At 73.0% G+C, this 46010-nt stretch carries 39 protein-coding genes (1 of these 39 cut by a window edge); 21 read left to right on the forward strand and 18 right to left on the reverse strand.

Annotated features, from left to right (window positions below; all coding sequences use genetic code 11):
- Both IH25_RS0126605 and IH25_RS0126610 read left to right on the forward strand, forming a co-directional pair.
- Positions 1-599: the 3' portion of a dipeptidase gene (locus tag IH25_RS0126605; protein WP_030615647.1), read on the forward strand. It extends 595 nt beyond the left edge of the window; 599 of the gene's 1194 nt are visible here — the last part of the coding sequence; its start codon lies off the left edge, out of view; it ends in the stop codon at positions 597-599.
- A gap of 129 nt (positions 600-728) precedes the next feature.
- The gene (locus tag IH25_RS0126610; RefSeq protein ID WP_030615650.1) at positions 729-1883 is read left to right on the forward strand and encodes a dipeptidase; all 1155 of its coding nucleotides are present in this window, start codon (positions 729-731) and stop codon (positions 1881-1883) included.
- A 45-nt stretch (positions 1884-1928) separates the two neighbouring features.
- Here IH25_RS0126610 and IH25_RS0126615 read toward each other — a convergent pair whose 3' ends face one another.
- Positions 1929-2321, reverse strand: coding sequence for a VOC family protein (locus tag IH25_RS0126615; RefSeq protein ID WP_030615653.1), 393 nt, complete (start codon positions 2319-2321; stop codon positions 1929-1931).
- Positions 2322-2350: 29 nt separating this feature from the next.
- Complete coding sequence (locus IH25_RS0126620) at positions 2351-2710, reverse strand: VOC family protein (RefSeq protein WP_030615655.1); 360 nt, start codon at positions 2708-2710, stop codon at positions 2351-2353.
- A gap of 87 nt (positions 2711-2797) precedes the next feature.
- Here IH25_RS0126620 and IH25_RS0126625 point away from each other — a divergent pair, with 87 nt between their 5' ends.
- Positions 2798-3304 (forward strand): CGNR zinc finger domain-containing protein, encoded by a 507-nt coding sequence (locus IH25_RS0126625; RefSeq protein ID WP_030615658.1) that lies wholly within the window; start codon positions 2798-2800, stop codon positions 3302-3304.
- Positions 3305-3556: 252 nt separating this feature from the next.
- On the opposite strand, the gene IH25_RS0126630 is transcribed toward IH25_RS0126625, so the two are convergent.
- Positions 3557-4714, reverse strand: coding sequence for an acyl-CoA dehydrogenase (locus IH25_RS0126630; protein ID WP_030615660.1), 1158 nt, complete (start codon positions 4712-4714; stop codon positions 3557-3559).
- Between the two features lie 187 nt (positions 4715-4901).
- Between IH25_RS0126630 and IH25_RS0126635 the strand changes: the two genes are divergently transcribed.
- The gene (locus IH25_RS0126635; RefSeq protein ID WP_030615663.1) at positions 4902-6245 is read left to right on the forward strand and encodes a UDP-glucose dehydrogenase family protein; all 1344 of its coding nucleotides are present in this window, start codon (positions 4902-4904) and stop codon (positions 6243-6245) included.
- Between the two features lie 25 nt (positions 6246-6270).
- Here the strand turns inward: IH25_RS0126635 and IH25_RS0126640 are convergent, their stop codons facing one another.
- A complete protein-coding gene (locus tag IH25_RS0126640) occupies positions 6271-7512 on the reverse strand; it encodes an erythromycin esterase family protein (protein ID WP_030615666.1) in 1242 nt (413 codons plus the stop codon).
- Positions 7513-7605: 93 nt separating this feature from the next.
- Here IH25_RS0126640 and IH25_RS0126645 point away from each other — a divergent pair, with 93 nt between their 5' ends.
- A complete protein-coding gene (locus tag IH25_RS0126645; RefSeq protein ID WP_030615669.1) occupies positions 7606-7971 on the forward strand; it encodes a four-helix bundle copper-binding protein in 366 nt (121 codons plus the stop codon).
- A 60-nt stretch (positions 7972-8031) separates the two neighbouring features.
- Here the strand turns inward: IH25_RS0126645 and IH25_RS0126650 are convergent, their stop codons facing one another.
- Entirely contained in the window at positions 8032-9354 is a 1323-nt protein-coding gene (locus tag IH25_RS0126650) for an LCP family protein (protein WP_030615672.1), read from the reverse strand.
- Between the two features lie 92 nt (positions 9355-9446).
- On the opposite strand from IH25_RS0126650, the gene IH25_RS0126655 reads away from it, so the two are divergent.
- A complete protein-coding gene (locus IH25_RS0126655) occupies positions 9447-10022 on the forward strand; it encodes an acyl-CoA thioesterase (protein WP_063755162.1) in 576 nt (191 codons plus the stop codon).
- A gap of 33 nt (positions 10023-10055) precedes the next feature.
- On the opposite strand, the gene IH25_RS0126660 is transcribed toward IH25_RS0126655, so the two are convergent.
- Positions 10056-11546: an LCP family protein gene (locus tag IH25_RS0126660; RefSeq protein ID WP_457852783.1), complete on the reverse strand. Its 1491-nt coding sequence runs from the start codon at positions 11544-11546 to the stop codon at positions 10056-10058.
- 128 nt (positions 11547-11674) lie between these two features.
- Here IH25_RS0126660 and IH25_RS0126665 point away from each other — a divergent pair, with 128 nt between their 5' ends.
- On the forward strand, positions 11675-12697 hold the full coding sequence (locus IH25_RS0126665; RefSeq protein ID WP_030615681.1) for a glycosyltransferase family 2 protein: 1023 nt from the start codon (positions 11675-11677) through the stop codon (positions 12695-12697).
- A 45-nt stretch (positions 12698-12742) separates the two neighbouring features.
- On the opposite strand, the gene IH25_RS0126670 is transcribed toward IH25_RS0126665, so the two are convergent.
- The 4 genes from IH25_RS0126670 to IH25_RS0126685 all read right to left on the reverse strand — a co-directional run bounded on the left by IH25_RS0126670 (position 12743) and on the right by IH25_RS0126685 (position 18621).
- Positions 12743-14398, reverse strand: a complete 1656-nt coding sequence (locus IH25_RS0126670; RefSeq protein ID WP_078844428.1) for an LCP family protein — start codon at positions 14396-14398, stop codon at positions 12743-12745.
- 80 nt (positions 14399-14478) lie between these two features.
- Entirely contained in the window at positions 14479-16239 is a 1761-nt protein-coding gene (locus IH25_RS0126675; RefSeq protein ID WP_030615687.1) for an LCP family protein, read from the reverse strand.
- A 241-nt stretch (positions 16240-16480) separates the two neighbouring features.
- A complete protein-coding gene (locus tag IH25_RS0126680) occupies positions 16481-17665 on the reverse strand; it encodes an LCP family protein (RefSeq protein ID WP_030615690.1) in 1185 nt (394 codons plus the stop codon).
- Positions 17666-17865: 200 nt separating this feature from the next.
- Entirely contained in the window at positions 17866-18621 is a 756-nt protein-coding gene (locus IH25_RS0126685) for a TIGR03089 family protein (RefSeq protein WP_030615692.1), read from the reverse strand.
- A 129-nt stretch (positions 18622-18750) separates the two neighbouring features.
- Here IH25_RS0126685 and IH25_RS0126690 point away from each other — a divergent pair, with 129 nt between their 5' ends.
- Entirely contained in the window at positions 18751-20151 is a 1401-nt protein-coding gene (locus IH25_RS0126690; RefSeq protein WP_245172890.1) for a peptidoglycan recognition protein family protein, read from the forward strand.
- Positions 20152-20308: 157 nt separating this feature from the next.
- On the forward strand, positions 20309-21391 hold the full coding sequence (gene manB, locus IH25_RS0126695) for a mannose-1-phosphate guanylyltransferase (RefSeq protein WP_030615699.1): 1083 nt from the start codon (positions 20309-20311) through the stop codon (positions 21389-21391).
- Positions 21392-21458: 67 nt separating this feature from the next.
- On the opposite strand, the gene IH25_RS0126700 is transcribed toward manB, so the two are convergent.
- From IH25_RS0126700 to IH25_RS0126715, 4 genes are all read right to left on the reverse strand, one after another.
- Complete coding sequence (locus tag IH25_RS0126700; protein ID WP_209445377.1) at positions 21459-22472, reverse strand: DNA-3-methyladenine glycosylase family protein; 1014 nt, start codon at positions 22470-22472, stop codon at positions 21459-21461.
- A 68-nt stretch (positions 22473-22540) separates the two neighbouring features.
- The gene (locus tag IH25_RS0126705) at positions 22541-23881 is read right to left on the reverse strand and encodes a coenzyme F420-0:L-glutamate ligase (RefSeq protein ID WP_030615705.1); all 1341 of its coding nucleotides are present in this window, start codon (positions 23879-23881) and stop codon (positions 22541-22543) included.
- Entirely contained in the window at positions 23878-24837 is a 960-nt protein-coding gene (cofD, locus tag IH25_RS0126710) for a 2-phospho-L-lactate transferase (protein ID WP_030615708.1), read from the reverse strand. The genes IH25_RS0126705 and cofD overlap by 4 nt, the downstream gene beginning before the upstream one ends.
- A 152-nt stretch (positions 24838-24989) precedes the next feature.
- Positions 24990-25484: a cysteine dioxygenase gene (locus IH25_RS0126715; RefSeq protein WP_030615711.1), complete on the reverse strand. Its 495-nt coding sequence runs from the start codon at positions 25482-25484 to the stop codon at positions 24990-24992.
- 675 nt (positions 25485-26159) lie between these two features.
- On the opposite strand from IH25_RS0126715, the gene IH25_RS0126720 reads away from it, so the two are divergent.
- From IH25_RS0126720 to IH25_RS0126730, 3 genes are all read left to right on the forward strand, one after another.
- On the forward strand, positions 26160-26423 hold the full coding sequence (locus IH25_RS0126720; RefSeq protein ID WP_003975777.1) for a WhiB family transcriptional regulator: 264 nt from the start codon (positions 26160-26162) through the stop codon (positions 26421-26423).
- 181 nt (positions 26424-26604) lie between these two features.
- The gene (locus tag IH25_RS0126725) at positions 26605-30369 is read left to right on the forward strand and encodes a glycosyltransferase family 2 protein (protein WP_107058470.1); all 3765 of its coding nucleotides are present in this window, start codon (positions 26605-26607) and stop codon (positions 30367-30369) included.
- The gene (locus IH25_RS0126730) at positions 30366-31904 is read left to right on the forward strand and encodes a DUF5719 family protein (protein ID WP_030615717.1); all 1539 of its coding nucleotides are present in this window, start codon (positions 30366-30368) and stop codon (positions 31902-31904) included. The genes IH25_RS0126725 and IH25_RS0126730 overlap by 4 nt, the downstream gene beginning before the upstream one ends.
- Before the next feature lie 44 nt (positions 31905-31948).
- Here the strand turns inward: IH25_RS0126730 and IH25_RS0126735 are convergent, their stop codons facing one another.
- Positions 31949-32335: a metallopeptidase family protein gene (locus tag IH25_RS0126735; RefSeq protein ID WP_030615731.1), complete on the reverse strand. Its 387-nt coding sequence runs from the start codon at positions 32333-32335 to the stop codon at positions 31949-31951.
- A gap of 350 nt (positions 32336-32685) precedes the next feature.
- On the opposite strand from IH25_RS0126735, the gene IH25_RS0126740 reads away from it, so the two are divergent.
- From IH25_RS0126740 to IH25_RS0126765, 6 genes are all read left to right on the forward strand, one after another.
- Positions 32686-33111, forward strand: a complete 426-nt coding sequence (locus IH25_RS0126740) for a DUF3499 domain-containing protein (protein WP_030615734.1) — start codon at positions 32686-32688, stop codon at positions 33109-33111.
- Between the two features lie 104 nt (positions 33112-33215).
- Positions 33216-34580 (forward strand): phosphomannomutase/phosphoglucomutase, encoded by a 1365-nt coding sequence (locus IH25_RS0126745; RefSeq protein WP_030615738.1) that lies wholly within the window; start codon positions 33216-33218, stop codon positions 34578-34580.
- Between the two features lie 74 nt (positions 34581-34654).
- Positions 34655-34825 carry a Trm112 family protein gene (locus IH25_RS39900; protein ID WP_078844429.1) on the forward strand — a complete coding sequence of 57 codons (171 nt, stop codon included), beginning with the start codon at positions 34655-34657 and terminating at the stop codon, positions 34823-34825.
- 119 nt (positions 34826-34944) lie between these two features.
- Positions 34945-36072: an SIS domain-containing protein gene (locus tag IH25_RS0126755; RefSeq protein WP_030615741.1), complete on the forward strand. Its 1128-nt coding sequence runs from the start codon at positions 34945-34947 to the stop codon at positions 36070-36072.
- Positions 36073-36271: 199 nt separating this feature from the next.
- The gene (gene manA / locus IH25_RS0126760; protein WP_030615744.1) at positions 36272-37423 is read left to right on the forward strand and encodes a mannose-6-phosphate isomerase, class I; all 1152 of its coding nucleotides are present in this window, start codon (positions 36272-36274) and stop codon (positions 37421-37423) included.
- A gap of 180 nt (positions 37424-37603) precedes the next feature.
- Positions 37604-38584 (forward strand): cation diffusion facilitator family transporter, encoded by a 981-nt coding sequence (locus tag IH25_RS0126765; protein WP_030615747.1) that lies wholly within the window; start codon positions 37604-37606, stop codon positions 38582-38584.
- Positions 38585-38721: 137 nt separating this feature from the next.
- Here the strand turns inward: IH25_RS0126765 and IH25_RS0126770 are convergent, their stop codons facing one another.
- Complete coding sequence (locus IH25_RS0126770) at positions 38722-40770, reverse strand: fructose-specific PTS transporter subunit EIIC (RefSeq protein WP_030615750.1); 2049 nt, start codon at positions 40768-40770, stop codon at positions 38722-38724.
- 465 nt (positions 40771-41235) lie between these two features.
- On the opposite strand from IH25_RS0126770, the gene ahcY reads away from it, so the two are divergent.
- Together ahcY and IH25_RS0126780 are read left to right on the forward strand one after the other, a co-directional pair.
- Positions 41236-42693, forward strand: coding sequence for an adenosylhomocysteinase (ahcY, locus tag IH25_RS0126775; RefSeq protein ID WP_030615754.1), 1458 nt, complete (start codon positions 41236-41238; stop codon positions 42691-42693).
- Positions 42694-42863: 170 nt separating this feature from the next.
- Positions 42864-43478, forward strand: coding sequence for a hypothetical protein (locus IH25_RS0126780; protein WP_030615757.1), 615 nt, complete (start codon positions 42864-42866; stop codon positions 43476-43478).
- Positions 43479-43527: 49 nt separating this feature from the next.
- Here IH25_RS0126780 and IH25_RS0126785 read toward each other — a convergent pair whose 3' ends face one another.
- On the reverse strand, positions 43528-44535 hold the full coding sequence (locus IH25_RS0126785; protein ID WP_030615760.1) for an RDD family protein: 1008 nt from the start codon (positions 44533-44535) through the stop codon (positions 43528-43530).
- Positions 44536-44676: 141 nt separating this feature from the next.
- Here IH25_RS0126785 and IH25_RS0126790 point away from each other — a divergent pair, with 141 nt between their 5' ends.
- Positions 44677-45684 (forward strand): stage II sporulation protein M, encoded by a 1008-nt coding sequence (locus IH25_RS0126790; RefSeq protein ID WP_030615764.1) that lies wholly within the window; start codon positions 44677-44679, stop codon positions 45682-45684.
- A 139-nt stretch (positions 45685-45823) separates the two neighbouring features.
- Here the strand turns inward: IH25_RS0126790 and IH25_RS41950 are convergent.
- On the reverse strand, positions 45824-46010 hold a 187-nt coding region (locus tag IH25_RS41950; protein ID WP_209445378.1), incomplete at its 5' end, for a hypothetical protein.

Consider the following 46010-nt stretch of genomic DNA (forward strand, 5'->3'; position numbering starts at 1 on the left):
ACGCGCTGGACGCCTCCACCGCGCCGGTGATCTTCTCGCACTCCTCCGCCCGGGCGGTCTGCGACCACCCGCGCAACATCCCCGACGACGTCCTGGAGCGGCTGCCCGCCAACGGCGGCATGGCGATGGTGACGTTCGTGCCCAAGTTCGTGCTCCAGGCCGCCGTCGACTGGACGGCCGCGGCCGACGAGAACCTGCGCGCCCACGGTCTGCACCACCTGGACACCAGCCCCGAGGCGATGCGGCTGCACCGCGCCTTCGAGGAGCGCCACCCGCGCCCGGTCGCCACGGTGTCCGTGGTGGCCGACCACCTGGACCACATGCGCGAGGTGGCCGGGATCGACCACCTGGGCATCGGCGGCGACTACGACGGCACCGCGTTCACCCCGGACGGCCTGGACGACGTCTCCGGCTACCCGAACCTCCTCGCCGAGCTGCTGGACCGCGGCTGGTCCCGCACCGACCTGGCCAAGCTCACCTGGCGGAACGCGGTCCGGGTGCTGGGCGCGGCGGAGGACGTGGCCCGCGGTCTCCAGGCCGGCCGTGGTCCCTCCCTCGCCACCATCGAGGAGCTGGACGGCACACCCGGCGGGAGCTGACCGGGTTACCCCCGAACGCCTCGCTCACCAGGAGGCCCCCGGCCGCTCCGTGCGACCGTGTCGGTACGCCGGCCACAGCCCGTCGCGGGCCACGGCCGGCGTCGCCGCCGCCGACGTACGGAGCCCGCCATGGCCGACCTCCAGGACGACATCCCCCGCACGACCGAGGTCGGCGAGGACGACGGCCTGCCGGACGACCCCTTCCACCTCCCGCCGGACGTGCCGGCGGGGGACGTGCCGGCCGGAGACCTGCCATCCGGTGACGTGCCGGCCGGGGACCCGCTGGAGCGGGCCCGTGCCCTGCTCGCCGGGCACCCGGTCGCCGACGGCTACAGCGGACTGCCCTGGGCCCTGCGCCATCTGCCCGGTCACGACCTCCAGCTGGGCGAGGCCGCCGTCGACACGGACCTGCCCCGGATGCGCGCCGGGCACGTGGGCGCGCTGTTCTGGTCCCTGCACCTGCCCGAGGGGCCGGCCGGCGAACGCCCGGTGGCGGCGACCCTGGAACAGCTGGACCTGGCGCGTTCGGTCGTCGAGGCCCATCCGGAGGGGCTGCGCCTGGTGCGCACCGCCGGGCAGGTCATCGACGCCCGCAACCGGGGCCGGGTCGCCGTGCTGCTCGGCCCCGCGCACGGCGCCGCACTGGACGGCTCCCTCGCCGTCCTGCGCGTCCTGCACGCCCTCGGCGTACGCGTCCTCACCCTCGCCGGCACCACCTGGGCCGGCGACTCGGGGCTCAGCCGGTTCGGCGAGGAGGTGGTGCGCGAGATGAACCGGCTCGGGGTGCTCGCCGACGTCACCGGCGCCGGCCCGGCCACCGTCCGGCGCACCCTCGCCCTGTCCAAGACCCCGGTGCTGTGCACCCGCTCGGCCGCCCGCGCCCTGCGCCCGCACCCCGCCAACCTGTCCGACGACCTGCTGGCCGCCCTGGGCGGGGCCAAGGGCCTGTGCATGGTGCCGCTGACCGCCGAGCAGACCGGCCCGGCCGTCCCGGACGTCGCCGACCACCTCGACCACATCCGCGACGTGGCCGGCCCCGAGTGCGTCGGCCTGTCCGGCACCTACGACTCCGGGGTCGTCCACCCCCGCGAGCTCGCCGACGCCTCCCGCTATCCGCACCTGATCGCCGAGCTGCTCCGGCGCGGCTGGTCCGAGACCGAACTGTCCCTGCTGACCTGGGGAAACGTCCAGCGGGTGCTGCGGGGCGCGGACTTCGCGTCCCGCGCCGCCCAGCACCGCCGGGAGGCACCGACGCCACGGATCACCGACCTGGACGCGCTGTAGCGCCCTACGACCGCCGTTTCACGACCGCCGCTTTACGACCGCCGCTTACGACCGCTCGATCCGGGACAGGCAGAACGGATGCCCGGCCGGGTCGGCGTACACCTGGAAGTCCTTCTTCTCACGGTCCTCCAGGTCCAGCGGACGGGCACCGAGCGCGAGCACCTTCTCATGGGCGGCGTCGACGTCCGCCCAGGTCGGGCCCGCGTCGAAGTCGATGTGGAGCTGCTGGCCGTTGCGGTCGGCGCGCGGCCACTCCGGCGGGGTGTAGCCCTCGGCCCGCTGGAAGGCCAGCCGGGGTCCGTCCGGCACCTGGAGGACGACCCAGTCGTCGTCCTCGGCCTGCGGGGTGCCCCCGGCCACCGCCGCGTAGAAGGCGGCCAGGCCGTGCGGGTCGGGGCAGTCGAGCACGACATTGCGGAAACGGGCCACGGGTGCCATGGGTCCTCCGGTTTCTTGTACGAGGCGGATCAGCCGGCGCAGAGACAGAACGGGTGCCCCGCCGGGTCGGCGTAGACACGGAAGGAGCGGGACCGGTCGGCGGTGTCCAGCGGCCTGGCGCCCAGTTCCAGCGCCTCCTTCTCGGCCGCGTCCAGGTCCGGCACGGTCAGGTCCAGGTGGAACTGCTGGGAGTGGTCCGCCGCCGGCCACCGGGGCGGCACGAACCCGGGCACCCGCTGGAAGGCGAGCGCCGGGCCGCCGGGCACCCTCAGGGTCATCCACTCGTCGTCCCCCTCCACCGTGCCGCCCAGCACATCGGCGTAGAAACCGGCCAGGGCGCGGGGGTCGGGACAGTCCAGGACCACGGCGTCGAGCTTGGCGAGAACCATGACTACCTCCTCCTCGGTGTTACCTGTAGAGCCGAGTAACCGGTAACGGTGACTGCATGCTCCCCCAGAAGCGGTAACGTCGCAAGCATGAGCGAGAGATCCGCCGCTCCGGGCGGCCTGGCGCTGATCGAGACGCTGGTGAACACGCTCGACATCCAGGCGGGCACCGACGCGCTGGACACGCCGGAGGTCCGCGTCCGGCTGGGAATCACCGGGGACGGCGTCGCCGGGGCCCGCGAACTGCGCGAGTCGCTGCGGGCCGCGCTGCTCGCCCACGCCGGCCACCCGCCCCACCGCGCCGTGACCCCGCTCGGCACCCTGCTCGCCCGGGCCCCGCTGTACGTCGCCGTCGACGAACGGGACGGCGCGGCCCGCCTCGCCCCCGCCGATACGAGCCCACTGCTCTCCCGTGTCGCCGTCGCCGTCGCCGAGGCGCTCGTCGCCGGCACCTGGACCAGGCTCAAGGCGTGCGAGTCCCGGACCTGCCACTGGGCGTACTACGACCGCAGCCCCGCCGGGCGCGGACGCTGGTGCTCGATGCAGGTCTGCGGGGCCCGCGCCAAGATGCGCCGCTACCGCGCGAAGGGCCCCTGACCCCCGGCACCGATGGTGCACAATGCGCACAGCCCCCGGTTCGGCCGACTGAGCCTCGGCCGAACCGGGGGCATACGGACCCAGGGAGCGCACCGAAAGTCCCGTCGGCGAAGAGCCGGTACCACCGGCTCAGCGCCGACCACGGTCCCGGGCGGACGACCCTTCCGAGCTGGACGAAGTCGCCTGACCCCACCCATGCGAAAGGTCCCCGGCAGCATGCCGGGGACCTCTCGCTGACCTGCGGAAAGCTTGCTACGGCAGGTTCCTGGCCATGACGATGCGCTGGACCTGGTTGGTGCCCTCGTAGATCTGGGTGATCTTGGCGTCGCGCATCATGCGCTCCACCGGGTAGTCGCGGGTGTAGCCGTAGCCGCCGAGGAGCTGGACGGCGTCGGTGGTGACCTCCATGGCGGTGTCCGAGGCGAAGCACTTGGCGGCGGCGCCCAGGTAGGTGAGGTCGGCGTCGCCGCGCTCGGAGGCGGCGGCGGCCTGGTAGGTGAGGGCGCGGGCCGCGGAGATCTTCATCGACATGTCGGCGAGCATGAACTGGATGCCCTGGAAGTCGGCGATCGGCTTGCCGAACTGCTTGCGCTCCTGGACGTAGCCCTTGGCGTAGTCGAAGGCGCCCTGGGCGACACCGAGGGCCTGGGCGGCGATGGTGATGCGGGTGTGGTCCAGGGTCTTCATGGCCGTCATGAAGCCGGTGCCCTCCTCGCCGATCATGCGGTCGGCGGGGATGCGGACGTTGTCGAAGTAGACCTCGCGGGTCGGGGAGCCCTTGATGCCGAGCTTCTTCTCCGGGGCGCCGAAGGAGACGCCCTCGTCGGACTTCTCCACGACGAAGGCGGAGATGCCCTTGGAGCGCTTGGCGGGGTCCGTCACGGCCATCACCGTGTAGTACTCGGAGACGCCCGCGTTGGTGATCCAGCGCTTGACGCCGTTGAGCACCCAGTGGTCGCCGTCGCGGACGGCCTTGGTCTTCATGCCGGCCGCGTCCGAGCCGGCGTCCGGCTCGGAGAGGCAGTACGAGAACATCGCGTCACCCTTGGCCAGCGGGCCCAGGTACTTCTTCTTCAGCTCCTCGGAGCCGGAGAGGATCACCGGCAGCGAGCCCAGCTTGTTCACCGCCGGGATGAGAGAGGAGGAGACACAGGCGCGGGCGACCTCCTCGATCACGATGACCGTGGCGAGCGCGTCGGCACCGGAGCCGCCGTACTCCTCGGGGACGTGCACGGCGTGCAGGTCGTTCGCCACCAGGGCGTCGAGGGCCTCCTGCGGGAAGCGCGCCTCCTCGTCCACCGCCGCGGCGTACGGCGCGATCTTCGCCTCGACCAGGGAACGGACGGCGTCCCGGAGCATGTCGTGCTCCTCGGACGGGCGGTACAGGTCGAAGTCAGCCGATCCGGCCACGGTCTCTCACGCTCCAAAGACGCAGTGATACTGACGCTAATTACCGTTAAGTAACTCAAATTTTAGAGGCCCGGCCCCCACCCGCCTACGTGACCTACGCGACAGCGGGAGAAATGCCCGGTGAGCCGCCCGGATATGCTCGGGCCCGCACGACCGAGCACGACCGACGGACCCAGCTGGAGCACCCATGAGCCTGAAGATCACCGTGATCGGCACCGGCTACCTCGGCGCCACACACGCCGCGGCCATGGCCGAGCTGGGCTTCGAGGTGCTGGGCCTGGACGTCGTACCCGAGAAGATCGCCCTGCTGGAGCGCGGCGAGACCCCGATGTACGAGCCGGGGCTCCGGGAGCTGCTGCGGGGGCACGTCGCCGGGATCGAGGGCTCGACCGGGCGGCTGCGGTTCACCACGGACTGGGCCGAGGCCGGCGCCTTCGGCGATGTGCACTTCGTGTGCGTCAACACCCCGCAGAAGCACGGCGAGTACGCCTGCGACATGTCGTACGTGGACTCCGCGATCGCCTCCCTCGCCCCGCATCTGCGCGGCCCGGCCCTGGTCGTGGGCAAGTCGACCGTGCCGGTGGGCTCCGCCGAGCGGCTGGCTGCCTACCTGGCCGAGCACGCCCCGGCGGGCGCGGACGCCGAGCTGGCCTGGAACCCGGAGTTCCTGCGCGAGGGCTTCGCCGTCCAGGACACCCTGCACCCGGACCGGATCGTGGTCGGCGTCCGCGGCGAGCGCGCCGAGAAGCTGCTGCGCGAGGTGTACGCGACGCCGGTGGCCGAGGGCACGCCGTTCGTCGTCACCGACTTCCCGACCGCGGAACTGGTGAAGACGGCCGCGAACTCCTTCCTCGCCACCAAGATCTCCTTCATCAACGCGATGGCGGAGGTGTGCGAGGCGGCCGGCGGTGACGTGGCGAAGCTCGCGGAGGCCATCGGCCACGACGACCGGATCGGCCGCAAGTTCCTGCGCGCCGGGATCGGCTTCGGCGGCGGCTGCCTGCCCAAGGACATCCGGGCGTTCATGGCCCGCGCGGGCGAGCTGGGCGCCGACCAGGCGCTGACCTTCCTGCGCGAGATCGACTCCATCAACATGCGCCGGCGCGGCCAGATGGTGGAGATGGCCCGGGAGGCCCTCGGCGGCGGCTCCTTCCTCGGCAAGCGGGTCGCGGTGCTCGGCGCCACCTTCAAGCCGGACTCGGACGACGTGCGCGACTCGCCCGCGCTGAACGTGGCCGGGCAGATCCACCTCCAGGGCGGCCAGGTGACGGTGTACGACCCGAAGGGCATGGCCAACGCCCGCAAGGTCTTCCCGACGCTGGGCTACGCCGACTCGGCGACGGCGGCCGTCCGCGGCGCCGACGTCGTCCTGCACCTGACGGAGTGGCAGGAGTTCCGCGAGCTGGACCCGGCGGCGCTCGGCGAGGCGGCGGCGGCCCGGGTGATCCTCGACGGCCGCAACACCCTCGACCCGGAGCTGTGGCGCCGGGCCGGCTGGACGTACCGGGCGATGGGCCGGCCGACGGCCTGAGCACCTACGACGACACCGGCTCGGCCTAGGGCAACGGCTCCGAGGGCGTGGAGGAGGCCACATAGGCGAGTCCGTCGAACGTACGGCCCAGCACCGTGGGCGTCATGTGGAAGCGGTACGTCACCCGCGGGACGGCCGCGCCGAACGACCGCACGAACTGCTGCTCGTCCAGCCACTGCCCGACGGCGGGCAGCGCCCGTCCGGCACGGAGGTCGACCAGGTGGTCCTCCGGGGTGACGGCGGCGAGCCGGGCCTCGACCGACCTCGGTCCCGCGGCACTGATCCGGTGCTCGCGGGGCGGACGCGTCGCCGAGTTCCCCGGGCGGGCGCGGAAGGTGCCCTCGCCGAAGAGGAGACCCAGGGCGTAGTAGCGCTCGCCGTACCGTTTCCTGAGGTGCTGTCCCATGGCGGGCACGTCCGCCGCGTAGTGGTCGGCCGAGACGTGGCCGTTGTGGGCCCACACCGCGACGCCCCCGGCGGACCGCTCCTCCAGGGAGATGACGGCCTGTGCCATGTAGCGGTCGCGGGTGGCCAGGGCGCCCGCCTCCCCGGTGCCGGCGCGCAGGGGACGGTGGGCGACGTCGGCCACGGCCACGACGGCGCGGACATGCCAAAGGGCGCGGTCGACCGTTTTCCCGCCCACGCGTCCGGCGATCTCCGTCCGGTGTTCTTCCAGGAACCGCAGCAGTTCACGGGCCTCGTCGAGAGCCCGCCTGCCGTCGGCCGCGCCGGCTCCCGGCCCGGCGTCGGCCGGCGCCCCATGCGGGCCGTCCAGGATGCCCGCCTGTTCGGGCGCGACGATGGGCAGCAGTTCGCGCAGGACGGCAAGGGAGTGCGCGCACCGCTGCGGGTCGATTCCGACGAAACGTACGACGCGTTCCGGGGGCGCCGTGCGATTGTGTGCGCGCATCCACTCCACGACGGCGAGCATCTCGTGGGTCCGCCAGGTCCAGAAACCGAGGCCGGCGAGTGCGTCCGCGGCATTTCCGGTGCCGTTCACGACGTAGTCGTCGACCGCCCGCGCGGCGGAGGCGCCGGCTTCCATGGCCAGGGTGGTGAAACCCATTTCACGGACGAGGAACCCAAGTAACCGGTGTTTCAGGCGGAAGAATTCCGCGGTTCCGTGCGTCGCCTCACCCATGCCCAGGACGCGTACGTCGTCCAGGACGTGGCGCAGCGGCTCGAGATCGTTGTCGGAAGCCTCCACGTCAAGGCTTCTCAGGGGCAGAGCGCTTTCCTTCAGCCACCGCTGCAGTTCGTCGGTCATCGCCTCTTCCCTCCACGTGCGGGGCGGCGAAAGGGGACGTAGGACGGAAGAACACGGGGTCCGCCCCGGGCCCCCGCCTCCCCAGGAGGAGCCATGACCCAGTCACCGGCGATGCCCGCCCTCACGCAGCAGATGCAGGACTGCATCGCGGCCTGCATGGACTGCCACAGCATCTGCGAGGAGACCATGAGCTCCTGCATGCAGAAGGGCGGCCAGCAGCAGATGCAGATCATGCGCGCGCTGATGGACTGCTCCGAGACCACCCGCATGTGCGCCGACATGATGATGCGCCGCTCGCCCATGCACACCGACATGTGCGCGCTGTGTGCCAAGGCGTGCGACATGTGCGCCGAGGCGTGTACCGCCATGCCGGACGACCAGCAGATGATGCGCTGTGCCGAGGCGTGTCGCCGCTGTGCCGAGACCTGCCGGGCGATGGCGGGCGCCGGCCGCGTGTAGCCCCGCGACGGCACGGCCGGGGGCACCCGGACCGGCGCCCCCGGCCCCGCTTCCCGCCGCCTAGTTCCCGGAGACGGTGACCTTCTCGTCATTGTTCAGCTCGTCCACCAGCGTCTTCACCTTGGCCTTGTCCCAGACCAGGTTGCCGCCCGCGGAACCGGAGATCGGCATGTTCATCGAGGTGCCGTCACCGCCGCTGACGCCCTTCATCGCCCAGAACATCGACGCCAGGTCCCACAGCGACATGTCCTTGTCGACGATCAGGGAGTCCAGGCCCGCGCCCATGGTCGGGTAGAACGTGAAGGGGTTCAGGAGCGTCGACGGCGTCGCCACCTGGTGGGCCAGGGCGGCGAGGAACTTCTGCTGGTTCTTGGTCCGCTGGAGGTCGGAGGCGGCGAACGCGTGCCGGGTGCGGACGAACGCGAGGGCCTCCTGGCCGTTCAGCGTCTGCTTGCCGGCCTCGAAGTCGGCGCCCGACCACTTGTCCTTGAAGCCCTTGTCGATGTCGATCTCGACACCGCCCACCGCGTCCACGATGCTGGCGAAGCCCTGGAAGCCGATCTCCACGTAGTGGTCGATGCGCAGCCCGGTGTTGGCCTCGATCGTGCGGACCAGCAGCGTCGGCCCGTCCTCGGCGTAGGTGGCGTTCAGCTTGGTGTGCCGGCCCTGCGCCGGGAACACCTTCCCGGACGTCGACCCCTGGTACGACGGCACCACCACGTCCGAGTCGCGCGGCAGCGAGATCAGCGTGTCGCCGTTGTCGCCGACGTGCAGGATCATCATCGAGTCGGTGCGCTTGCCCTCGGCGCCGCCGGTGTGCAGCTTCTTCTCGTCCTCCTTGGACATGCCCTCACGGCTGTCCGAGCCGACGATCAGGTAGTTCGTGCCGTCGCCGCCCTCCGGCCGGTCGATGACCTTGGACAGGTCCACCTCGCGGCGCAGCTTGGAGTCGGCCCAGAAGTAGGTCGCGACCGACGTGACGACCAGCACACCCGCCACCGTGATCGCCGTCCACTTGATCCGCCGCCGCCAGTTCGGCGCCGGACGCGGTCTCCCGGCGGACGCGCCCCCCGGAGCGCCCGGGCCGCGGCCGCCGGGGGCGCCGTAGACCTGGCCGGTGTTGTAACCGCTGTCGTATCCGTCGCCGGCGCCCGGTTCATGGCCCCGGCCGTCCACGTACGACGGCTGCTGCGGCACCCCGGCACCGTGCGGCGGCGCCGCCGGGCCGGAGCCGTCGTACCCCGAGCGCGGTCCGGGCGGTACCGCCGGGCCGCGCCGCACCTGACGCATCACGCGGGCGCTCTCCGGCTGCGCGCCGGCACTGCCGCGCCCATAGCGCGGGCCGCGGTTGTCGTCGGACCATCCCTCGGGCCAGTCATTCATGCGCACCAGTGTGCCGGGCGCCGTGGTGTGCCGGACAAGTGCTGTCGGAAAATCAGGGCGGCGCTGTTGCGAAGCCGACACAAATTCCGCGAATGCGCCGTCGGCATAAGGTGGAGGGCATGACAGACCAGGCCACGGAAGTGGAACCGGAGCTCCCGGGCAAGCCCACCTCCGCCTCCCGCACCACCCTCAGCCACATCATGACCCACAGCGACACCAACCTGCTGGGCACGGTGCACGGCGGAGTGATCATGAAACTGGTGGACGACGCGGCGGGCGCCGTGGCCGGCCGGCACTCCGGCGGCCCCGCCGTCACCGCGTCCATGGACGAGATGGCGTTCCTGGAGCCGGTGCGCGTGGGCGACCTGGTCCATGTGAAGGCACAGGTGAACTGGACCGGCCGGACCTCGATGGAGGTCGGCGTCCGGGTCCTCGCCGAGCGCTGGAACGAGTCCGCCCCGCCCACCCAGGTCGGCTCCGCCTACCTGGTCTTCGCCGCGGTGGACGCCGACGGCAAGCCGCGCCGGGTGCCGCCGGTCATACCCGAGACCGACCGCGACCGCCGCCGCTACCAGGAGGCGCAGATCCGCCGCACCCACCGCCTGGCCCGCCGCCGCGCCATCCGCGAGCTGCGCGAACAGCGGGCGGCGGAGGGATTCGAGGACTGAGCGCACCTACCCCGGGAACGACCGGCCCACCGCTCAGCACACCGCCTCGTCGCCCCGCAGCACGCTCTGCTCCGGGCGGCCCGGGTCGTCGAACCGGACCTTGCGGACGTCCTTGAAGTCGGTGCCGGCCGTCACCTTCAGCAGCGGCCCCTGCCCCGGCACGGCCCGCAGCTCGCTGCCCGGCAGGGCCGCGGCCAGGGAGCGGGCGGAGCGGTCCCAGCGGGGGTCGTAGAACACCAGCGTGTGCGGTACGTGGGCGGGGGCCGTCACCGGCCGGCGGGTGGTGGCGAAACCGGTCGCCGCGAGCGCCGCGTCGACCCGCTTGCCCAGCCCCACCGTGCCCGTGCCGTTCGCCACCTGCACCCGGATCGTCTGCGGCGCCACCTCCACCGGCACCGGCGCGGGCACCCGGGAGCGGTGCGCGCGGTCCTGGGCCAGCGGCTTGTCGTCGCGCACCGCCGTGAACAGCTTCTCCGCCTTCGCCGGGTCCCACTTCAGGGTGGAGCCGATGCCCTTGACCTGGTAGTTCAGCTGTCCGATGGGCACGGTGGTGAACTCCGAGGAGGACGGCGAGAAGTTCCGCATCGCCCGGCCGAGGTCGAGCAGCTCGTCGGTGCCGAACCCCGCGTCCGCGCGGACCGAGCCGAGCACCGCCCGGGTCACGTCGCGGAACCGCATCGGGTTCAGCAGCACCCCCGAGGAGGTCGTCCTGTCGATCAGCGCGGCCAGGAACCGCTGCTGCCGTTTCATCCGGCCCAGGTCGCTGGCCCCGTCGACGTGCCGGGCGCGCACGTACTGAAGCGCCTGCCCGCCGCGCAGGGTGTGCCGTCCGGCGGCGAGGTCCAGCCCGGTGTACCGGTCCTTCAGCGGGGTCGGCGTGCACACCTCGACCCCGCCGAGCACGTCCACGGTCCGCATGAAGCTGGTGAAGTCGACCTCCAGATAGTGGTCGATCTTCACATGGGTCATGTTCTCCACCGTGCGGATGGTCAGCTGCGGGCCGCCCTCGGCGTAGGCCGCGTTGAGCCGGACCGGGTGCGGGCCGTGGCGCCGGCCCGAGTTCTGGTCGGTGTGCGCCGGCATCTCGGCGTAGGAGTCGCGCGGCAGGCTCACCACCGTGGCCCGCTCCCGGTCGTCGGCGATGTGCACGATCATCATCGTGTCGGTGCAGTGGCAGGGCTGGCCGCCCAGCCGGAAGGCGCGCCGGTCCCGCTCGCTGACCTTGTCCCGGGCGTCGGTGCCGACCAGCAGCACGTTCATGCCGTGCCCGCCCCGGGGCCGGTTCTTCATGTCCTTGAAGGCGTCGATCCGGGCGATGCCCGCGTCCAGGCTGCTGACCACCGCGTGGCCGATCCCGGCGGAGGCGAGCACCACGACCGACAGGGTGGTGACCGCCCGCATGGCCCAGCGGGGCCGCCGCGGCGGCGGGAGTGGCCGCACGGCCCGCTCGGGCGGGCGCGGCACACGGCGGGGCGGCTGCGGGCGGCGCTGCGGACGCGCCGGGGACCGGGGCGGGCTGGACAAGGGGGACACCTCCGGACGAGGCCGTACGCGGGATCCGGGAGCACAGTAGGCCGATACGATCTCCAGCCCGCGCCGCGGCCCCGGTGGCGCGCATCCGTGTCCCCCGTTCGCGGTAACGTGAGGCTCCTATGAACGCCAAGCCCGACGTGCGGCTCCCCGCAGTGTCCGTGATCATGCCCGTCCTCAACGAGGAGCGGCATCTGCGCGGGGCCGTCGAAGCGATCCTCGCGCAGGAGTACGCCGGCGAGATGGAGGTCGTGATCGCCCTCGGTCCTTCCACGGACCGCACGGACGAGATCGCCGCCGAGCTGGTCCGCGCGGACCCCCGCGTGCACACCGTGCCCAACCCGACCGGCCGCACCCCGGCCGCGCTGAACGCGGCGATCAAGGCGTCCCGGCATCCGGTCGTGGTCCGCGTGGACGGCCACGGCATGCTCTCGCCGAACTACATCGCCACCGCCGTGCGGCTGCTGGAGGAGACCGGCGCGCAGAACGTCGGCGGCATCATGCACGCCGAGGGCGAGAACGCCTGGGAGCACGCGGTGGCCGCCGCGATGACGTCGAAGATCGGCGTCGGCAACGCGGCCTTCCACACCGGCGGCCAGGCCGGCCCCGCCGAGACCGTCTACCTCGGCGTGTTCCGGCGCGAGGCGCTGGAGCGGCAGGGCGGCTACAACGAGGAGTTCATCCGCGCCCAGGACTGGGAGCTGAACTTCCGCATCCGTGAGGCGGGCGGGCTGATCTGGTTCTCGCCCGAGCTGCGGGTGTCCTACCGGCCGCGGCCGTCGGTGCGCGCGCTGGCCAGGCAGTACAAGGACTACGGCCGCTGGCGGCACGTCGTCGCCCGCTACCACGCGGGCTCCATCAACCTGCGCTACCTCGCCCCGCCGGCGGCGGTGTGCGCGATCGCGGCGGGCCTCGTCGTCGGCGTCGCGCTGACCCCCTGGGGCCTGGTGGTCCCCGGCGGCTACCTGGCCGCGATCGTCGCGGGCTCGGTCCCGGCCGGCAAGGGGCTGCCGCTTACGGCCCGGCTGCGCATCCCCGTGGCCCTGGCCACCATGCACATGTCCTGGGGCTGGGGCTTTTTGACCAGCCCGAAGTCGCTGGCGCGCAAGGTCATCGCCTCCCGCCGGCCCGCCGTCCACGCCTGAGCCCGTGCCGGGGCCCCGTCCGCCGGGGCCCCGGAAGCCGGTCCGCTACCAGCGGTAGGGGGCGTACACGTCCATGCACTTGGAGGTGTCCGAGCCGTTCACGGCGTCGGAGTTCTCCGGCAGGTCACCGGCCTTGGGCTCGGACTTCTTCGGGTAGGCGGAGCCGGAGCGCCAGTCCGCGCCGACGACGACCGTGACCCCCGAGACGTCGGTCGACTTCTGCACCTGGGCCATCGGGATGCCCAGCGCCTCGGCCACCGCCTGGGCGTCACCCTCCAGGTCCGCGCTCGGATAGCGCACCAGCGTCCTGTCCTCGGCCAGGCTCCCCGAGGCGTCGGCCTGCGCCCGGGCGTAGCCCTTGCCGGCGAGCACCTGGGTGATGGCCGACGCCCGCTGCGGCACCGCGGCCTCGGCGTCGGTCCGGGTGGCGTTCCGCACCAGCACCCCGAGCCCGGCCGGGTCCAGCGAGGGCTTCTTGCCGGGCTTGTTCCCGGCCGCCTCCTTCTTGCCGCCCTTCCCGTCCGGCTTCCCGCCGTTCTTGTCGAACGGCACGTCGTCCCGGAGCATCCGCCACATCTTGTCGGCGTTCTTCTCGTCGGGGATGACGTGGTTCTCGTCCTGCGGGTCCTTCAGGTTGGGCATGGTCACGGAGGTGATGCGGTCGGTCGGCACCGACTTCATCTGCATGCCGAGGTCGTAGAGCTTCTTGACCGAGGTGATCTCCTCGGAGACGTGCAGCGACTTGACGGCCGCGTCCGCCAGGTCCATCAGCCGGCCGGTGTCGGTGAACACGTTCTGCTGCTTGAGCGTGCGGATCATCGAGTTCAGGTACATGTGCTGGGCGCGGGCCCGCATCAGGTCGTCGCCCCAGGCGTGCCGGGTGCGCAGCCACTGCAGGGCCTGCTCGCCCTTCACCTTGTGCGTGCCCCGGGTCAGCTTCAGCCCGGACCCGCCGGGCACGGTGGCCGTCGGGTGGTCCGACACGTTCTGGTTCACGCAGACGTCGACGCCGCCGATCGCGTCGGCCATCCGCACCACGCCCGCGAAGTCGATCGTCATCCAGTGGTCGATATAGACCCCGGTGAGGTTCTCCCAGGTCAGCAGCGTGCAGCCGGCCCCGCCACGGGCCAGGGTGACGTTGATGATGTCGTTCGTCGGCGGGTATTCCCTGCCGGTGTCGGGGTCCGTGCACGCGGGGATGTCCACCCGGGTGTCCCGCGGGATGCTGATCATCGCGGCGCTCTTGCGGTCCGCCGAGAGGTGGATCAGCATCTGCACGTCCGCCAGCGGCGGGTCGCCGGCGTGGTCCCGGCTGCCGCCGAGCTTCACGTTCTCCGCGGAGTTCCGGCTGTCGGAGCCGATCAGCAGGATGTTCAGTGGGGTCTGGCCGGCCGCGTTCGGCGCGGTCCGGTGCGCCTTGGAGTCGTCGCCGTTGGCGCGCCGCCCCTTCTGAAGATTGCCGTTGAGATGCTGGTAGTACAGATATCCGGCGCCCGCGGTGCCGAGTATCACCACCGCCAGCACCGTCGCCGACCAGCGCAGCACCCGCCTTCTGCGCCGCCGCCGGTCGGTCCCCGTGCCGCCCGGCCGCCGCCTGCCCCCGCCCCGGCCGTGACCCGCCGGTGCCCCCGCGGCCGCAGGCGTGCGCGCCGCCGCCTCCTCGACCGCCGGAGCCTTTCCGCGCACCTCGCTCTGCGCCACTCCCTGCCCTCCCCGCCCTCGCGCCAAGCAGCGGGCCCGTCCCGCGTCCGGTTAGACGCACGACGGGCCCCATGGGTTACCTACGACGCGCACTTCACCTTGTCGGCCGTGGACTTGTCGACCTTCGGCGCCTTCGTCGGCGGTGTCAGGGAGATCCCCGCTCCCTTGAAGTCCTCGCCCAGGGTCAGCGTCATCGCCGGCAGCCCCTGGGCGTTGGTCACGCTCTCGCCCGGTTTCAGCGCGGCCCCGGACAGGCCCATGATCGCGGCCAGCCGGCGGGCCTGGGCCGCCTGGTCGGGCGCGTACTCCAGCGTGGTCTTCGCCAGCTTCCCGGGGGCGTTGCCGCCGTTCTCCGACTTGGTCACGCCCTGGCCGTTCTGCAGCCAGCCGAGGACCGCCTGCGCGCTGCCGGCCTGCGCCCCGCCGTTGAGGACGCGCACCCGCACCTCGGAGGCGGGCGCCTGGGTGCCCTTCAGCCGGGCGGCCTGGGCGTCCTTCGCGGCCTTCTCCTTCTTCTTCACGTCGGTGAAGGAGACGTCGTTCTGGATGGCCTGGAACACCTGCGGGGCCAGCGCCTGGTCCACGATCACCGTCTTGTGCACGGTGCCGTCGGCCGGGTTGTCCTTGACCGGCAACGTCGTGAAGGTCAGGTTCTTCGGGTTGAGCTTGCCCAGCTCCAGCCCGAGGTCCTTCAGCCTGTTGATGTCGTCCAGCTTGTCGTCCACGGTCAGCGCCTTGGTGCCGGCCTCCGCCAGCTTCACCATCTTCGTCGGGCTGGTCAGCGTGGCGTTGCCCTTCAGCTTGCGCATCAGCGCGCCCAGGAACTGCTGCTGGAGCTGGATCCGGCTCAGGTCGCCGCCGAGGCCCACGGAGTGCCGGGTGCGCACGAACGCCAGCGCCTGCTCACCGGAGATCTTGTGGTTGCCCTTGGGCAGCTTCAGGTGCGAGTCCGGGTCGTCGATGTCCTTGGCCAGACAGACCTCCACACCGTCGACCGCCTCGGTCAGCGTCTTGACCGCGTTGAAGTCGGCCACCATGAAGTCGTCCGGCTTGATCCCGGTCAGCTCGGTCACCGTGCGCATGGTGCAGCTCGGCGTCCGGTCGTCCTGCCCGAGGCTGGTGTTGAAACGGACGCCCGTCGCGCCCGGGATGACCTTCTGGGTGCCGTCCTCCTGCTGGGTCGGGCAGTCCGGGATGTCGACGATCAGGTCCCGAGGGATGCTCAGCGCGGTGGCGTTGGAACGGTCCTTCGACACGTGCAGCAGGATCGTGGTGTCCGCGTGCCCGGCGCTGCCCGCGTCGCCGTAGCCCTCGTTGCCCTTGCCGGTGCGCTTGTCGGTGCCGATCAGCAGGATGTTGATCGCCTCGTCCTTGCGGAAGCCACCCGTACTGGCGCCGTCGTCGGACACGGAGGTGATGTTGTCGTTCAGGTGCTTGATGTACAGGTAGCCGGCGGCCGTCACGGCGACCAGCACGAACGCCATGGACCCACCGGTCCACAGCAGTGCCTTCTTCGCCCGTGACGTCTTCTTCGCCGGCCGCCGGGACGCGCGCCGCCCCTGCGGCGCCTCCGGCTCCGCGCCCCGGCGCCGGGCCGCGCGCGGCGCCGGCACCTCGGTGCCGCGCGCCCGGGACGGCTGGCGGTTCTCCCCGCCCTGCCGCCGGGCACGGCCGCCCGCCGCACCGCCGTCGCCCGGGGCGGACGGTCTGCGCGGTCCGGGCACCGGCGGCTGCGCTGCGGAAGGGCTCAGTCGCAGTTCGTATTCGCCGGTGTTCGGATTGAGCACCCACTGGTCTGCGGGGTCGATGTTGTCCGCCCGCCCACGGCCTTGCGCGTCCACGGTTGTCCGAATCCTCCGTCGGGGCCACGCGGCGCCTTCCCCCTCCAAGGCGCTCGGGTCTCGGTGAAAACAGTGCACGGCCCCGACAAAGCCCGTCGGACCTCGCGGCCAGGTGCACCGGATCGCTCACACTATCCGCCCAGTTCAGCGTCGGGCGACGCCGATGACAAATTCGACGTGCCTACAACCGGGCAATCCCCCTCATTTTCAGAACGGAGGTTCGCCGTTTTTGGTAGGCGGCCTACGCACAGGTGTGCTCGGCGGCGGTGTACCCGTGGAACGTCGGGGCGGGCGAGGGGCCGTCCGGGCCGCCCGCGCCTGTGACTTCCCCGGGAACTTCCTGTGAATTCTCCGGTGACACCGCCACCGGCTGATCGGCCCGCAGCCGCCCGAACAGTTTCTCGGCCTCCGGTTCCACGAGCTGGTCGCGATTGGCGTCGTAGACGTACGACCGTCTCGGCACGGTCAGGAACCGCACCTGTTCGGTGGGGATGTCGCGCAGCCCGCGCGCCAGCTGGTACAGGCCGCGCAGGCTCGCCAGCGCCGGATCGGTGGTCAGCGCCGAGGTCGCCGCGTCCAGCAGCGGATACAGCTTCACCGGATTGAGCAGGACGTCGTCGTCGCGCACCTTGTCGACCAGCGCGCCGAGGAACCGCTGCTGGCGCTCCATCCGCTCGGTGTCGCTGCCGTTGCCGAGCGACTTGCGGGCGCGCACGTACCCGAGTGCCTGCTCCCCGTTCAGCGTGACCCGGCCGGCGGGCAGCCGGAGCTTCGCCGCCTTGTCGTCCACCGGCTTCTCCAGGCACACCTCGACGCCGCCGACGGCGTCCACGATCTCCTTGAACCCGGCGAAGTCCAGCACCATGTGGTGGTCGACGCGGATCCCGGTGAGCTTCTCCACGGTCCGGATCGTGCACGCCGAACCGCCCACCTCGAAGGCGTGGTTGAACATCGCGAACACCGGGTCGCTGCGCGTGCCGTCCTCCCGCCGGCAGGAGGGGATGTCCACCATCAGGTCGCGGGGCAGCGAGACGGCGGTGGCGCTGGTCCGGTCGGCGGCCAGGTGCAGCAGGATCGTGGTGTCCGACCGCTGGCCCTCGACACCCTTGCCGTACTCCCGGTTGGCCTGGCCGGCCCGGGTGTCGGACCCGATCAGCAGGAGGTTCTGCGCGTCCCGCACCAGCGCGGTGGGCCGCTCCCGTTCGTAGCGCGCCAGTTCGGCGGCGGCGGCCTCGTCGGAGGTGATGTTGGCGCTGAGCCGGGCGTAACCGGCCCAGCCGGCGCCGGCGGCGGCGAGCAGGAGGACGGCCGCGCCCAGCGCCGCGTTCCGCAGCAGCCGCCGCCGGCGCCGTATGAGCCCGTCCCCGGTGGCCGAGGCCCCCGGCCCGCGACCGGTACCGAGGGGCCTGCCTGCGGTGTCGGTCACGATGGGCCATCCCCTCATGGCGTACGAGCGTCACGTGCTGCCCTTACGACGATGGCGGGGAACCGGACCGGGCACCGCCCTTTGCTGCTCCGATCGGGTGAGACGGCGGGCCCTCGGTGACGTGGGGCACGGCGGCGCGGGCACGGTGGCGTGGGGCGCGCGGCCCGCCGTACGACGGCTGCCGCGGGGGCCCGGCGGGCTCAGCGGCGTACCGCGGTCACCCGCTCGCTCTCGACGCGCTTGGCGAGGGACTCCTCGTCCAGCCGGTCCAGGTGCCGGCACAGCACCACGGACCCGCCGACGGCCAGCGGGGAGAACAGTCCCGCGCTCAGCCCCTCCCAGGTGTCGTACGGCAGCCCGGACAGCAGCCGGGAACCGGGCCCGGTCAGCTCCAGCGAGGGCGCCTGGGCCGAGGCGCGCTCGACCACCTCCGCCCCGCCGAACTCCCGTCCGGCGACGACGAGCGCCGGCTCCCGCGGGTCCACCGGCGCGAACGGGACGAACCGGTCGCTCTGTCCCGGCACCTCCACGGCGTAGTCGAGGAACCCGTCCGGCGGCTGCGGGAACCGCCCGCCCAGGGGGCGCAGCGCCAGCGCCACCCGCTCTCCCCGGCAGGCCCGCGCGGCCTCCAGCGCGTCGGGGCCGCTCACCACGACGTCGGCCGCCGCCGGATCCCCGGCGACGTCCGCGACCGCGCCCACCGAGGAGCAGGCCAGCAGCCACACCGCCGTCTGCCAGTGCGCGGGCAGCAGCAGCGCGACGCGGTCGCCGGGTCCGGCGCCCAGGTCGCCCTGGAGGAGGTTGGCGGTCTTGGCCACCCAATTGGCGAAGGTGGCCACGGACAGTTCGACACGTTCGCCCGTGGCGTCGTCGTAGAAGGTCACCAGCGGGCGGCCGGGGTCCGCGGCGAGCGCGGAAGTCAGCAGGTCGGCGGGGGTGCGATCGGTGGCGTTCACCCGGGACAGGGTACGCGCGGGCGGGCGCCCGCACGGAGGGAACGGGCCACCGGTTCGGCGGATCCCCGTCCGACGGTCCGTCAGCTGACCTATGGACAGATTTGTATGTTTATGTCCACAGTCATGTGCATGCGTGGATTCCTTGCTTCCTCTTCCGGCGTCCCTCCGCTCACCCTCCGCTCCATCGGTGCCGCCTGCGCGGCGGTCCTCGCCCTCGCGCAGGCCCCGCCCGCGTCCGCGTCCATGTCCGCGTCCATGTCCGCGTCCATGTCCGGGTCCGGGTCCGGGGGCGCGGTCCCGGGAAGTACCCGCTCGCTGCCGCTCGCCCCGCTGTCCCGTGACGGCGTTCCCGGCGCGGTCCCCGAACAGGGGCTGCGCCGCACCGGCCTCGGCCGCTTCGCGCTGCTCGGCGTGGTGTGGGAGGACCCCGGGGCCGAGCTGCGCGGCCGGGTGCGGGTGCGTACCCGGTCCGCCGTGACGGGGAAGTGGACCGGCTGGCAGGACGTCGAGGCGCACGCCGACCACGGCGCCGACCCGGGTACGGCGGAACGCTCCGCCCGCCGGGTGCGCGGGGCGACCGCGCCGCTGTGGGTGGGCACCTCGGACGGCGTGGACGTACGGGTCCGGGCGGAGAAGGCGGGCGGCCGGAGCGCGTTGCCGCCGGGGCTGCGCCTGGAGCTGGTCGACCCCGGGGGCGACACGGGGGAGACGGCGAGGGAGGCGGCGGGGGAGGCGGTGGCCGCGGGGGCGCCCGCCGGCGAGCCGCCGCGCACCGCGCTGGACACGGAGGCCGCGATCGCCGCCTCGGGCGCCAACGCCGACATCGCCGCCTTCGGCACCACCGAGATCCCGGAACTCGACCGACCCGCCACCGAGCGGGAGATGACGAGGCTTCAGGGCCCGTCGCGGGGCAAGCCGTACATCGGACCGCGCCCGAAGATCGTCACGCGCCGGGGCTGGGGCGCCGACGAGTCGCTGCGCGAACACGGGTTCGTCTACACGAAGAAGATCAAGGCGGCCTTCGTGCACCACACGGCCTCCGGCAACAAGTACACCTGCGCCCAGGCCCCTTCGGTCATCCGCGGCATCTACCGCTACCACGTCAAGAGCATGGGCTGGCGGGACATCGGCTACAACTTCCTCGTCGACAAGTGCGGAAGGCTCTACGAGGGCCGGGCCGGGGGCGTGGCCAAGGCGGTGTTCGGCGCGCACACCCTCGGCTTCAACACCGACAGCATGGGCGTCGCCGTGATCGGCAGCTACGGCACCACCCAGCCGCCGGGCGCCGCGGTGACGGCCGTCGCCCGGCTCACCGCGTGGAAACTCGGCCTCTACGGAGCCGATCCGAGGGCGAAGACGTACCTCACGTCGGGAGGCGGCAGCGGCAACCTCTACCCCAAGGGAAAGAAGGTACGGCTGAACGTGCTGTCCGGCCACCGGGACGGCTACGCCACGGAGTGCCCCGGAAAACGGCTCTACGCCAAGCTGGGCACGGCCCGCACCGGCGCGGCGCGCTACCAGGGGCGCTGAGGCCCGGCGGACGGGGGAAAGCGCGCGCCGATCCGGCCGGACACCGCGCGGCCGGCGAAGGCGTCGCCGCCCCGTCTGCTTACACTGACCGGCCGAAACAGTGAGCCGAGCGGTGACGAGCAGTTCGGCCGGTCCCGGCTGGAAGCGGAGACGACAGGTGACGGAAGCGATCCTTCTGGTCGGTGGCAAGGGCACCCGGCTGCGACCGCTCACGGTGTACACGCCCAAGCCGATGGTCCGCGCCGCCGGGGTGCCGTTCCTGACCCATCAGCTGGCACGGGCCCGGGCGGCGGGCGTGGAGCACATCGTCCTCGCGACCAGCTATCTGGCCGAGGTCTTCGAGCCGTACTTCGGCGACGGCTCCGCGCTGGGCCTGCACATCGAGTACGTCACGGAGGAGGAGCCCCTCGGCACGGGCGGCGCGATCCGCAACGTCGCCGGGCGGCTGCGCTCCGGCCCCGACGACCCGGTGCTGGTCTTCAACGGCGACATCCTGACGGGGCTGGACATCAGGGCCCTGGTGGACACCCACGAGACGACGGGCGCGGACGTCTCGCTGCACCTGACGAGGGTGGCGGACCCGCGCGCCTACGGGCTCGTGCCCACGGACGGCACCGGGCGCGTCCTGGCGTTCCTGGAGAAGCCGCAGACCCCCGAGGAGATCGTCACCGACCAGATCAACGCGGGGGCGTACGTCTTCCGCCGCTCGGTCATCGACACGATCCCGGCGGACCGGCCGGTCTCCGTGGAGCGCGAGACCTTCCCGGACCTGCTGGCGGCCGGCGCCCATCTCCAGGGCATGGTCGACTCCACGTACTGGCTGGACCTCGGCACCCCGGCCGCCTTCGTGCGCGGCTCGGCCGACCTGGTCCTCGGCCGGGCGCCCTCACCGGCGGTGCCCGGCCGCTGCGGCGACCGCCTCGTGCTGCCCACGGCCACGGTGGCGCCGGACGCCAAGGTGACCGGCGGCACGGTGGTGGGCGAGGGCGCGTACGTGGCGGAGGGGGCGCGGGTCTCCGGCTCCACCATCCTTCCCGGCGCCGTCATCGAGCCGGACGCCGTCGTCACCGACTCCCTCATCGGCGCCCGCGCCCGCGTCGGCGAACGCTCCGTCCTCACCGGCACGGTCATCGGCGACGGCGCGGTCGTGGGCGCCGACAACGAACTCCGCGAGGGCGTACGGGTGTGGTGCGACGCCCGCATCCCCGCGGGGGCGGTCCGCTTCTCTTCCGACCAGTAGGGGGTTCCGGTTCGCTCGAGCCTTGCTCGGGCTGTCGGCTCCGTAGCACCGGCGCGCCGACCGCACCTCACAGCGCCCCGATGTCCACCCAGGGCATCTTCGGCTTGCGCCTGGCCGGTGTACGGCCGCTCAGCAGGATCAGGCGGGCCGCCCGGTGCCGCTGCCCGGTGTAGGGCTGGAGCAGGCGCAGCATCTCCGCGTCGTCGGCGTCGCGGTCGCCCGCCAGCGCCCATCCCACGATCCCGGGCAGATGCAGATCGCCGACGGTCACCTCGTCCGCCGCCCCGTGACTGCGCTGCACCACTTCCGCCGACGTCCACGGCCCGATGCCCGGTACGACCTCCAGCCGTGCCCGCGCCAGGTCCGCCGGCATCCCCGCCGCCTGTTCCAGCCGGGCGGCGACCCGTACGGCCCGCAGGATCGTGGACGCCCGCTTGTCGTCCACCCCCGCCCGGTGCCACTCCCAGGAGGGGATCAGCGCCCAGGTCCGGGCGGCGGGCATCACGAACATCGGCCGTTCGCCCGTCCCCGCCGGCCCCGGCGCCGGCTCCCCGAACCGCCGTACCAGCAGCCGCCACGCCCGGTAGGCCTCGTCGGTCGTGACCTTCTGCTCCAGCACGGACGGGATCAACGACTCCAGTACCAGCCCCGTCCGGGTCAGCCGGAGCCCGGGCCGCCGGTGCCGGGCCAGCGCCACCACCCGGTGCCGGGGCACGAACGCCCCGGGATCGTCGGCGGCGCCGAGCAGCTCCGGCAACCGCTCCAGCAGCCACTCGGCCCCCGGCCCCCACGCCTCGCCGAGCACCTCACCGCCGTACGCGCGCACGCGCAACGTGCCCGGCCCGGCGGGCGTACGACAGGCTCGCCACACGGAGCCGTCCGCGGTGGCCCGGAACGTCGGGTCGGCGGGACCGCGCCGCAGTGGTCCGAGGGTCAGCCCGAGGTCCAGCGGGCCGTCCGGCACCCACCGGCGGACCCGCGCGGGCGCCGTCTGCCGGGGGATCCCGGCCGCCCCGGGCAGGCCGGCCTGCCCGCCGCGCACGGTCGTGCGCGTGGGCCGCTGGGGAAAGCGTCCTGCCACGGGGGAGTCCTCAAGGGGCCGGTCGGGATGTTCCGGAGGTACCGGTTCCGCTTTACGAGGGTAGGCGCTCAGCGCACCTCGACGAACGCGCCCGCGTCCCGCTCCGGCCGTGGCCGGGGTTCCTCGGCGGGCCGGCCGACCGCGACCGCGCCCATCGGGTCCCAGCCGGACGGCAGCCCGAGCACCTCGCGCACCACGTCCCGGCAGAACATCGTGGACGACACCCACGCCGAGCCCAGCCGCTCCCCGGCCAGCGCGACCAGCAGGTTCTGCACGCCCGCGCCCATCGCGACCACGAACATCTCCCGCTCCGCGCCGTCCCGCCGGGGATCGCCGTAGCTGTGCGAGCCGTCCATGACCAGGCAGGGCACGATCAGATACGGCGCCTGGCGCAGGACGTCACCGCGCCGGATCCGCTTCGCGATGGACTCCTCGCTCTTGCCGTCCCGGCGCAGGTCGGCGATCCAGGCGTCCCGCATCGCGTCGAGCAGCCGGACCCGCGACTCCTCCGACTCCAGCAGCACGAACCGCCAGGGCGTGGTGTGGTGCGGGGCGGGCGCGGTGACCGCCGCGGCCACCGCGCGCCGCACGGCGCCCGGGTCCACGGGGGCGTCGGTGAAGGCCCGCACGGTACGGCGCTGGGTGACGGCCTCCCGGATCGCCTCCGAGGTGCCGAGCCGGAACATGTCGTCCTGCGCCCGGCGCACCAGCGCCCGCGCGCCCTCCTCCGCGTCGTCGGCGGTGCCGGGGTCCACGACGTGGGGCAGCCCGCGCACGACGGCCACCGGGCGGCCCGCGGCCTTGCCCTTGACCAGGTCACCGGCGGCGGCCAGCTCGTCCGCCGTGGCGACGATGGTCGCGCTCAGCGGGTTGCCGTACGCGTCCGTGCCCCCGCGCAGGTCGTCCAGCACCCGCACCCCGGCGGCGCCGATCGCCACGTCCGTGAGCCCCGAGCGCCAAGGCCGCCCGAAAGTGTCGGTGACGATCACCCCGACGTTGACGCCGAGGATCTCGCGCAGGCCGGCCCGGATGGCGCGCGCGGAGGCGTCCGGGTCCTCGGGCAGCAACAGCACCGTACCGGCGGGGGTGTTGGAGGCGTCGACCCCGGCGGCGGCCATCACCAGGCCCTGCCGGTTCTCCACGATGCGCAGCGTGCCGCGCCGGGCCACCACCCGGACCGTCTCGGCGTCGATCGCGGCCTCCCGGTCGTCGGCCCGCATCAGCCGGCCCTCCGCCTTGGAGACGATCTTGGAGGTCACGATCACCACGTCACCGTCGGCCAGGCCGGGCTCGGCCGAGGCGATCAGCTTGGCGATGTCGTCGCCCTGCCGCACCTCGGGGATGCCGGACAGGGCCCAGACCCGGTATTCCGCCCGCTCACCCGCCGCGGCGGACGCCGTCGCGCTCACGCTGCGCGCACCTCCTCGGCCAGCGCCAGCGCCTCCCGCGCCATCTGCGCGGCGGCCTCCACGTCGGTCATCATCAGCGGCACGGCCCGGCAGCGGATGCCGTCCGCCTCGACCCGCTCGACCGCGCCCGCGTCCACCGAGTCGACCAGCCAGCCGTCCAGCAGCCCGGAGCCGTAGTGCTCGGCGACCGCGGCGGCCGTGGACTCCACGCCGACCGCGGCGAGCACCTTGTCGGCCATCCCGCGCACGGGCGCGTCCCCGACGATCGGGGAGAGGCCGACCACGGGCACGCCCGCGTCCGCGATGGCCTCGCGGATGCCGGGCACGGCGAGGATCGTGCCGATGGACACCACCGGGTTCGACGGCGGGAAGAGGATCACGTCCGCCTGGGCGATGGCCTCCAGGACGCCCGGGGCCGGCTTGGCCTGCTCGGCGCCGACCGGGACGATCGCCCGGGCCGGGACGGAGGCGCGCAGCTTCACCCAGTACTCCTGGAAGTGGACCGCCTTGCGCTCGCCGTCCAGCTCGACGGCCACGTGCGTCTCCACGCGGTCGTCGGTCATCGGGATCAGCTTCACACCCGGCTGCCAGCGGTCGCACAGCGCCTCGGTGACCGCGCTGAGCGGATAGCCGGCGCCGAGCATCTGGGTCCGCACGATGTGCGTGGCGAAGTCCCGGTCGCCCAGCCCGAACCACTCCGGCCCGACGCCGTAGGCCGCCAGTTCCTCCTTGACGTGGAAGGTCTCGTCGGTCCGCCCCCAGCCCTGTTCCTCGTTGATGCCGCCGCCCAGCGTGTACATCACCGTGTCCAGGTCCGGGCAGACCTTCAGCCCGAAGAGATGGATGTCGTCGCCGGTGTTGCCGATGACCGTGATGTCCGCGTCCGGCGCGGCCCGCTTCAGACCACGCAGGAACCGGGCACCGCCGATGCCGCCTGCCAGAACCACAATGCGCATGGGGACAGTGTGTCAGCCGGATACGACAACGCGTCAGGCAGTCACGCGCCAGGCGATCACCCGTCAGGCAGTCACGAGCCAGGCGGTCACGCGTCAGGCAGCCACGCGTCGGGCGGTCATGCGTCGGGCGGTCACGCGTCAGGCGGTACGCGTCAGGCGGTCACCGAGGGCGCCTCGCAGTGCGGGGAGGCGTGCATGGGCATCTCGGTCAGCCCGGGGTGGTACACGTGCAGGCTGACCGCCGGCTCCAGCGCGTCGTTCACGACCTCGTGGACGTACCCCGGCGCGAACACCCGCTGCGCGCCCGCCCCCAGCGCGCGCGTGCCGCGCACGGTGTGCTCCGTGAGCGTGCCCTCCACCACGGTGAGCACGCCGGACGAGCGCCCGTGGTCGTGCCGCCCGCTGCCCTGCCCGGGCAGCCAGGACAGCAGCCACACCTCGTAGCCGGGGCCGGTGCGCAGCCGGTGGTACCAGCGGGTGGTGGCGTCGAAGCGGACCAGGTGCGCCCACTGGTCCCGGTCGGCGGCGATCGAGCGGGCGAGCCCCACGAACTCGGCGACGGTGGCCGGGTGCTCGCGCGGCGGCTGGAGCAGGTGCGGGACTTCGAGGATGTCGCCGGCGATCTGGAGGTCGTTGTCGCTGTTCATGGGGGTGCGGTGGTCCTCGGCGGAAGAGTGCGGCCAAAGCTGGGTGACGCGAACGGTCCGCCCGGATCACGGGCGGGCGGGATGCCCCGGATGCGGGGGATCGGGAAAGGCGGAACGCGGCCGAGCCGGGATGGACTCGGGAACAGCCGGAGCGGACTTGGCTCAACAGCTGGGACAGCAGCAACAGCTACAGCGCGCGCGGGCGGCACCGAGGGACCCGGCGGTGCGGGTCGAGGTGGGTGCCAAGTACGCGAGCATGCCCCCTAGGACAGCGGCTCACACGCGCAGTGTCAACTCGCTGCCCGGTATGTGGGACATGTTTCACCTCATCCGGTTTATTTCGCAGGCGAAAGGTTTGCTCATCGGGGTCGCGGGACACATGGGGCACATCCGAGCGCGCGAGCCTCGCGGAACGGGATCGAACACGGGGGCGTCTTTCTCCGTACAGAGGATCTGTACGGGGTTCGGTCGCCCCTCGGGTTCGCCTGCGTGTCAAGGTTTATGCCGATTTGAACACTTTCCGCACGGCCTTGGTTCCGCAGAGTGAATAACGGGCCCAATAGCAGATCTCGGCTTGACTCGCCCGGAGCAGCACACTTGTAATTTCACTCGTGTCGTTCAGCCGGAATCGGTGACGGCCACGCACGGGGACGCGAAGACAGACGAGGGGCGCACATGACCGAGCTGGTGCAGCAACTGCTGGTCGACGACGCGGACGAGGAACTCGGCTGGCAGGAGCGCGCACTCTGCGCCCAGACCGACCCCGAGTCCTTCTTCCCCGAGAAGGGCGGCTCCACCAGAGAGGCCAAGAAGGTCTGCCTCGCCTGCGAGGTCCGCTCCGAGTGCCTCGAATACGCCCTCGCCAACGACGAGCGCTTCGGCATCTGGGGCGGCCTGTCCGAGCGCGAACGCCGCCGGCTGAAGAAGGCCGCCGTGTGACCATACGCGCGGCCGCGAAGCGTACGAACGGCCCGTCAGCCGTGGGTTGTCCACAGGCGGCGGGCCGTCGTCATGCCCAGCCGATAGTGTGGACGCTCGTCCGAGACGCCCCGCTGTCCCCTCGATCCGCGAGAAGACACAGGCGTCCACCGCAGTCCATCGAACCGGGGCCCGTACCTCGATGTCCGTGCACAGCCATGCGGCAGCCCAACACCGCGCCGCCACCGCCGGGTTCGACCCGTCCGATCCGGCCGGGACCGTCCCGTCCCACTCGGCCGGGCCCGACCCGTCCGACCTCCCCGAGTTCCCGCGCCATGTGGTGACCGCGGTCCTCGTCTCCCACGACGGCGCCCGCTGGCTGCCCGACGCGCTCGCCGGGCTGCTCGGCCAGGAGCGTCCCGTCCAGCACGCGGTGGCCGCCGACACCGGCAGCGCGGACGACTCCGCCCGGCTGCTCACCGAGGCCCTCGGCGAGGCCAACGTCCTGCATCTGGCCCGCCGCACCGGCTTCGGCCAGGCCGTGGCGGAGGCCGGCCGCGCCGCGCCCCTCCTCACCCCCGAGGACCTGCCGTACCTCAAGCGTCCCAGCGGCTGGGACCCCGTCACCCGCACCTGGCGCGACGACGCCTACGACCTGCCCGAACTGCCGCACGGCGAACCCGTCCAGTGGCTGTGGCTGCTGCACGACGACTGCGCCCCCGAACCCGACGCCCTCGCCCAGATGCTGAGGGTCGTCGACAACGAACTCGCACTCGGCCGCGACGACGTCGCGATCGTCGGCCCCAAGCTGCGCGGCTGGTACGACCGCCGCCAACTGCTGGAGGTCGGTGTCTCCATCGCCAACTCCGGCCGCCGCTGGACCGGTCTGGACCGCCGCGAACAGGACCAGGGCCAGCACGACCACGTCCGCACCGTGCTGTCCGTGTCCACCGCCGGCATGCTCGTCCGCCGCGACGTCTTCGAACAGCTCGGCGGCTTCGACCGGCTGCTGCCCCTCATGCGCGACGACGTCGACCTGTGCTGGCGCGCCCACACCGCCGGCCACCGCGTCCTGATCGCCCCCGACGCCGTCGTCCGGCACGCCGAGGCCGCCTCCCGCGAACGCCGCACCGTCGACTGCGCCGGCCGCACCACCGCCTCCCCGCACAAGGTCGACAAGGCCGGCGCCGTCTACACCCTGCTCGTCAACACCCGTACCGCCGCGCTGCCCTGGGTGCTGCTCCGGCTCGTCCTCGGCACCGTCCTGCGCACCCTCGCCTACCTCGTCGGCAAGGTCCCCGGCCAGGCCCTCGACGAGATCCGCGGCCTGCTGAGCATCCTGCTGCGGCCCGAGCGGATCATCGCCGCCCGGCGCCGCCGCGGCCCCTCCCGCATCGACAAGGGAGAACTGCGCGCCCTCTTCCCGCCGCCCGGCGCCACCATCCGGGCCACCGTGGAACAGATCGCCGGCAACCTCACCGGCGGCTCCGACACCGACACCTCCCCGGCCGGCCGGCACGGCGGCGCCGTGGAGTCCGGGCCCGGCGGCGACGACGCCGACTTCCTGGAGGTCGAGCAGTTCGCCCGGCTCAAGCGGATCGCCCGCAGACCCGCCCCGATCCTCTTCCTCGCCCTGCTGCTCATCTCCCTCGCCGCCTGCCGCGCCCTGCTCGGCGGCGGCGCCCTCGCCGGCGGCGCCCTGCTGCCCGCCCCGGCCGGCGCGACCGACCTGTGGTCGCGCTACCTGGACGCCTGGCACCCGACGGGCCCCGGCGGCACCCCGTCCGCACCGCCCTACCTGGCCCTCGTCGCCACCCTCGCCTCGCTCCTGTTCGGCTCCACCGGCCTCGCCGTCACCGTCCTGCTGATCTGCTCGGTACCGCTCGCCGGATGCACCGCCTACCTCGCCTCCCGGCCGCTGGTCGCCTCCCGGCTGCTGCGCGCCTGGGCCGCCATCGCCTACGCCTTCCTGCCCGCCACCACCGGCGCGCTGGCCGGCGGACGCGTCGGCACCGCCGTCCTCGCCGTGCTGCTGCCGCTCATCGCGCGCGCGGGCATCGCCGCGAGCGGCCTGGCGGGCCGCGCCGGCACCCGCGGCAGCTGGCGCGCCACCTGGGCGTACGCGCTGCTGCTGACCATCGCCACCGCCTTCACCCCGATCGTGTGGCCCCTCGCGCTGCTGCTCGGCCTCGGCGTCCTGGCGCTGCGCCGCCGCGACCTCCTCGGCTACGGACCGCGCTTCCTCGCCCAGCTCGGCACCCCGCTGCTGGTCCTCGCCCCCTGGTCGCTGACCCTGTTCCCGACCGGCTTCTTCCAGGAGGCGGGCCTGGAGTACGGCCCCTCGGCCGCCTCCGCCGTCGACCTGCTCGGCGCCGCCCCCGGCGGCTCCGGCACCGTGAACGGCCTGCTGCTCATCGGGATCGTGCTGGCGGCGCTCGCCGCCCTGCTGCGCTCCGAACGGCAGCTCGGCATCCGCACCGCCTGGGCCGTCGCCCTGACCGGACTCGTCTTCGCGGTCCTGTCCAACCGGTCCGCGTGGGCCGGACCGGCCACCCTCGTCTACGGCATCGCCCTGCTGGCCGCCGCCGCCCTCGGCGCCGACGGCGCCCGCGCGCGCGTGGCCGAGCAGAGCTTCGGCTGGCGCCAGCCCGTCGCCGCCCTGATCGCCTTCGCCTCGGCCGCCGGCCCGCTCCTCGTCGCCGCCGGCTGGATGATCCGCGGCGCCGACGGCCCGCTGGAGCGCCGCGACCCGGCCCAGGTCCCCGCGTTCGTCGCCGAGGACTCCACCGGCGGCGCCCAGGCCCGCACCCTGGTCCTGGACAGCGACTCCACCGCGCGCGTGCGCTACAGCCTGGTCCGCGGCTCCGGCGCCCGCATGGGAGACGCCGAGCTCACCGCCGCCGACGGCACGAACACCCCCCTGGACCAGACCGTCGCCCACCTGGTGGCCGGCTCCGGTGCCGACCAGGCCGCCGAACTCGGCGGCTTCGCCGTGCGCTACGTCCTCGTCCACAAGGGCGCCCCCCGCGAGATCACCCGCGTCCTGGACGCCACCCCCGGCCTGTCCCGGCTCAGCCAGCAGAGCGGCGGCGCCCTGTGGCGCGTCGACCAGGACGTCTCCCGCGCGGCCATCGTCCCCGCCGGCGGCTCCGGCACGCCCCACCCGGTCACCGCCGGACCGGTGGAGATCCACACCACGGTCCCCGCCGGCGCCGACGGCCGCGTCCTGCGCCTGGCCGACAGCGCCGACGACGGCTGGACGGCCACCCTCGACGGCAAACCGCTCACCCGCACCACGGTCGACGGCTGGGCCCAGGGCTTCCGGCTCCCCGCCCAGGGCGGCAGGCTCGACGTCACCTACGACACACCGCTCGCCCACACCGCCTGGCTCTGGGCGCAGGGCCTGCTCGCCGTCGTCCTGGTCGTCCTCGCCCTGCCCGGCCGCCGCCGCGACGTCGACGACGACCTGCCCGAGGAGCAGCCGCTGCCCGCCCAGGCCACCGCCGGCGAGGGCCGCCGCGCCCGCCGCCTGCGCGCCCAGGCCGAGGAAACCCCCGCCGAGGACCCGCCCGGCACACCCCCGCCCCCCGCCGCCGCCCCCGAGCCGTACGAGTCCCACGACCCGGCGGCGTACGCGACCACCGGGTACACCGGCTACGGCACGGACCAGTACCCGTCCCCGGCGGGCTACGACCAGCAGCCGTACCAGCAGCCCGCCCCCTACCAGGCGGCCCCCTACGACCCGTACGGCTACGGCGGCACCGACGACCAGCCGCCCTACGACCCGACGGCCTACCCGCACCAGGGCTACGAGACGGCGTACGACCCCGCCCAGCAGGGGTACGACGTCACCCCTCAGGGCTACGACTCCGCCCACCAGGGCTATGACTCCGCCCCGCAGGGTTACGACCCGGCCCAGCAGCCCCACGGCACCGGCAGCCAGCGTCCCGACGGGAGCCAGCAGTGAACCGCACCACCCTGTCCCTGTTCGCCGGCACGGCCGCGCTGGCCGCCGTCACCGCGTTCGCCGCGGTCGACTCGCCGTCCGCGTCCGGCGCCGCCCCCGAGGCCGCCGCCCGGCTGCCCGTGGAGCGCACCAGCCTGGTCTGCCCGGCGCCCAGCACCTCGGACCTCGCCGAGACGACGTACACCTCGTTCACCCCCGTCACCAAGGGCGCCGCGAGCGGTGGCCGGGCCCGGCTCCAGGCGGCCGGCGAGCAGTCGGGGGACGACGACTCCGGCGACGACGACAAGCAAAAGGACGGCAAGGAGAAGGACGGCAAGGGGGAGAAGGAGGGCGGGAAGCAGGCCGGGCAGCCGGTGCTCACGCCGAAGGCACCGGGCACACCGGCCACCGGCGACACCTCCGGCGGGGACACGCCCGCGCTCATCGGCACCGCGGACGGCTCCTTCGCGCCCGGCTGGACCGTCCAGGAGACCACCGAGGTCGCTGCCGGCACCGGCCGCGGCCTGCTCGGCGTCACCTGCGCCGGCGCGGACACCGACTTCTGGTTCCCGGGCGCGAGCACGGCCGCCGGCCGCACCGACTACGTCCACCTGACCAACCCCGACGACTCCGCCGCCGTGGTCGACATCGAGCTGTACGGCAAGGACGGCGCGATCAAGGCCCCGCTGGGCGAGAACCTCACCGTCGAAGCGGGGGCGAGCGAGGCGATCCTGCTCCCCACGCTCACCGAGGAGCGGCAGACCGACCTCACCGTGCACGTCAGCGTGCGCGGCGGCCGGGTCGGCGCGGCCGTGCGGGCCCTGGACGACAAGGCGGGCGGCGACTGGCTGGCCCCCGCCGCCGACCCGGCCGGCAGCCTCGTCCTGCCCGGCATCCCGAAGGACGCCACCGACGTCCGGCTGACCGCCTTCGCCCCCGGCGACGACGACGCCGACCTGAAGATCCGCCTGGCCTCGCCCGACGGCCTGATCACCCCGGCCGGGAACGAGACCCTGCACGTCAAGTCCGGCATGTCGACGACGGTCGACCTCGGCGACGTCACCCGGGGCGAGCCCGGCTCCCTGGTGCTCACCCCGGCGGATCAGGCGGTCCCGGTCGTCGCGGCGCTCCAGGTGGTGCGGGGCAAGGGCGACAAGCGGGAGACGGCGTTCATCCCGGCCACCGCCGCCGTCGGCACACGCGCGACCTCGGCCGGCAACACCGCCAAGGGCACGACGCTCGCGCTGTCGGCGCCCGAGGGCACGGCCACGGTCAAGGTCACCGCCTCGGCGGGCAGCGAGGGCGGCACCCCGGCGACCAAGACGTACACGATCAAGTCCGGCACCACGCAGAACGTCGACGCCCCCGTCCCGACGGGCCTGAAGGGCACCTACGCCCTCACCGTTGAACCCGTCTCCGGCGGCCCCCTCTACGCCTCCCGCACCCTCACCCTCACCACCGGCGACACCGCCTTCACCGTCCAGACCCTCCCCACCGACCACGGCCTGGTCTCGGTGCCGCGGACGCGGGAGGACCTGTCGATATTGCAGAAGTAGGGAGCGCGGGAGGCAGGGGCGGGCGCGGGGGCGCCCGCGCCGTCCTAGTCCTCTCCGTAGCGGGGATCCACCGTGTCCGGCGTCAGCCCCAGCAGCTCCGCCACCTGCTCCACGACCACCTCGTGCACCAGCGCGGCCCGCTCGTCCCGCCCCTTGGTCCGGATCTCCACCGGCCGCCGGTACACGACCACTCGCGCCCGCCGTCCGTCCCGTGCCGGCACGACCCCGCCGAGCGGCACGGCCTCGTCCTCCCACACCGGCCCGTCGCCCCGGCCGTCCAGCCGGGGCACCTCCAGCACCAGGAAGTCGATGTCGGCCAGCTGCGGCCACCGTCGCTCGAGACGGTCCACGGAGTCCTGCACCAGATCCGCGAACACCTCGGCACGGCTGGCGGCCAACGGCACCTGCGGCGGCGCGATCGGCCCCCGCATGCCCCGGCCGTGACGATCACGGCGACGGGGCCCGGGGCCGCTGGCACGGGGCGGTACACGGTTGTCCATCACCGGTGAAGCGTAGTCCCCGCACCCTCCGCCCGTCCGGCTCCACGCGGCAACCGGCCCCCGCACGCCCTGTCGCAGGATGACCATTCCGGCCAACGTCTGGCTCGTTTCCGTAACTTTCCAAGACCACCGAACTCAAGGCAATTGACGGTGTTTGTACCGACTCCTGACCGGACGTGCCCCCTCCGTGCCGCCGCCGCGAGCCCGTCCACGCAGGTCAGCGGGGTCCCCTCGAAAGAGTGTGTGGGGCGTTTCACAGCCCGACACGGTGGAGTGACCTGGTGGAGAGTCGTCGCGGCCCGCTCAAGAGTGCGGTACCGTCCAACATCGTGAGCCCTGTACGTCGTTGTTCGCGCACCGCCTGCGGCCGACCCGCCGTCGCGACGCTGACGTACGTCTACGCCGACTCGACCGCGGTCCTCGGCCCGCTCGCCACCTACGCCGAACCCCACTGCTACGACCTGTGCGCCGAGCACTCCGAGCGCCTCACCGCGCCGCGCGGCTGGGAGGTCGTACGACTCCTCGACGGCTCCGCGCCCGCGCGGCCCAGCGGGGACGACCTGGAAGCGCTGGCCAACGCCGTGCGCGAGGCGGCCCGCCCCCAGGAGCGCGCGGCCGAGGCGGGCGGCGGCGGATCCCGCGCCGCGGACCCCATGGAGGTCGCCCGCCGCGGCCACCTGAGGGTCCTGCGCTCCCCGGACAACTGACCACGCCGGGTGACGCCCCCGGGCCTCCGCCCGGTGTCCGCACACCGCTCCCCGCCGCCCGACGGGTAGTTTTGGGCACCCACAGCACTTTCAGGAGGATGGCCGTGACTGCTGATCTGTCACAGATCGTGAAGGCGTACGACGTACGCGGAGTGGTCCCGGACCAGTGGGACGAGGCACTGGCCAGGCTCTTCGGCGCCGCCTTCGCGGAGGTGACAGCGGCGGCGGCCATCGTCGTCGGCCACGACATGCGCCCCTCGTCCCCCGGCCTCTCCCGCGCCTTCGCGCACGGCGCGGCGGACCGCGGCGTGGACGTCGTGGAGATCGGCCTGTGCTCCACCGACCAGCTGTACTACGCCTCGGGCGCGCTGAACCTCCCCGGCGCGATGTTCACGGCCTCCCACAACCCGGCCCGGTACAACGGCATCAAGATGTGCCGCGCCGGCGCCGCCCCCGTCGGCCAGGACACCGGGCTCACCGACATCCGGGAGCTGGTCGAGCGCTGGCTCGCCGAGGGCGCCCCGGCCCCCGCGGCCCGCCCGGGCACCCTGTCCGCGAGCGAGACGCTTCAGGACTACGCGGCGCACCTGCGCTCCCTGGTCGACCTCTCCGCCATCCGCCCCCTGAAGGTCGTGGTCGACGCCGGCAACGGCATGGGCGGCCACACCGTCCCCTCCGTCTTCGCCGGCCTGCCCCTGACCCTCGTCCCGATGTACTTCGAGCTGGACGGCACCTTCCCCAACCACGAGGCCAACCCGCTCGACCCGGCCAACCTCGTGGACCTGCAAAAGCGGGTCCCGGCGGAGGGCGCCGACCTCGGCATCGCCTTCGACGGCGACGCCGACCGCTGCTTCGTCGTGGACGAGAACGGCGACCCCGTCTCCCCGTCCGCGGTCACCGCGCTGGTCGCCGCGCGCGAGCTGGCCCGCAACGGCGGCAAGGGCACCGTCATCCACAACCTCATCACCTCCCGCACGGTCCCCGAGGTCGTGCGGCAGCACGGCGGCACCCCGGTGCGCACCCGGGTGGGCCACTCCTTCATCAAGGCCGAGATGGCCCGCACCGGCGCCATCTTCGGCGGCGAGCACTCGGCGCACTACTACTTCAAGGACTTCTGGAACGCCGACACCGGCATGCTGGCCGCCCTGCACGTCCTCGCGGCGCTCGGCGGCCAGGACGGCCCGCTGTCCGCGCTGGTCGCGCAGTACGACCGCTACCGCGGCTCCGGCGAGATCAACTCCACGGTCGCCGACCAGGCCGGCCGCATCGCCGCGGTCCGCGCCGCGTACGAGGGCCGGGCCGACGTCACCCTCGACGACCTCGACGGCCTCACGGTCGCCGCCGCCGACTGGTGGTTCAACGTCCGCCCGTCCAACACCGAGCCGCTGCTCCGGCTGAACGCCGAGGCGAAGGACGAGGCGACACTGACCAAGATCCGCGACGAGGCCCTGGCGATCATCAGGGGCTGAGCGGTCCGCCCCATCGGCGGTACGCTGACCAGGCAAATCCACAGACACCCATCCGCCCCCCGAAGGGACACCCCATGGCGCTCGAAGCCGGCTTCCTGGAGATCCTCGCCTGCCCGGCCTGCCACGCCCCCCTGAAGGAGCAGGACACCGAGCTGATCTGCACCGGCCCGGACTGCGGCCTGGCCTACCCGGTCCGCGACGGCATCCCGGTGCTGCTGGTCGACGAGGCCCGCCGCCCCGCCTGATCCGGCTCCTCACCGCGGGCGGGAGGGCCGGCACCACCCGGTCCGGCCGCCGCCCCGCGCGCACCAGGCCCGTCCCCTCGTAGCATCCCAGGATCCCCGGCGACCGGAGGCTGCCGCCCATGCTGGACGAAACGCTGCTCGACACCCCGGAGGGCCTCGCCGAGGCCGACCACCGAGGTCTGCTGCGCGGGGCGGCGGAGGCCGGCGCCCGCGTCCGCACCGCCGCCCGGAACGCCGCCGAGGCCGGCATCGGCACCCTCAAGCCCGACGGCCGCCCCCGCGCGGTCCTCATCGCGGGCCCCGGCGCCGCCGCCACCCACACCGCCGACCTCCTCGGCACACTGGCCGGCCCGGGCAGCCCCGTCGTCCGGCTCGCCCCCAGCGGCGTCGCCCCGGCCGCGGGCGCCCTGCGCTGGGAACTGCCGGGCTGGGCCGGCTCCGTGGACCTGCTGCTGATCGCCACCCCGGACGGCACCGAACCCAGCCTGTCCCTCCTCGCCGAGCAGGCCTACCGCCGCGGCTGCTCCGTCGTCGGCGTGGCCCCGCCCGGCACCCCGCTCGCCGACGCGGTCCCCGGAGCGCACGGCCTGTTCCTCCCGATGGCGACGGCACCGTACGACCAGGAGGAACCGCTCGCGGCCTCCTCTCCCGGGGTGCTCTGGGCGCTGCTGACCCCCCTGCTCGCGCTCCTGGACCGGGTCGGCCTGCTCGACGCCCCGCCGGAGGCCCTGGAGAAGGTCGCCGACCGGCTGGACCACATCGCGGAGCGCTGCGGGCCCGCCATCGCGACCTACAGCAACCCCGCCAAGACCCTCGCCGCCGAACTGGCCGACGCGCTGCCCGTGGTGTGGACGGAGGGCACCTCGGCCGGCCCGGCGGGCCGCCGGTTCGCCGCCGCCCTCGCCGAACTCGCCGGCCGCCCGGCCCTCGTCGCCGAACTGCCCGAGGCGCTCGCCGCGCACAGCGCCCTGCTGGCCGGGCCGCTCGCCGCCAGCGCCGACCCGGACGACTTCTTCCGGGACCGCGTGGAGGAGCCGCCCGCGCTGCGCGCGCGCGTGGTGCTGCTGCGCGACCGCCCGATCAGCGGCCTCACCGCCGCCCCGGCCGCCCGTGACGTGGCCCTCAGCCACGACACGCCGGTCAGCGAACTCGAACCCGAGGAGGGCGGCGAACTGGAGACCCTCGCGGAACTGATCGCCGTCACGGATTTCGCCGCCGTTTACCTGGCGCTCGCTTCGGGAGCCTGATCTGATCCCTGGCCCACCGCCCGCACCCGCCGCGGGTCCCGGCCGCCCCGCCGCCGGTCCCGGCGGTCCTGTCGGCGGCACGGGAACACCAGGCGCCGGCACGGGCAGACCCGGCGTCGGCACGGGCAGACCCGTCGGCGCCGGGAACGGAAGCGGCAGCGCCGACCGAGCAGCGCACGTACGGAGACAGAGAAGACACATGGACCGCCTCGACAACACCATCCGCCCCTACGCCTGGGGCTCTCCCACCGCCATACCGCAGCTCCTGGGGGCCGAGCCGACCGGCGAACCCCAGGCGGAGATGTGGATGGGCGCCCACCCGGGCGCCCCGTCGCGCACCCCCCGCGGCACCCTCGTCGAGGTCATCGAGGCCGACCCGGAGCGGGAACTGGGCGCCCGCGCGGTCGCCAGGTTCGGCCCCCGGCTGCCGTTCCTGCTCAAGATCCTCGCGGCCGGCGCGCCCCTGTCCCTCCAGGTGCACCCGGACCTGGAGCAGGCCAGGGCGGGGTACGCCGAGGAGGAGCGGCGCGGCGTCCCGATCGACGCCCCGCACCGCAACTACAAGGACGCCAACCACAAGCCCGAACTGATCTGCGCGCTCACCGAGTTCGACGGCCTGTGCGGCTTCCGCGACCCCGTCCAGGCCGCCGGCCTGCTCGACGGGCTCGGCGTCGACTCCCTCAAGCCGTACGTCGACCTGCTGCGCGCCCACCCCGAGGACGCGGCCCTGCGCGAGGTCCTCACCGCCCTTCTCACCGCCGACCCGGAGGAGATGGCCCACACGGTCGCCGAGGCCACCGCCGCCTGCACCCGCCTCGGCGGCGCCTACGCCCCCTACGCCGGCATCGCCCACCACTACCCCGGCGACCCCGGCGTGATCGCGGCCATGCTCCTCAACCACGTCCGGCTGCAGCCGGGCGAGGCCCTGTACCTCGGCGCCGGCATCCCGCACGCCTACCTCAACGGCCTCGGCGTGGAGATCATGGCCAACTCCGACAACGTCCTGCGCTGCGGCCTCACCCCCAAGCACGTCGATGTCCCCGAACTGCTGCGGATCGTCCGCTTCGAACCGAGCGACCCGGGCGTGCTGCGCCCGGAGGCCTCCCCGGAGGGCGAGGAGGTCTACGAGACGCCGACCGACGAGTTCCGGCTCTCCCGCTACGTCCTGCCCGAGGGCGGCACCAGCCGCGACCTCACCGGCGACACCCCGCAGATCCTGCTCTGCACGGCCGGCACCGTCCGGGCGGGCGAGCACGAGCTGAACCCAGGCCGATCGGTCTTCGTCCCGGCGGGCGAACAGGCGGAGATCTCCGGCACGGGCACCATCTTCCGCGCCACCGTGGTCGTGTGACCAGGGCTGTCACCAAGGCTGTGGATAAGCGGTCGATTATCTGACCGGGCCTGTGGATACCTGACGTACCGGTGCCCGGCCGGGCTGCAAGAATGGCCCACCGGCAAAGGCCGGGCAAAGCCGGGCACCCGTCCGGACGGACGTACGAGGCCGACACAGGCGAAGGGACAACGCGGACACATGAGCGCGTCAGGCGGTACGAAGGCGATCGTGGCGGCACTCGGTGCCAATCTCGCGATCGCGGCATCGAAGTTCGTGGCGTTCGCGTTCAGCGGCTCCTCCTCGATGCTCGCCGAGGGCGTGCACTCGCTCGCCGACTCCGGCAACCAGTTCCTGCTGCTCGTCGGCGGCAAGAAGGCGCAGCGCGAGGCCACCCCGCAGCACCCCTTCGGCTACGGCCGGGAGCGGTTCATCTACGCCTTCCTGGTGTCGATCGTGCTGTTCTCCGTCGGCGGCATGTTCGCCATCTACGAGGGCTACGAAAAGATCCGCCACCCGCACGACCTGGAGCACTGGTACTGGCCGGTCGCCGTCCTCGTCTTCGCGATCATCGCCGAGGGCTTCTCCTTCCGCACGGCCATCAAGGAGTCCAACGAACTGCGCGGCAAGCTCTCCTGGAAGGAGTTCATCCGCCGCGCCAAGGCACCCGAGCTGCCGGTCGTCCTGCTGGAGGACTTCGGCGCGCTCATCGGTCTGGTCCTCGCCCTCGGCGGCGTCGGCCTCTCCCTGCTCACCGGCGACGGCGTCTGGGACGGCATCGGCACCCTCTGCATCGGCATCCTGCTCGTTCTGATCGCCTTCGTCCTGGCCGCCGAGACCAAGTCGCTGCTGCTCGGCGAGGCCGCGGGCATCGAGGACGTCAAGAAGATCGAGGCCGCGCTCGTCGACGGCGACACGGTCACCCGCGTCATCCACATGCGCACGCTGCACCTCGGCCCCGAGGAGCTGCTGATCGCCGCCAAGATCGCCGTCCAGCACGACGACACGGCCGCCGAGATCGCCACCGCCATCGACGCCGCCGAGGCCCGCATCCGCGCCGCCGTCCCGATCGCCCGCGTCATCTACCTCGAACCGGACATCTACAGCGAGGTCGCGGCCGCCAAGGGCCCGGACCCCAGCGCCACCCCGGGCGGCCCGAACCCCCACGCCGCCGACCACTGAGCCGGATACGCCGGCCGTCGCACGCATTCCTGGGGGAGACGGCCGGGTAGGAAGAAGGCGGCAGGCCGACGACCGCTGGGCGCGCCCGGCCCGGAGTGGGGGCACCTCCGCCCCTCCACCCGGCGCGCCCCCTCACCTCACCCCACCTCGCCGAGCACCTCCAGCACCGCCGCCTCGTCCGGTGCCGCGAGCAGCCGCTCCCGGAACCCGCCGTCCATCAGCTTGCGCGACAGCAGCGCGAGGATGCGCAGGTGTTCGTCGCCCGCGGCGGCCTCCGGTACGGCGATCATGAAGATCAGCCGGGCCTTCGTACCGTCCAGCGACCCCCACTCGACCCCCTCCGCCGACCGCGCGAACCCCACGACCGGGGCCGTCACCGCGTCCGTCTTGGCATGCGGGATCGCGATCTCCTCGCCGAGTCCGGTGCTCCCCTGCTCCTCGCGCCGCAGCGCGGTCGCCACCAGCTCCTCCCCATCGGCCACCCGGCCACTGCGCGCCAGCAGCTCCGCCATCTCCCGGATCGCGGCCTCCTTCTCCGCCGCCCCGAGCGCCACCCGCACGGTCCGCCCGGTCAGATACCCGGACAGCACCTCGGCCCCGCCGCCCGCATCCGCCGCCGTCTCCTCCGACGAGGCTTCCTGCGGAGCGACGGCTTCCCGGACACCCGCCTGCTCGGCGCCGGTGCCCTCCCGCACCGACGCACCACCGGCCCCGGCGGCCTCCGTACCGCCCCGGCGTCCGCTCACGTCGACCAGTCCGACCGTCGCCAGCGCCGTCACCACCGTGCCGATCGCCACGGCCACGAGGAACATCGGGACCCCGCTCACCGCGCCCAGCACCGCCACGATCGGCCCGCCGTGCGGTACGGCGTCCTTCACCCCGGCCAGCCCCGCGACCGCGCCGGCCGCGGCCCCGCCGAGCATGTTCGCCGGGATGACCTGCGCGGGCCGCGCCGCCGCGAACGGGATCGCCCCCTCCGAGATGCCGAAGCAGCCCATGAACAGGGCCGCGAGCCCGGTCTCCCGCTCCTGCCCGGTGTAGAGCCGCCGCCGGATCACCGTGGCCAGGCCCTGCCCCAGCGGCATCACCGGGATCGCCGCCGCGCACATGCCCATCACGGTCTGGTTGCCGCTCGCGATGAGCCCGGCGCCGAACAGGAACGCCGTCTTGTTCACCGGCCCGCCCATGTCGAACGCGATCATCAGACCCAGGATCGCGCCGAGCAGCACCGCGCTGGTGCCGGTCATCCCGCCGAGCCAGCTCGTCAGGTGCTCGAAGACCCAGGAGATCGGCTTGCCGATGACGTAGATGAAGAACAGGCCCAGCGCCGTCGTCGCCACGATCGGGATCACGATGATCGGCATGATCGGCTGCACGAACCTCGGCACCCGGACCCGCTTGATGCCCAGCACCAGGTACCCGGCCAGGAACCCGGTCACGATCGCCCCGATGAAACCCGCGCCGGCCTCGGAGTCGTACAGCGCGCCGGTGTTGGCTATCCAGCCGCCGATCATGCCCGGGACCAGCGCGGGCCGGTCGCCGATGGCGTAGGCGATGTAGCCGGACAGGATCGGGATCATCAGCTGGAAGCCGATCCCGCCGACCGCGTTGACGTGCGCCCAGAAGGTGCCCTCCGGGATCACATAGCCCTTGGCCGTGGCATGGCCGCCAAGCGCCAGCGACACCGCGATCAGCAGACCGCCGACGACCACGAACGGGATCATGTACGACACGCCGTTCATCAGCGCCTTGTACACCAGGCTCCGCTCCCTGCCGCCGCCCGGCGCGGACACCGCCGCACCCGCGCCCGGACCGTCCGACCCGTGCACGGGCGCCGACCGCACCCGCTCGATCAGCCGCTCGGGATGGTGGATGCCCTCCGCGACCCCGACCGTCAGCACCCGCTTGCCCGCGAACCGGCCGAGGTCCACGTCCTTGTCGGCGGCCACGATGACCCCGTCCGCCTGTCTGACATCGTTGTCATCGAGCACGTTCTCGGCCCCGATGGACCCTTGTGTCTCCACCTTCATCTCGATGCCCAGGCTCGCGGCGGCCTGCGCGAGCTTCTCCGCCGCCATGTACGTGTGCGCGATGCCGGTCGGGCAGGCGGTCACCGCCAGCAGCCTGAGCGGCTGCCGCTCCTCATCGCGGCCACCCGTGGCGGGTGGCCCGGCCGGACTGGTCACGTCGATCTCCTCACGCTTCGGCACGCGCGACGCCGTCCCGGACGCCCCGCGAGCGGAACCGGACGTCCCGGTCCCCCTGCATCCTGCACCACGCCTCCCCCGCCTTGACGGCGCGTAAGTCCCGGTTGGCCCCGGTCCGTCCGCCCCGGCTCCACGGTTTCCGCACAACCACAGGCGCCCCCACGGCCCCCTGAACCCCCCTGAAGCCGGCCCGGGGAAGCCACGAGGAATCCGAAGGCGGACTGGGACGACCGGGCCCTCCGGTGTAGCTTGGGACGGAGCCAGACGTCGCTGCTGATGGCGGTCGGGCGGCCCCACGCGGGCCGGCCGAGGGAGAGAGGGCCTCCGACGGACTGCGCTGCGCGTACGTGGGCATGCCTGTGCCTCTTCCCGGGCACCCCTGTGTCCGCCGCCGCGCAGACCAGCCGTACCCACCTCGACCCAACCCCCGAGGAGCAGCTCGTAATGACGACTGTCGAGAACCGACAGGACTTCAAGGTCGCCGATCTGTCGCTGGCCGAGTTCGGCCGCAAGGAGATCACCCTCGCCGAGCATGAGATGCCGGGCCTGATGGCGATCCGCAAGGAGTACGCCGAGGCGCAGCCCCTCGCCGGCGCCCGCGTCACCGGCTCCCTGCACATGACCGTGCAGACGGCCGTGCTCATCGAGACCCTGGTCGCCCTCGGTGCCCGGGTCCGCTGGGCCTCCTGCAACATCTTCTCCACCCAGGACCACGCCGCCGCCGCCATCGCCGTCGGCCCGAACGGCACGCCCGACAACCCCCAGGGTGTCCCGGTGTTCGCCTGGAAGGGCGAGACGCTGGAGGAGTACTGGTGGTGCACGGAGCAGGCGCTGACCTGGCCGGACAGCCCGACCGGCGGCCCGAACATGATCCTGGACGACGGCGGCGACGCCACCCTCCTCGTCCACAAGGGCGTCGAGTACGAGAAGGCCGGTGAGGTCCCCGCCCTGGAGACCGCCGAGTCCGACGAGCACCGCGTCATCCTCCAGCTGCTGCACCGCACCCTGGGCGAGAACCCCCAGAAGTGGACCCAGCTGGCCTCGGAGATCCGCGGTGTCACCGAGGAGACCACCACGGGTGTCCACCGCCTGTACGAGATGCAGCGCGACGGCGTCCTCCTCTTCCCGGCGATCAACGTCAACGACGCCGTGACGAAGTCCAAGTTCGACAACAAGTACGGCTGCCGGCACTCCCTGGTGGACGGCATCAACCGCGCCACGGACGTCCTGATCGGCGGCAAGACGGCCGTCGTCTGCGGCTACGGCGATGTCGGCAAGGGCTGCGCGGAGTCCCTGCGGGGCCAGGGCGCCCGGGTGATCGTCACGGAGATCGACCCGATCTGCGCGCTCCAGGCGGCGATGGACGGCTACCAGGTGACCACGCTGGACGAGGTCGTCGAGACGGCCGACATCTTCATCACCACGACCGGCAACAAGGACATCATCATGGCCTCGGACATGGCCAGGATGAAGCACCAGGCGATCGTGGGGAACATCGGCCACTTCGACAACGAGATCGACATGGCCGGTCTCGCCAAGGTGCCGGGCATCGTCAAGGACGAGGTCAAGCCGCAGGTCCACACCTGGACCTTCCCCGACGGCAAGAAGATCATCGTGCTGTCCGAGGGCCGCCTGCTCAACCTGGGCAACGCCACCGGCCACCCCTCGTTCGTGATGTCCAACTCCTTCGCGGACCAGACCCTGGCCCAGATCGAGCTGTTCACCAAGCCCGACGCCTACCCCACCGGGGTCTACACCCTGCCCAAGCACCTCGACGAGAAGGTCGCCCGCCTCCACCTCGACGCCCTCGGCGTCAAGCTCACCAAGCTGCGCCCGGAGCAGGCGGCGTACATCGGTGTGGACGTCGACGGTCCGTACAAGCCGGATCACTACCGCTACTGAGCCGGTGATCCCGTAGCCCGACCGCCGGGGGAGTGCGCCGTGCACCGACGCACCCCTCCCGGCAGCAGGCTCTCAGAGGCAGGCCCCCGCACCCCCGTGCCGGGGGCCTGCCCCTTTGGCCCCGACCCATGGCTTCCGGCCGGACCAGCCCGTCAAGACCCAGGACCACCATGCCCCGCGGCCGTTATTCGCTCCACGATCCGCACGATCACACCCCCCTCGCAGAAGAACACTTCCAGTGCGCCCCCGGCCCGTCCGGCTGGCGTTACGTCTCCCGGCTGACCGACCCCGCCGGCGAGCACCGGGGCTCCGTCGACCTCGCCCTGGACGACCTCGGCCGCCCCCTCCGCCTCGAACTGCACGCGGGTGACTGGCAGGTGCGCGGCGCCGCCCTCGACGGCGTCACCTGGGTCCGCACCGACCCCACCGGCCTCCATGCCACCGAAGGCAATGTGCGCGCCCACGCCTTCACCGGCACGTCCCCGGCGTTCCTCGTCGCCACCGCACGGCTCCTGCGCCTCACCCCCTCGTCCGCCGCGACCCGCGTACGCCTCGTGGCCTTCACCGACCCGGTCCTCGCCCCCCGCACCGTGGACCAGTCCTGGGCTCTGGTGAACAGCGAAGCACACGCCACTGACAACGGCCCCCTGACCGTGGACGAATACCAGGTCACAGCCCTGGACACCGGCGAACAGCACGCCGTCCACATCGCCGGTGACGTCGTCCTGGCCGCGCCCGGCATCGAGCTGGAGGACCTCCAGTCACCCCCGTCGCGCTTCGACTGACCCCGGCACCCGCGCCCCGCGAGAACCTACGAGGACCTACGAGGACCTACTAGGCGGGCGGCACGAACCCGGTGGCCGCCCGGCGGGTCGACGGCTCGTCTCCCGGCGGCCGGGCAGGGGAGGGCGGAGCGGGAGCGGAGAATCCGGACGGGTACGCGTCGTCGGACTGAAGGGCGCCCTCGGCCCGATGCGAGTCCCCGTACGGCGAGAGCTGCTGTGAGAGTTCAGGCCGGTAGGAGACCGGCGTGCCGGGCTCTCCCGCCGGCGGCGCGAAGCCTCCGGCCGCGAGACCGCCGCCGGAGGCCGGACCCCCGCCGAACGCCTGCCGGGCCTCACGGGACTGCCGCTCGTGCACCACGGCCGCGAGAAACGCGGCCGGAGGCAGATCCGGCGGCACGGCGGCACCGGTACGCCCCGCCAGGTCGGCCGCCAGCCGCTGCGCCATACCCGCCGACACCTGCGGATCGAGCTGCGGCATCCGGGTCAGGTACTGCCGGATCGCAAGCCACAGCCCGTCCGGCACCACGGACAGATCCAGCCCGGCGAACCGCCCCACGAGCCACGGAGGCGGAGGCGGCACGAAACCGGCCCGCCCGGCGGGTATCCGCTCCCGGACCACCAGAGTGCCCGCGAACACATCGCCCAGCCGCCGCCCCCGCGCCGAGACCAGCGAGGCGATACAGGCCACCACGCCGAGCGTCATCAGGATCTCGACGACCCCGATCGCGCCCCGCACCAGAGCGTGCCGGAACCGGATCGGCCCACCGTCGTCCCGTACCACCCGCAGCCCGAACGCGAGCTTCCCCAGCGAACGCCCGTGGCTGAGCGTCTCCACGGCTATCGGCCCACCGACCAGCACCAGCAGGAACGACGCGATCGACAGCGCCATCTGCGCGGCCTCGTCCAGCGACGCCGTCGACGCCACCAGCACCACGACCACGACGAGATACGCGACCATCGCCACCACCAGATCGAGCAGCACGGCGAGCGCCCTGCTCGGCAGCTTCGCGGGCCGCAGTTCGAGCGCCACCGCCTCGCCGGTCACCAGCTCACTCACGCCCGCCGTCCTTCCCTGGTGCCCCCTGAACCGCCAGTCTGCCAAGCTGAGGGCGCATCGCGCCGCAGTACGAAAAGCTGACAGCAAGCACCGGCCTCCACGACGAGCCGTGGACGACCAGCCGAGGAGCAGGCAGACCCGATGGACCTGGACGTCTTCGTCTCCGTACACCGAGCGGAATGGGACCGGCTGGACGCACTGCTGAGCCGTCGGCGCCGGCTCAGCGGCGCCGAGGCGGACGAACTCGTCACCCTCTACCAGCGCACCGCCACCCACCTCTCCCTCATCCAGTCCAGCGCGCCCGACCCGTACCTGACCGGACGGCTGAGCCAACTCGTGGCACGCGCGCGCAGCACCGTAGCCGGCACCCGTCGTGCCTCATGGCGGGACGTCACACATTTCCTGGGCCAGGGCTTCCCGGCAGCCGTCTACCGCGCCCGCCACTGGTGGGTGCCCACGGCGCTCGTTTCCACCGCGGTCGCCGTCCTGCTGGGCTGGTGGATCGGCACCCACCCCGAAGTGCAGTCGTCCATCGCGGCACCCAGCCAGCTGCGCGAGCTGACCCGCCCGGGCGGCGAGTACGAGACCTACTACTCCAGCCATCCCGCGGCCGCCTTCGCCGCCCAGGTATGGACGAACAACGCTCAGGCAGCGGCGATGTGCCTGGTGCTGGGCGTCTTCCTGGGCCTGCCCGTTCTGTGGATCCTCTTCCAGAACATGCTGAACCTGGGCGTGGGTTTCGGCCTGATGTCCTCGGCGGGCCGTCTCGACACCTTCCTCGGCCTGGTCCTCCCGCACGGTCTGCTGGAGCTGACAGCGGTCTTCGTCGCCGCTGGTACGGGGCTGCGCCTGGGCTGGACGCTGATCGACCCCGGCCCGCGCACCCGGCGGGCCGCTCTCGCGGAGGAGGGGCGCGCGGCCATCGGCATGGCGATCGGCTTGGCCCTGGTCCTGCTCGTCTCCGGCGCCATCGAAGGCTTCGTCACCCCCTCCGGCCTGCCCACCTGGGCCCGCATCGGGATCGGGATCGCGGCCGAGCTGGCCTTTCTGGCCTACGTCTACGTGCTCGGCGGCCGCGCGACACGCGCGGGCGAGACAGGCGACCTAGGGGCGGCGGAACGCAGCGCGTCCGTGCCCACGGCCGCCTGAGTCCGCTGGATGTGCACTCACCCCCTCTGAGCTGCTAGTCTCCTCTTCGCCCCGCAAGAGCCGTTGACACGGAGGGAGTGGGGAGGTAGATTCAATGAGTTGTCTGGAACTGGACATGTTGCCAGGCGCTTGGTAGAATCTACTTGTTGCTTCCCAGGGAGCCGTGAACGGCGCCCGGGACAGCATCCTCCGAATACTCAGAAATGAGCGGCCGGTCAGACCGGCCAAGAACTTCTGATAAAGTCGGAACCGCCGGAAAGGGAAACGCGAGAGCGGGAACCTGGAAAGCACCGAGGAAATCGGATCGAGAAAAGATCTGATAGAGT

Source organism: Streptomyces achromogenes subsp. achromogenes (assembly GCF_000720835.1).
Lineage (GTDB): Bacteria > Actinomycetota > Actinomycetes > Streptomycetales > Streptomycetaceae > Streptomyces > Streptomyces achromogenes.

What these genes read in the sequence shown, in the direction of transcription:
- IH25_RS0126610 (WP_030615650.1), top strand. Translation starts at nt 729, where the DNA reads ATGGCCGACCTCCAGGACGACATCCCCCGCACGACCGAGGTCGGCGAG.
- IH25_RS0126615 (WP_030615653.1), bottom strand. Translation starts at nt 2,321, where the DNA reads ATGGCACCCGTGGCCCGTTTCCGCAATGTCGTGCTCGACTGCCCCGAC.
- IH25_RS0126620 (WP_030615655.1), bottom strand. Translation starts at nt 2,710, where the DNA reads ATGGTTCTCGCCAAGCTCGACGCCGTGGTCCTGGACTGTCCCGACCCC.
- IH25_RS0126625 (WP_030615658.1), top strand. Translation starts at nt 2,798, where the DNA reads ATGAGCGAGAGATCCGCCGCTCCGGGCGGCCTGGCGCTGATCGAGACG.
- IH25_RS0126635 (WP_030615663.1), top strand. Translation starts at nt 4,902, where the DNA reads ATGAGCCTGAAGATCACCGTGATCGGCACCGGCTACCTCGGCGCCACA.
- IH25_RS0126640 (WP_030615666.1), bottom strand. Translation starts at nt 7,512, where the DNA reads ATGACCGACGAACTGCAGCGGTGGCTGAAGGAAAGCGCTCTGCCCCTG.
- IH25_RS0126645 (WP_030615669.1), top strand. Translation starts at nt 7,606, where the DNA reads ATGACCCAGTCACCGGCGATGCCCGCCCTCACGCAGCAGATGCAGGAC.
- IH25_RS0126650 (WP_030615672.1), bottom strand. Translation starts at nt 9,354, where the DNA reads ATGAATGACTGGCCCGAGGGATGGTCCGACGACAACCGCGGCCCGCGC.
- IH25_RS0126655 (WP_063755162.1), top strand. Translation starts at nt 9,447, where the DNA reads ATGCGCCGTCGGCATAAGGTGGAGGGCATGACAGACCAGGCCACGGAA.
- IH25_RS0126665 (WP_030615681.1), top strand. Translation starts at nt 11,675, where the DNA reads ATGAACGCCAAGCCCGACGTGCGGCTCCCCGCAGTGTCCGTGATCATG.
- IH25_RS0126690 (WP_245172890.1), top strand. Translation starts at nt 18,751, where the DNA reads ATGCGTGGATTCCTTGCTTCCTCTTCCGGCGTCCCTCCGCTCACCCTC.
- cofD (WP_030615708.1), bottom strand. Translation starts at nt 24,837, where the DNA reads ATGCGCATTGTGGTTCTGGCAGGCGGCATCGGCGGTGCCCGGTTCCTG.
- IH25_RS0126715 (WP_030615711.1), bottom strand. Translation starts at nt 25,484, where the DNA reads ATGAACAGCGACAACGACCTCCAGATCGCCGGCGACATCCTCGAAGTC.
- IH25_RS0126720 (WP_003975777.1), top strand. Translation starts at nt 26,160, where the DNA reads ATGACCGAGCTGGTGCAGCAACTGCTGGTCGACGACGCGGACGAGGAA.
- IH25_RS0126725 (WP_107058470.1), top strand. Translation starts at nt 26,605, where the DNA reads ATGTCCGTGCACAGCCATGCGGCAGCCCAACACCGCGCCGCCACCGCC.
- IH25_RS0126735 (WP_030615731.1), bottom strand. Translation starts at nt 32,335, where the DNA reads ATGCGGGGGCCGATCGCGCCGCCGCAGGTGCCGTTGGCCGCCAGCCGT.
- IH25_RS39900 (WP_078844429.1), top strand. Translation starts at nt 34,655, where the DNA reads ATGGCGCTCGAAGCCGGCTTCCTGGAGATCCTCGCCTGCCCGGCCTGC.
- IH25_RS0126755 (WP_030615741.1), top strand. Translation starts at nt 34,945, where the DNA reads ATGCTGGACGAAACGCTGCTCGACACCCCGGAGGGCCTCGCCGAGGCC.
- manA (WP_030615744.1), top strand. Translation starts at nt 36,272, where the DNA reads ATGGACCGCCTCGACAACACCATCCGCCCCTACGCCTGGGGCTCTCCC.
- IH25_RS0126765 (WP_030615747.1), top strand. Translation starts at nt 37,604, where the DNA reads ATGAGCGCGTCAGGCGGTACGAAGGCGATCGTGGCGGCACTCGGTGCC.
- ahcY (WP_030615754.1), top strand. Translation starts at nt 41,236, where the DNA reads ATGACGACTGTCGAGAACCGACAGGACTTCAAGGTCGCCGATCTGTCG.
- IH25_RS0126780 (WP_030615757.1), top strand. Translation starts at nt 42,864, where the DNA reads ATGCCCCGCGGCCGTTATTCGCTCCACGATCCGCACGATCACACCCCC.
- IH25_RS0126790 (WP_030615764.1), top strand. Translation starts at nt 44,677, where the DNA reads ATGGACCTGGACGTCTTCGTCTCCGTACACCGAGCGGAATGGGACCGG.